Here is a 57122-nt window from a genome sequence, read left to right on the forward strand (position 1 = left end):
CCCGCCCGCCGCCCGGGCAGCAGCGCGGACACGGCGTCGTCGTAGTCGTCCTCCAGGGCCTGGACCGCGGCCATGTGCTGGGCGTCCCGCTGGACGTTGCCCGGCAGCTTCTCGAGGCGCTTTTCGATCGCCGCGAGGTAGCGGGGCAGCTGGCTGAGCTGGGCGTAGCCCGTGCGTGCCACGAAACCCGGATACACCAGCTGCTCGAGCTGGCTCTTGACGTCGTTGAGCGCGCTGATCAGGGCCAGGCTCGTGGTGCCCTTGAGCTGCTTTTCGATCCGGCGGGTACTGGCCAGGATACGTTCGACGACGGCGGTGACAGTAAAGACGGTGTCGATCAGCTCCGCCCGGACGCCCTCGTAGAGCGCCTTGAACGAGGCCTCGTCCCACGGCAGCGGGGCCGGCGTGAGTTTGTCGATGGCGGCCAGGGCGCAGTCGGCGATCAGCGCGGCCACGGAACCATGCGGGTTCTGGCTGAACGTCAGTTTCTCGGTGTTGTTCAGGTGCTCCAGGACATAGCGGTCCGGCGGCGGCACTTTCAGGGCCAGGAGCCGGATGACCCCGCCGCGCATGGCTTCCTGCTGTTCCGACGGCGTCTGGAACAGCCGCAGCGCCACGGACGTTCCCTCATCCACCAGGGCGGGATAGCCGGTGACGGTGTGCCCGCCAACGGTTCCCTGGACCTGGCGCTGGACGGTTCCAAAGGTCCAGTCCTTGAGCCCGGACATTTCGGTGAMCCCGCCCGGCGCCGCGGCTGCGGCAGCGGCCAGGGCGGCCGACGGGGACGTGCCGGCCCGTGATGAACGCGCGCCATCCTTGCCGTTCGCGCCGGCTTTCGCCTTCGCCGCGGCATTTCCCTTGGATTGGAGCGCCGTGGTGCCCGGGGTGGCACCGAGGGATTCCGCGATGGCCCGGCGGGTGGCCGGGGCCAGCCGCTCCTGCAGCGCGTTCAGGTCCTTGCCCTCATCCAGCAACTTGCCGCGGGAATCCACCACGCGGAAGCTGACCCGCAAATGCGACGGGACGGCGTCCCAGTTCCAGGAGCCCGGCGGAATGACCTGTCCGCGGATCCGGCGCAGCACCAGTTCCAGCGACGGTTCGAGCTCGTCCGTGGCGGGATCGAAGTCAGCTTCCAGTGCCGCGACGGCCTGGCGGGCCACGTCCGGGGCAGGAACGAAGTTCTTGCGGATCTGCTTGGGCAGCGACTTGATGAGCGCCGTGACGAGTTCCACGCGCTGCCCGGGGATCAGCCAGCGGAACGCGGCATCGTCGAGCTGGTTCAGGAACAGCACCGGCACCTCGGCGGTGACGCCGTCGGATGGATTTGGCGGCGAACCGGGCGCCACGGGGTGGAACTCGTAGCTCAGCGGCAGCTCGAAGCCCTTGTGCAACAAGGTCTTGGGATAGGCCGAATCGTCCAGGGCCGCGGCGTCCTCGCTGATCAGCAGGGACTGGTCGAAGTCGAGCAGCGTGGGATCCTGCTGCCGTGCGTCCTTCCACCACTTGTCGAAGTGCCGCTCCGAGACGACCTCCGCGCCGATCCGGGCGTCGTAGAACTCGAAGAGTGTCTCGTCGTCCACCAGGATGTCGCGGCGCCGCATCCGGGCCTCGAGCTCCTCGACTTCGTGCAGCAGCGCGCGGTTGCGGTGGAAGAACTTGTGGTGGGTCTGCCAGTCGCCTTCAACCAGGGCATGGCGGATGAAGAGCTCGCGGCAGAGCTCCGGATCCACCTTGCCGTAGTTGATCCGCCGGCTTGGGATGATGGGCACGCCGTACAGCGTGACCTTTTCGTGGGCCATCACCGCGCCCAACTTCTTGGACCAGTGCGGCTCGCTGTAGCTGCGCTTGACCAGGTCGGGGGCCACCTGTTCGGCCCAGAGCGGATCGAACTTCGCCGCGACGCGGGCCCAGAGCCGGCTCGTCTCCACGAGCTCGGCGGCCATCACGAACGTGGGTGACTTCTTGAACAGTGCCGAACCCGGGAAAATCGCGAAGCGGCTGCCGCGGGCGCCGGCGTACTCGCGCTTGCGCTCGTCGAGGATGCCGACGTGGCTCAGCAGCCCCGAGAGCAGGCTGATGTGGATGCCGTCGTGGTTGCCCACCGGATCGGCAAGGCGCTTGTTGTCCAGGCTGATGCCCAGCGGGCGGGCCAGCTGGCGGAGCTGGGCGAACAGGTCCTGCCACTCCCTGACCCGCAGGTAGTTGATGAACTCGTTGCGGCAGAGCCGGCGGAACGCCGTGGAGGACAGTTCCTGCTGCTTCTCCTGCAGGTAGTTCCACAGGTTCAGGTAACCGGTGAAATCCGAGTTCTCGTCCCGGAAGCGGGCGTGCTTCTCCGCGGCGAGCTGCTGCTTGTCTGTTGGACGCTCGCGCGGGTCCTGGATGGTGAGCGCGGCGGCCAGGATCATGACCTCCCGGACACAGCCCCGCTTTCCGGACTCCACGATCATCCGGCCGAGCCTGGGGTCCACCGGCAGCTGGGCCAGCTGCTGCCCGACGGCGGTGAGTCCGCTTCCGGGACGGCCGGAACCGCGGCGCTGTCCGCCGTCGTCCGTTGGCTCCTGCCGCGCGGCGGTCAGGGCGCCGAGCTCGCGCAGGAGGCTGACGCCGTCGTTGATGGCGCGCGAATCCGGCGGCTCGACGAACGGGAAGTTCTCCACGTCCTTCGGTCCGCGGGCCACGCCCATGGCGGTCATCTGCAGGATGACGGCCGCGAGGTTGGTGCGCAGGATCTCCGGATCCGTGAACAGCGGCCGCGACTCGAAGTCCTCCTCGGAGTACAGCCGGATCGCGATACCGTCGGAAACGCGGCCGCAGCGGCCCGAGCGCTGGTTGGCCGAAGCCTGGGAGACGCGCTCAATCGGCAGGCGCTGGACCTTGGTCCGGTGCGAGTAGCGCGAGATCCGGGCCGTGCCGGTGTCGATCACGTACTTGATGCCGGGGACCGTCAGCGAGGTTTCGGCGACGTTGGTGGCAAGTACGATCCGGCGCTTGCTGCCGGGGTGGAAAACCTTGTGCTGCTCCTGCAGGCTCAACCGGGCGAAGAGGGGAAGGACCTCGGTGCCCGCGAGGCGCCGGTTGGACTGGATGCGGGCGTTGAGGGCCTCCGCCGCGTCGCGGATTTCGCGCTCGCCGGAGAAGAAGATCAGGATGTCGCCGTGGGCTTCCAAGGCGAGCTCGTCGACGGCGTCGCACACCGCATCGAGCGGGTCGCGGTCCTCCTCGAGTTCGTCGTCCGCCGCGGCACCTTCTCCGGCTCCATCTTCGGCGCCGCCGGCCGGCTGGGAAAGCGGCCGGTAGCGGATTTCCACCGGAAAAGTCCGGCCCGACACCTCGATGATGGGGGAGGGCTCCTCGTCGCTACCGAAGTGCTTGGCGAAGCGCTCCGGATCGATGGTGGCCGAGGTGATGATGATCTTCAGGTCCGGGCGCTGCGGCAGGATGCGCTTGAGGTAGCCGAGGATGAAGTCGATGTTGAGGCTGCGCTCGTGCGCCTCGTCAATGATGATGGCGTTGTACTTGCGCAGCAGCCTGTCGCGCTGGATCTCCGCCAGCAGGATGCCGTCGGTCATGAGTTTGACCTTGGTGGACCGGCTGACCTCACCGGTGAAGCGGACCTGGAAACCGACTTCCTGGCCGATTTCGACGCCGAGTTCCTCCGCGATGCGCTCGGCCACGGTGCGGGCCGCGAGACGGCGGGGCTGGGTGTGGCCGATCAGCCCGTTCTCGCCCAGGCCGAGCTCAAGGCACATCTTGGGGATCTGGGTGGTCTTACCCGAGCCGGTCTCGCCGGCGATGATGGTCACCTGGTTGGCCGCGATGGCGGCCATAAGATCTTCGCGGCGCTCGGAGACCGGCAGCTCGGCGGGGTAGGAAATATGCAATGTCATGGCTGGAGACAGTCTACTGGGGTGGACTGTCCGCTGGGGTGGCGGCGGCTGTGCGGTCCTACTATCGGGTCCGGTTGCTGCAGCCGGGCTGTTCCGTTGCTGCTTCAGGCCCGGCGCATAGTGAGGGCCCGGCTTGATGAGCCGGGCCCGATGGGCGTGTGGGCAAAACGTGCGCGGACTTAGAAGTTCCGCAGGGTGTAGTTGACGCTCGGCAGGTCCCGGGCCATCCAGTACTCTTCCGAGCGGACGGGCGGGGTGTGACCGAGGCCGTCCTTCCGCAGGGCGGAGATGGTGGCTGCGAGGCCGGCGATGATCAGGACGATGACGGCGATTCCGAGGAGTTCCATACCTCTATGGTTCTCCGGTCCAAGAACTAAAAAAAGTGGCAGAAATGCCCAAAAAGATACAATTTCTGCCACTGTTCTGTCAGGATGAAGTCATGATCAAATCAGTGGCAATGATCGTGGTTCCCAACTTCTCGATCTTCGAGTTCGCGACGGCTTTCGAGGTCTTCGGCATCGACCGCTCGGACCGCGGAAACGGCGTGCCCGCGTTCGATTTCCGCGTCTGCGCGCCCGAGCCGGGCGACGTCCCGCTCAAGTCCGGCCTGTCCATGCACGTCGGTCTCGGGCTGGAAGCAACTGCCGACGCCGACCTGGTGGTGATGGCGCCGTACGGCCGGGACGAGGACGTTCCCGAATCCGTCTTGGAGGCGCTGCGGGCGGCCCATGCCCGGGGCGCCTGGGTGATGTCCATTTGTTCCGGTGCCTTTGCCCTGGCCCGGGCAGGCCTGCTCGATGGCCGCCGATGCACCACGCACTGGCATTACTCCCAGGAACTGGCCAGCCGATACCCGGCCGTGCTGGTGGATGAAAATGTCCTCTACGTCGAGGACGGCCGGATCATCACGAGTGCCGGCACGGCCGCGGGGATCGATGCCTGCCTGCACCTGGTCCGCGTGGAGTTCGGCGCCAAGGTGGCCGCCGCCATCGCCCGGGACATGGTGGTCCCTCCGCACCGGGACGGCGGCCAGGCCCAATACATCGACCGGCCCATTCCGCAGTGCGGCTCGGAACCCATGGAGCAGCTGCTGCAGTGGATGGTCCGGCACCTGGACGAGGAACACGCAGTCAACGAGCTGGCGGCCAGGGTCCATATGTCGCCGCGGACATTTGCGCGGCGCTTCCGTGCGGAAACGGGGGCCACCCCGGCGGCCTGGCTCAATTCCCAACGGGTGCTCCGTGCCCAGGAGCTGCTGGAAACCACGGAGCTCAATATCGACGAAATCGCGAGGGAATCCGGCTTCGGACATTCGGTCCTGTTGCGGCACCACTTTACGAAGGCGCTGGACACCAGCCCGCAGTCCTACCGGCGCACTTTCCGCGGGCACCTGGCCACGGCGTAGCGGGCCCCGGCCCGGCAGGAGCGTCTAGGCAAAGCCCGGCGGCGCCGATTCCTCGGCCGCGGCCCGTGCGCATTCGACGAGGTCGCGCCACGGGCCCGTCAGTTCACGCTCGGGCAGGACCGCCCGCCGTTGATCGGCCCGGATGCTGTACATGAACCGGTCCGGCTGGCCGGATGTCCCGCTGGTCCCGGCGACGTCGTCCCAGGGGCAGGCCTCAATCAGCGGCCGCCACCGGTCGGTGTCCTCGGGCGGCTCGGGCCGGACGGTCCACGTCCTTTTCATTCCGGCCACGCCGCCACTGCGCTGGACAGTTATCTTCATCGGACTCGGACCTTCATCGGACTCGGATCTGCAGGGGCCTGGGCTTATCGTCGGGCTCCCGGGAGCTTGACCTTCACAGTTTCCCACGCGGAGCGCACGGCGTCATGTTCCTTGGAATCCTCGCCGAAAAGCTCCTTGGCAGAGGCGGCTGTTGCCTTGGCGAAGGCACCGAACGTGGCGGTGGGGGACAGCTTGCCGCCCGTCAGGGTCTCGTACCAGATCTGTGCCGGTGCGTCCCAGGCATTGCCGCCGAGGGCGGTGGCCACCAGGCAGAACGCGCGGTTGGGGATGCCGGAGTTGATGTGCACGCCGCCGTTGTCCGCACTTGTGCGCACGTAGCCGTCCATCGAGTCCGGCTGCGGGTCCTTGCCGAGCACGTCGTCGTCGTATGCCGTTCCCGGAGCCTTCATGGAACGCAAGGCGGCCCCCTGCACCTGGTCGGTGAAGAGACCTTCGCCGATCAGCCAGCTGGCCTCCGCCGTCGACTGCTTCCGCACGTACTGCTCAACGAGGGCACCGAAGACATCGGACATCGATTCGTTCAGGGCGCCGGCCTGGTTGCGGTAGACCAGCCCGGCCGAGTACTGGGTCACGCCGTGGGTGAGCTCGTGGCCAATGACGCTCAGGGATTTCGTGAACCGCCCGAAGACCTGGCCGTCACCGTCGCCGAAGACCATTTGCTGGCCGTCCCAGAATGCGTTGTCGTACAGGCGGCCGTAGTGGACCGTGGCATCAAGGTGCAGGCCTTTGCCGTCGATCGAATTGCGTCCGAAGGCCTCGGCGTAGAGGCGGTGGGTGTGCCCCAGCCCGTCATAGGCCTCGTCGGCGGCGGGATCGCCGGTGGGCGGTTCGCCTTCTTTGCGGACCACGCTGCCGGGCAGCTTCTCGGTGGACTTGGCGTCGTAGACCGTCCGTTCCGGCGGGGACGGCTTGAGTTCCCGCAGGCCCGGACGGCTGCCGGGCCCGGGCACTGCGCGGGAGGCCTGGAACCCCGGGACGTGTTGCAGGGCCTGCTTTGCCCCGTGGGCGGCCCTGGAGAGCTCCGGCTTTTGCTGTGCGGCCAGCCTGCGGAGCAAATAGGGCGGAACGATGGAACAGTACACAGTTGAGAAGAACACTTGAGACCCCCTTCATGCTTCGGAGCCGGCAGGGTAGCCCGCCACCGATGAAAACAGCCTACGAGGGAGCACCGACAATCGGCAGGGGCAAAGCCGCTGGATTTCCGCGATCTTTTGGCGGGATTCTGGGCACAAAAAACCCCGCCGTTTCAATGAAACAGCGGGGTTTGCCGGCGATGCCGGTATTTTGTGCCCTCGATTGGAATCGAACCAACGACCTTCTGCTCCGGAGGCAGACGCTCTATCCCCTGAGCTACGAGGGCAGTCAGGGTTCCTGCCGTTACCGGCGGGACGTCCTAGAGCTTAGCAGGAAGGTGGCCTCCAACGGAAAACCATGGAAAACGGTCGCTCATTTGTGGAGTCAAGTTTCGGTCCAGCGCGGCCTATGTGCGGGGTCCGCAGCTTGGCCGATCCCGCGGATTGGCCGGTCCGCTCAGTAGCGGCGTCAGTAGCCGGTGAACGTATCCACATGGACCCGGCGGGCGCCCGCGCCACGCGCCGCGGCCCGCAGCGAACGCACGCTGGCGGGCGAGCCGGAGATGAAGACTTCCCGGCCGCCGATGTCCGGCACCAGGTCCTTGAGGGCCGCCGCGTCAATTCTTCCGGCGCCTGCGTCCTCCATGTTGGCCGGCGGCGCCGAACCGTCGGCCAGCCGGGCCACGATGCGCGCCCCCGAGCGCTGGAGCTCCTCGGCGTAGCCCAGTTCGGCGGCACTCTTGGCCAGGTACAGCAGGACAACGTCGCGGTCCCCGGCCGGGTTTCCGGCCGACGCCCCGGCCAGCTGGGCCACATACGGGGTGATCCCGATTCCGGCCGCGACGAGCAGCACGGGGGTGGCCGGGTCCCGGGGCAGGACGAAGTCGCCGCTCACCGTGGTGGCGGTGAGCCCGGCGCCGGGTGCCAGGGACAGCAGCGATCGCTTGGCTGAGGACACCGGTTCGGCCGTCCCCACCCCGATCGTCAGCAGGGAGGCTCCGGGTGCGCTGGTCAGGCTGAACACGCGCCGGATTCCCTTGCCGTCACCCTTCCCATCGCCCCTGGCGGCGCCAGCGTCGCCGGCCGTGTCCGGGGGCAGGTGGAGCTCCAGGGCCTGTCCGGGAGCGAAGCGCACCGGACGTTCCGGGCGGAAGCTGAATTCCGTCGTCGTGGGCGTCAGCGGACGGCTCGCGACGAACGCCAGCCGGACCCCGCCCCGCTGTCCGACGGCGAAGGCAAGCGCGTTGCCCGCGAGCAGCGCCAGCTCGGGGGAGTTGGCCACAAACCCCAGGTTGTAGGGGACGGCAAACAGTGCCCCGACGACGGCGGCCAGGGCCAGCTGCTGCCAGCGCCGCGGGGGCAGGGTGAGCGGCTCGGTGAGCATGAACCCGACGAAGAACAGCACCGGCCGCTGCGCGAGCGTCTGCCACAGGGCCTCGGGGAGATTCATCCCGGCCCGGAGCAGATCGGCGGCCACGATGGACACGGCAACCACGGTGAAGACGGCGGCCATGGCGAACTTCCGGGTCCGGTAGAGCACCAGCAGCACCCCTGGCAGCACCAGCCAGAGCATGGCCGGTGTCGCGGCCCACCAGGTGGCAATGTTGAGCCCGGTCAGCCCGGCGAGGAACGCGCCCGCCGCGGCCGGATTGAAGATGTGCCGGCCGCGCCAGGCCAGCGCATACTTCGAGGCCGAGGCCAGTACGCAGGCCAGGGCGACGCCGGCGATCTCCGCCGGCTGGAGGCCCTGGGGCAGCTCGCTGGGCCAGAATAGAAAGTACAGCAGCAGGCCGGTGATGAGTGAGGATTCCGTGTGCGGCCGTACATGGAACAGTGCGGCCAGCCCCTGGCTGGAGGCGTACGTCAGGCCAAGGCACAGGGCAAGGTGGGCCAGCATTTCCGGCAGCCCGAACGTCAGCCAGCCCAGCACATTGAGCAGCAGGCTGTAGCCGGCCAGGACGGCCAGGACCCACAGCACCAGCCGGTACATCGTGAGCCGGCCCAAGGCGGTGTCCAGCCTCGAGCCGAGGGCTGTGGTGGTGATGGCAGTCATGAGAACAGGGCCCCTTCGAAGTCGGCTGAATATTCCGCGTGCCCGTCCGCATAAACCGTGAGCCAGGCGCAATCGAACTCCTGCTCCAGCCGCGGACCGTCGACAAAGAACAACGCAGTGGCCAGCGCATCCGCCACCATCGCGGTCCCGGCCATGGCCCAGCTGGCGACAACGGTACGCACCGGCGCTCCCGTGGTGCCGTCCAGGACATGATGGAACCCGTCGCCCCAGGCGCGCCGGTTGGCGGCGGAAGCGCACAGGGCACCGGCCCCCAGCTGGACGGTGCCGATTGCCCGGGTGGGATCGTAGGGGTGCTCGAGGGCAACCGCCACCGGATCCGGCCCCGGATTCAGCAGGTCCCCGCTGGCATCGATGAAATGCCCGGCGCAGCCGCCGTCCCGGAGCTGCGCGGAGAGCAGATCGGCCAGCTGGCCCTTTCCGGCCGCGCCGACGTCGATCACCACAGGAACCGTGGTGGTCAGCGCGGTGCCCTGCCAGTCCAGCGCATCCTCCCACCGGGGCGCGGGAAGCGGCGCACCGCCCGGGCGCAGGGTGTAGGTGGCGTCGTAGCCCAGGCGCTCCAGGCTCCCGCCGATGAGCGGGGTCATCGCACCCCCGGTGAGCCGGTACAGGGTGCCGTACAGCTCGCCCAGGGCGGCCCCTTCGGCGGGCAGCTCAATGCGGCCAGGCGTCCGGGCTGCGTCGGCAATGAGCGCATCGGGGCGGAACCGGGACCACGCGGCGTCGTACTCCGCCACCGTGGCGAGCAGGCCGCGGCGGAGCTCGCCGGAGAGCCGGGACGGGGTGGAAATCTCCCAGCGGGTCCCGATCCCGTCAAAGCTGAAGTGCGTCCAGCCCGGATGCGCCACGATTCCTCTGTTCCCTTGTTGCGCTATTGGGCCTGTGACTTGATCTTCGCCACGGCCTGGTTGAAGCCGCCGCTGGTCAGCGAGGATCCGGCCACTTTGGAAACCTTGATCTCGTCGAGCTTCTTGCCAACAACCTGGGACTGGATGCCGCCGGCGAACTCGCCCTGGAACTTTCGGGTGTTCGGATTCGAGGGGTGCTGCGTGATCTTCACGTCGGACACGGCACCGCCGGCCAGCGTCAGCTCCACGCCCACGGTCTCAGTGCCGTTGGGGGAGGTGTAGTTCCCGTCGGCGCTGTACGTGCCGTCCTTGTAGGAACCGGTACCGGCGGTCCCGGAAGCTGCGGGCGGCGCGGCCTCTGCGGCCGGGGCCTGCGCAGAAGGGGCGCAGCCAGCCGCAGTTCCGGCCACGGAGAGGCCGGCAATGCCGACGAGGACGCTTTTGCGGAAGGCGGTATTCATGCGGGACTCGATTCTTTGCGGGGATCGGACAGCGAACAATGTGGAGGCACTGACACGGTTGCAGACGTTGAATTCAGGGTAACGGTTCACCCTTGGTGCGAGGCATCGAAGACCTTGGGTATTCCCGTAACCGGCCCCGCCGTCATGCCGGGTGCCAGATTCCGCCGCACTCCGGGCCCACCGGTAGGCTAGAACTGTGACCCCAGAAGAACTCTCCCTCGCCATATCCGCCTGCCTGAAGGACGCCGTTGCCGCCGGTGACATAGCCCTCTCCGCGGCCGACATCCCGGATGAGGTGCGCGTGGAGCGGCCCAAGAACAGGGACCACGGGGACTGGGCCACCAACGTCGCCCTCCAGTTGGCCAAAACGGCGGGCACCAACCCGCGGGAGTTCGCGTCCGTCCTGAGCGCCCGGCTCAAAACGATCGACGGCGTGTCCGCGGTGGACATCGCCGGCCCCGGCTTCCTGAACATCACCGTGGACGCCGCTGCCGCCGGTGCCCTCGCCAAGGCGATCGTCGAGGCCGGTGCGGCCTACGGCACCAACACCGCGCTCGCCGGGCACGTGGTCAACATGGAATTCGTCTCGGCCAACCCCACCGGCCCGCTGCACATCGGCCACACCCGCTGGGCCGCCCTCGGCGACGCGATCGCCCGCGTCCTCCGGGCCTCCGGTGCCGACGTCACTGCCGAGTACTACATCAACGACGCCGGTTCCCAGATGAACGTGTTCGCGAACTCCGTGTTCGCCAGACTGCACGGCCTGGACGTGCCCCAGGGCGGCTACCCGGGCCAGTACATCGCGGACCTCGGCCACGAGGTGCTCACCGAGCACCCGGACATCCGCGAACTCACCGAGGTGGCGGCCCTGCCGGTGATCCGGGGCGCCGCCTACAAGGCGCAGATGCATGACATCAAGCAGACGCTGGCCGAGTTTGGCGTCGACTTCGATGTCTACTTCTCCGAGCAGGAGCTCCACGACGCCGGCGCGATCGAGGACGCCGTCGCCCGCCTGCGCGAACAGGGCCACGTGTTCGACGACGGCGGCGCGGTCTGGCTGTGCACCACCGACTTCGGCGATGACAAGGACCGCGTGATGGTCCGCGCAAACGGTGAGCCCACGTACTTCGCCGCCGACGCCGCCTATTATCTGTCCAAGAAGGACCGCGGCTACACCGAGAAGATCTACCTCCTCGGCGCCGACCACCACGGCTACATCAACCGGCTCAAGGCCATCGCGGCAGCCGCCGGGGACGACCCCGAGGTCAACATCGAGGTCCTGATCGGCCAGCTGGTCTCCGTCAACGGTGCCAAGCTGTCCAAGCGCGCCGGCAACATCATCGAGCTCAAGGACCTCATTTCCTGGCTCGGCAAGGACGCCGTCCGGTACTCGCTGGCCCGGTTCCCTGCCGATTCGCCGCTGACGCTGGACCCGGAGCTGCTGAAGAAGCACAGCAACGAAAACCCGGTGTTCTACGTCCAGTACGCCCATGCCCGCTCCCGCGGCGCCGCCCGCAACGCCGTGGCCGCCGGCGTGGAGCGCCGTGTGGACGGCATAGACAGCTTCAACGCCGCCCTGCTGGAGCACCCCACCGAAAACGAGCTGCTCTCGCACCTGGGCAGCTATCCCTCGATCGTGGCCAAGGCCGCCGAGCTGCGCGAGCCGCACCGCGTGGCCCGCCACCTCGAAGTGATCGCCGGCGCCTACCACCGCTGGTATGACGCCTGCCGCGTGGCGCCGCAGGGCGAGGAACCCATCACCGACACCAACCGCACCAGGCTGTGGCTCAATGACGCCACCAGCCAGGTGCTGGCCAACGGACTGGAACTGCTGGGCGTCTCGGCGCCGGAACGGATGTGACCGCCATGAGCGCAAATTCAGGACAGTCCCCGCTCGCCCCGGACTGGCTCGAGGTCCCCGCCGACCTCAATGCCCTCCACGAACCGCTGTGGGCGGGCGGTGTTGCGCGCAACGACGACGGCGAGCTCACCATCGAGGGGCTGACGGTCAGTGAGCTTCAGCGCCAGTACGGCACGCCGCTGTTCGTGCTGAGCGAGACCGACTTCCGGGCCCGGGCCCGGGCGTTCAGCGACGCCTTCAACGACGCCTTCGCCGATATTTGCGGGGGAGTGGACGTCTACTACGCCGGCAAGTCCTTCCTGTGCACCTCCGTGGTCCGCTGGGTCGAGGAAGAGGGGCTGCGCCTGGACACGGCGTCCGGCGGCGAACTCGCCGTGGCCTTCCGCGCCGGCATCCCCGGCGCCGACGTCGCCCTGCACGGGAACAACAAGTCCGACGGCGAAATCCACCGGGCGCTGGACATGCAGCTGGGACGGATCGTGGTGGACAGCCTCGACGAGCTCGAACGCGTCGCGGCGATCGCCGCCAACCGGGGCGACACCGCCAGGGTCATGCTGCGGCTGACCCCCGGAGTGCACGCCCACACCCACGAATTCATCGCCACGGCCCACGAGGACCAGAAATTCGGCCTGTCCATGGCCGGGGACTCCACGGACCAGGCCGGACTGTCCGCCGCAGAGGAAGCCGTGGCCGCGGCCACCGGGCACGCCAGCATCGAACTGCTGGGCCTGCACTGCCACATCGGCTCGCAGATCTTCGAACCGGACGGCTTCGCCCTCGCCGCCGAGAGGCTGCTGGACTTCCTGGCAGCGATGCAGTCGAAGTACTCCATCGTGCTGCCCGAGCTTGACCTCGGCGGCGGCTACGGCATCGCCTACACCCCCGTGGACACCCCGCGCCCGGCCGCCGAAATCGCGCAGGCGATGGCCGCCGTCGTCCGTTCCAAATGCGCTGCCCTCGGCATAACCGCCCCCCGGATTTCGATCGAACCGGGCCGCGCGATCGTCGGAAGCACCACCTTTACGCTGTACGAGGTCGGCACGCTCAAGACCGTCCGGGTGGATTCCCCGGCCGCGGCTGGTGCCGCGGCCGGCGACGACGGAGCCGGGGACGTTACGCACCCCCGCCGCTATGTGTCGGTGGACGGCGGGATGAGCGACAACCCCCGGCCGGTGCTGTACGACGCGGATTATTCGGCGATTCTCGCCTCGCGGAGCTCCGACGCGGCGCCGCAGCTGTCCCGAGTGGTGGGCAAACATTGCGAGAGCGGCGACATAGTTGTTAGAGATGTATATCTGCCCGAGGACGTGGCAGCCGGTGATCTGCTTGCTGTACCGGGGACCGGCGCCTACTGCTGGGCCCTGTCAAGCAACTACAACTATCTGGCCCGGCCGGGCGTTATCGCTGTCAGCGACGGATCTGCCCGGCTCATTGTCCGCGGGGAAACCGAAGAAGATTTGCTCAACCGCGACATGGGAGTCTGAATGTCTGAATTGCGAACCCTGAAAGTGGCCCTGCTGGGCTGTGGCAACGTTGGGGCCCAGGTTGCGCGGATTCTCATTGACGACGCCGACGCCCTCGCCGCGCGCACCGGCGCCCGGCTGGAACTGCAGGGCATCGCGGTGCGCAACCTCGATGCCAAGCGCGACGTCGAGCTGCCGCAGGAGCTGTTCACCACTGACGCCGAAGTCCTCGTCAAGGACGCCGACCTCGTCATTGAACTCATGGGCGGCATTGAGCCGGCCCGGACCCTGATCCTGACCGCCATGCGGCACGGTGCCTGTGTTGTCAGCGGCAACAAGGCGCTCCTGGCCCAGGACGGCCCCACACTGTACGAGGAAGCGGACAAGGCCGGGGTGCAGCTGTCCTACGAGGCCGCCGTGGCCGGCGCCATCCCCATCCTGCGGACCATCCGCGACAGCCTGTCCGGCGACCGGATCACCCGGGTGCTCGGGATTGTCAACGGCACCACCAACTTCATCCTCGACCAGATGGACTCCACCGGCGCGCAGTTCGCCGACGCGCTGGCCGAGGCCCAGCGCCTGGGCTACGCGGAAGCCGACCCCACGGCCGACATCGAAGGCTACGACGCCGCCGCCAAGGCCGCGATCCTCGCCTCACTGTCCTTCCACACGCGGTTCGCCCTGGAAGACGTCTCGTGCGAGGGCATCACGTCGGTCACCGCGGCGGACATCGCCGCCGCCAAGGAAGCCGGCTTTGTCATCAAGCTGTTGGCCATTGCCGAGAAACTGGTTGACGAGGACGGCAAAACCGGCGTCTCGGTCCGTGTCCACCCCACGCTCCTGCCCCGCGAGCACCCCCTCGCCGCTGTCCGCGGTGCCTTCAACGCCGTCTTCATCGAAGCCGAGAACGCCGGCGAGCTCATGTTCTACGGCCAGGGTGCCGGCGGCACCCCGACGGCGTCCGCCGTGCTGGGCGACCTGGTCTCCGCGGCCCGCCGCATTGTCCTGGGCGGCCCCGGCCGGACCGAAACCACCACGGGGCACGTGCCATCGTTGCCCATCGACGCGGCCGTCACCAGCTACTACATCGGACTCGACGTCGCGGACCAGCCCGGTGTCCTGGCCAGGATCGCGCAGCTCTTCGCGGAGCACGGCGTGTCCATTGAAATCATGCGGCAGACCATTCACCGCGACGCCGACTCCAACGTGGAATCGGCCGAGCTGCGGATCGTGACACACCGTGCACGCGAAGCCGCACTTGCAGCAACCGTCGAGGCCGTCAGGCGCCTGGACGTCATCAATTCCGTTACATCCGTACTCCGGGTAGAAGGAGTCTAAGTGGCTCACCAATGGCGCGGTGTCATCCGCGAATACGCCGACCGTCTTCCTGTCACGGAAGCGACCAAGGTCATCAGCCTGGGCGAGGGCGGCACCCCGCTCGTGCACGCCCGCCACCTCTCCGAGCTGACCGGCAGCACCGTATACCTCAAGGTCGAAGGCATGAACCCGACCGGTTCCTTCAAGGACCGCGGCATGACCATGGCCATGACGGCAGCGGTGGCTGCCGGCGCCAAGGCCGTGGTCTGCGCCTCCACCGGCAACACCTCCGCCTCCGCCGCGGCCTACGCGACGGCGGCCGGGCTGCAGTGCGCGGTGCTGGTCCCGGAGGGCAAGATCTCCATGGGCAAGCTCAGCCAGGCAGTCGCGCACGGGGCCACGCTGCTGCAGGTGGACGGCAACTTCGACGACTGCCTCGACATCGCCCGCAAGCTCGGCGAGTCCTACCCGGTGTTCCTGGTCAACTCCGTCAACCCGGCCCGGATCGAAGGCCAGAAGACCGGCGCCTTCGAAGTGGTGGATTCGCTCGGCGACGCCCCCGACTTCCACGTGCTCCCGGTGGGCAATGCCGGCAACATCAGCGCGTACTGGAAGGGCTACAAGGAATACGCTGCGGCGTTCGAGTCGCCCACCGCCGGGTCGCTGCCCGCCGTGTCCACCAAGACACCCGTCATGTGGGGCTTCCAGGCCGCGGGGGCGGCGCCCTTCGTGGCCGGCCACCCCATCACCGAGCCCGACACCATTGCCACCGCCATCCGGATCGGCAACCCGGCCTCCTGGGACACCGCCGTGGCGGCCCGGGATGAATCCGGCGGCGTGATCGAGGCCGTCACGGACGAGGAAATCCTGTCCGCGCACCGGTGGCTCTCCGCCCGGGAAGGCGTTTTCGTGGAGCCCGGCTCCGCTGCCGGCGTCGCCGGGCTGATCAAAAAGCACGCGGCCGGGGAAGTGCCGGCAGGCAAGACGATCGTGATCACGGTGACCGGTCACGGACTCAAGGACCCGCAGTGGGCCCTGCGCACCGAGGACGGCAGCGACGTGCAGCCGGTCAAGGTCTCCAACGACGTCGTCACCGTCGCCGCAGCACTGGGACTGGAAGAAAAATAACGTTGGAAACAACCGTCACCGTCCCGGCCGAATCAGCTGCCGGCTCCCCGGCTGTTCCGGCGGGCCAGCTGGTCACCGTGCGTGTCCCGGCCACGAGCGCCAACCTGGGCCCCGGGTACGACAGCCTCGGCCTGGCCCTCTCGCTGCATGACACGCTGACCGTGGAAACCCTGGCCAGCGGTGAACTTGAATTCGAGCTCAGCGGCGAGGGTGCCGAGTCCCTGCCCCGCGATGCGACGCACCTCGTGGTCAAGGCCCTGACCGAGGCCCTGCACCGCCTTGGGTTCCGGCACGAAGGCCTGCGGATCACGGCGGACAACGTCAACCCGCACGGACGGGGCCTGGGCTCATCGGCCTCGGCCGTGGTGGCGGCCGTCAGCGCCGCCAATGCCCTGGTTCCGGAGGCCTCCCGGCGTGGCCGCGACTGGATCCTGCAGCTCACAAGCGAAATGGAAGGCCACCCGGACAACGTTGCACCCGCCATTTTCGGCGGACTGGCGCTGTCATGGCAGGACAGTGACCAGTACAGCAGCACGTGCGCGTCCGTGGCGGCCTCGGTGATCCCCGTGGTCGCTGTGCCCGACTACGAGCTCTCCACTGAGGCCGCCCGGGCCCTTTTGCCCGCCTCGGTGGGCCACCATGCCGCGGCCATGAACTCCGGCCGCGCCGCCCTGCTGATCCATGCCCTGACCACGAACCCGGAATTCCTGCTGCCCGGCACCGAGGACTACCTGCACCAGAGCTACCGCGCCGAGGCCATGCGGCCCAGCGCGGAACTGATCGGCGCGCTGCGCCGGGCAGGGCACGCCGCCGTCGTATCCGGCGCCGGACCCACCGTACTGGTCCTGGCCAACGGCGAAGCGGAAGCCCGTGAGGTTGTGGACTTCATCGGCGCCCACACCGCGGGCAACACGCCGGAAGTGGGCTGGCGCGTGATGAAGCTGGCCGTGGACGTTGAAGGTGCTAAAGTGGAAGTGCACCGGCGGTAAATACGCAGGCGGTAAATTTTTAACCGTTGTAAGACCGCGATGTTGGCCACGTAGCCTCTCTCATCTTTCACTGCGCAATATTTTCCGGTGCCACCTGCTTTCGGTCTGACGCAGGAATCAGCAGAATTGATCTGCCCCCTGAAACTCAGCCCGCCGTTCCTCATTTCTCGGATCGTGCATGGTGAAGCAATATCCGGCCCTGCTGGCCGATATACATCCGGCAAGGCCGAAATCCCGGCTGCAGATCTGAACTGCAGCCCAGATCAAATCACCGCGTCCAGCTCTTAGCCTGGACGCCGTCGAGGGGGAAGGATCCTTCGTGACCGAAACCACTGAGCTGTCTCCGGCTGTGGATACATCTTCTGCTGCCGAATCAACGGCAGCACCCGCCAAGAGCAGCGGCCTTGCAGGCCTTAAGCTCGCCCAGCTCCAGGCCCTCGCCAGCCAGCTGGGCATTTCCGGCGGTTCCCGCATGCGCAAGGGTGATCTGGTCACGGCCATTTCCGCCCACCGCGCAGGCACCCCGGTAAGCAAGGCTCCGGCCCGCGCTGCCGAAAAGGCGAGCGACAACGGCACTGTGTCCCACGCAGCGGCCCCGGCAGCTGCGCCCGCAACAGCGCCCGCCGCCGATGACGCCCCCGCCCAGGAAAGCCCCCGCGCCCGCCGTGGCCGCAGCCGCCGCGCAGGCAGCGACGGAGTCGTCACGGCGCCCGTCGTAGAGGCACCCGCCGCCGCCCCGGCTGAAGCCCCCGCGGTTTCCACCGACTCCGGCGCCTCCGCGACTGCCGAATCCGGTTCTGCCGTTTCCGGGACCGAAGGCAGCGACCGCACGAGGCAGCCGCGCACCCGCAACCGCCGCCGCGGCGAAGCCGCAGCCCAGGCCACCGAGGCCGGCCAGACCGCCGTCGAGGCCCAGGCCGAACAGCCCGCCATTGAACAGCGTGAACAGCGCACTGAGCAGCGCGAACAGCGCACTGAACAGCGTGAACTGCGCACCGAACAGCGCGAGCCCGGCAGCGAAGACGGCCAGCGCCGTGACACCCGCACCCGTGGCGGCCGCGACGACTCGGCCGGCACCCGCGAGAGCACCCGCGAAAACACCCGCGACAGCGATGATTCTGACGGCGGAAGCCGCCGGAACCGCCGCAACCGTCGTGACCGCAACGACCGCGGTGACCGCCAGGGCCAGCAGGACAGCCGCGACAACTCCTCGCGCAACGACCGCTTCCGCGACCGCAACGACCGCCGCCGCGGGCGTCAGCAGGGACCCGACGTCGACGACGTTGAGGTCACCGAGGACGATGTCCTGCTGCCGGTCGCCGGTATCCTCGACGTGCTCGAGAACTACGCGTTCATCCGCACCTCCGGTTACCTGCCGGGCCCGAACGACGTCTACGTCTCCCTCGCCCAGGTCAAGAAGTACAACCTGCGCAAGGGCGACGCCGTCGTCGGCGCCATCCGTGCACCGCGCGAAGGCGAAGCCCAGCAGGGGAATCAGCAGCAGTCCGCCCGCCAGAAGTTCAACGCCCTGGTCCGCGTCACCTCGGTGAACGGCAAGACGCCGGAAGAGCTCAAGGACCGCGTCGAATTCGCGAAGCTCGTCCCGCTCTACCCCTCCGAACGCCTGCGCCTCGAGACGGACCCGAAGAAGATCGGCCCGCGCGTCATCGACCTCGTTGCCCCGATCGGCAAGGGCCAGCGCGGTCTGATCGTTTCGCCGCCGAAGGCCGGCAAGACGCTCATCCTGCAGTCCATCGCCAACGCCATCACCACCAACAATCCTGAGGTCCACCTCATGATGGTGCTCGTTGACGAACGTCCCGAAGAAGTCACGGACATGCAGCGCACCGTCAAGGGTGAGGTCATTGCCTCCACCTTCGACCGTCCCGCCGACGACCACACCACCGTGGCCGAGCTTTCCATCGAGCGCGCCAAGCGCCTCGTGGAAATGGGCATGGACGTTGTGGTGCTCCTGGACTCCATGACCCGCCTGGGCCGTGCCTACAACCTGGCAGCACCGGCCTCCGGCCGCATCCTGTCCGGTGGTGTGGACTCCGCAGCGCTGTACCCGCCGAAGCGCTTCTTCGGTGCAGCCCGCAACATCGAAAACGGCGGCTCGCTGACCATCCTGGCCACCGCACTCGTCGAGACCGGTTCCAAGATGGACGAGGTCATCTTCGAAGAGTTCAAGGGCACCGGCAACATGGAACTGCGCCTGTCCCGCCAGCTCGCGGACAAGCGCATCTTCCCGGCCGTGGACGTCAACGCGTCCGGTACCCGCCGTGAGGAAAACCTGCTTTCCCCCGAGGAAGTCAAGATCATGTGGAAGCTGCGCCGCGTCCTGTCCGGACTCGAAACGCAGCAGAGCCTTGAGCTGCTGACCAACAAGATCCGGGAGACCCAGAGCAACGTCGAGTTCCTCATGCAGGTGCAGAAGACGACGCTTGGTGCGAAGTCCGATAACGACAAGTAGCTGGCTTTCGCCGCTCAAAATATGCCGGCCCCGCCCCTCCGCCGGGTGGCCAACGATCTGCGATCGTTAGCCACCCGGTTCCGGCAGGCCCGCAAGGGAGATGACGAGGGCCCCAACCCGAGCTTGCGAGGGTTGGGAGTCATCGACTGCACTCCCTGGCCGGCATATTTTGAGCGGCTTCTGGTTTAACTCACCACCCCCTGGCGGGAGCAACGCGGGGTCACCTACGGCCCATCAGGGCCGCCGGAATGGGCGGTAAGTGACCCCGCGTTGCAGTAACTAGACTTGAGAGAGTCGAAAGAGGTTTGAAAATGTTTGAGTCCGTACAGGGCCTGTTGGATGAGCACGACTCTATCCAGGCTCAGCTGGGGGATCCTGCTGTCTATGCTGACCAGCGGCTGGCCCGGAAGCTGGGGCGGCGTTCTGCCCAGTTGAACGGCATTGTGGAGGCCTACCACCGCTGGGAAGGCATCCGCGATGACCTGGCCGCTGCCAAGGAAATGGCGGACGAGGACCCCGAGTTTGCGGCCGAGGTGCCCGAGCTGGAGGCCGCGCTGGAGCTGGCGGCGGCCAAGCTGCGCCGGCTGCTGATCCCGCGCGACCCGGACGACTCCCGCAACGTGATCCTCGAGGTCAAGGGCGGCGAAGGCGGCGACGAGGCAGCCCTGTTCGCCGCGGACCTGCTGCGGATGTACAGCCGTTACGCGGAATCCCGCGGCTGGAAGACCGAGATCATCTCTGCCACCGAGTCGGACCTCGGCGGGTACAAGGACGTCCAGATGGCCGTCAAGGGCAGCTCGAACGATCCGGCCGAAGGCGTGTACGCCCGGCTCAAGTTCGAAGGCGGCGTGCACCGGGTCCAGCGTGTGCCCGTCACCGAATCCCAGGGCCGCATCCACACCTCGGCCGCCGGCGTGCTGGTGCTGCCCGAAGTGGACGAGCCCGAGGAGCTCGAGATCAACCAGAACGATCTCAAGATCGACGTCTACCGCTCCTCCGGTCCCGGCGGGCAGTCGGTCAACACCACCGACTCCGCAGTGCGCATCACGCACCTTCCCACCGGAATCGTCGTCGCCATGCAGAACGAAAAATCGCAGCTGCAGAACCGTGAGGCCGGCATGCGCGTGCTGCGTGCCCGCATCCTGGCGCACCAGCAGGAGCTGATCGACGCCGAAAACTCGGCGCAGCGCAAGTCGCAGATCCGCACCATGGACCGCTCCGAGCGCATCCGTACCTATAACTACCCGGAAAACCGGATTGCGGACCACCGCACCGGTTACAAGGCCTACAACCTGGACCAGGTCATGAACGGCGACCTGGAACCGGTGATCCAGTCGGCCATCGAATTGGACGAGCAGTCCCGGCTCGACGCCATCGGCGAATAGGCGCGGGTCACTGGTGATGACTGCAGGTGATGGTCCGAGCCTCGCGGAGGCCGTCAGCGAGGCGACGGCGGTCCTCGCGGCGGCCGGCGTGCCCAGCCCGCGCGTGGACGCCGAGCTCCTGGCGGAGCACCTGCTCGGCATCGGACTGGGCCGGCTGCGCGCGCTGATGCTCGGGGACGCGCCGGCGCCGGAAGGCTACGCCGACCTGGTCGCCGAACGGGCGCAGCGGATCCCGCTGCAGCACATAACGGGCGTGGCGCACTTCCGCTACCTCGAACTCGCCGTCGGTCCCGGTGTGTTCATCCCGCGGCCGGAGACCGAATCCGTGGTGCAGCTGGTCCTGGACTGGCTCAAGGCCAGCGACGGACTGGCGCACCCCAAGGTCGTGGACCTGGGCACCGGGTCCGGTGCCATTGCAGGCTCGATCGCCCATGAGGTTCCCGGCGCGGAAGTCCACGCGGTCGAGTTCAGCGAATTCGCGCACGCGTGGGCGGCGAAAAACTTGGCTCCCCTGGGCGTCCACCTCATCCGCGGCGACCTGCGCGACGCGCTGGCCGAACACAACGGCACATTCGACGTCGTCGTCTCCAACCCGCCCTACATCCCCGCCGAAGCGATCCCGAACGAACCCGAAGTGGCGCTGCACGACCCGCCCGAGGCGCTCTACGGCGGGGGAGCGGACGGGATGGAACTTCCGACGGCGGCGGCCGCCTCGGCTGCCCGCCTGCTGGTTCCCGGCGGCTACTTCGTGATGGAGCACGCCGAGGTCCAGTCGGAATGGATCGCCGCGATGCTCAAACGCGCCGGGGTGTTCGCCGAGGTGACAACGCACCGTGACCTCAACGGCAAGGACCGCGCCACCAGCGCCGTCCTGGCACCGTCAGGGCCGACGCTCGCGAAAAATCGTGTGACAAGTGATGAAAGAATAGGCCAGTGACGACTAGCTACGATTGCACGGCGGCCGAGCAGCGCGCTGCGGGACTTGAGCACGCCCAACGGGCCATCCGGGAGAACAAGTGCGTGGTCTTTCCCACGGACACGGTCTACGGGATTGCGGCCGACGCCTTTTCGCCCCTTGCCGTGACCCTGCTGCTCGCCTCCAAGGGCCGGAGCCGGAAGATGCCGCCGCCCGTGCTGATCCCCAGGCTGAACGCCCTCGATGGCCTGGCCACGGACGTTCCGGCCGAGGCGCGGCGGCTGGCCGAGGCGTTCTGGCCCGGCGGCCTGACCCTGATCCTGCATGCCCAGCCGTCGTTGGACTGGGATCTCGGCGAGACCAAGGGCACGGTCGCCCTGCGGATCCCGGCCGACGAGATCGCCCAGGACCTGCTGACGCTTACCGGACCCCTCGCGGTGTCCTCCGCTAACCGCACCGGGCACGCCGCGGCGCAGACCGCCGCGGACGCCGAAGCCCAGCTGGCGGAATCCGTGGAGGTTTACCTGGAGGGCGGGCCCCGGCCCGCCGACGGCGCCGAGGCCCTCGCCTCGACCATCGTCGACGCGACGGCGCTGCCCTTGCGCGTCGTCCGGCAGGGAGCCATCAGCCTCGACCGCCTGCGCGGCGTGGTGCCCGGCGTCCTGGACATCGACGGCAACGCCCCCGATGCTGCGGACGCTCCGGAGCCGGCCGCAGAGTCCGCCGCCGCAGAGTCCGCCGCTGCGGCGGGCGACGCTGCGCCGGAGCCCGGTTCCGCATGACGCTGGAGCGTCAGCGCGTCCCTTTCCTCGACGTCGAAGCGACCCCCGTGACGGTGTCCGAGCTGACCGCGGTCCTCAGCACGTTCATGGCCGAGGGCCGGACCCGGATCGTGGTGGGGCACAACCTGCACAGCGTGACGCTGCTGCACTCCGATCCTGCCTTCCGCTCTTTCTATGAGCGCAGCGACGTGGTCCTGATCGACGGCGCACCGGTGCTCTGGCTCTGGGCGAAGACCGGCGAAGAGGACGACGGCAGGAAACCGGTGATGGACTACCGGCTGGGGTCGACCGACTGGATTCCCGCGCTCGGCAATGTCGCGGGACTGGAGCGCATTGCGGTCATCGGTGCAGGCGCCGTGGCCAACGCCGGTGCCGTGGCCAGGCTGCGGGAGATCGTCCCCGGGGCGCGGGTCGACGGGATGCCCGGCGAAGGCTGGAATAAGGAAGTTGAGGAAGCCGCGGTCGAATGGCTGAACCGGCTGCGCCCGCAGCTTGTGCTGCTGGGCCTCGGGATGCCGCTGCAGGAGCAGGTCATGGCCCGCCGGCTTGCCGCGCTTCCGCCTGCGGTCTACTGCACCGTCGGCGGCGCCATCGAACAGATTGCCGGTGTGCAGAAACTGGCGCCGCGCTGGATCGGCCGGCTCGGACTCGAATGGGCCTGGCGGCTCATGCTCCACCCGCAGCGGGTAGCCTACCGGGTGTTCGGCGAACCCTGGGTGCTGCTGGGCCTGCTGCTCCGCCGGCGCCTGCGCCGGCAGCCCTAGGCTGCCGGCGGGGCTGCGGGCGGGGGACCACGGTCAGAACTTCTGGTCCTCCAGCGGGCCGAAGCCCTTGCCGCGGAGCCCGGCAGAAAACGCGCGGAACCAGTCAGCGAGCCCGCGGAAGTCGCCGCTGCGCAGGAAGTAGCCGAGGTAGCCGCCCACATCCGCGATGAAGGACTTGACCCGGAAGTGGCGGCGGATCATGTACCCGCGGTTCCGGTAGTAGAAGTAGCGCTTGAAGGCGGAATCCGGAACGATCACGTGCCACCGCGCACCGAAGACGTGCTTGGTCTCAGCGAAGGCGTGCGGGTGCGTGATGGCGGCGGTGGTCACCGTGCCGAAGCGGATCCCGGCCTTCCTGAGCCTGAGCGTGAAGTCCACCTCGTCGCCACGGATGAAAAGGCGCATGTCCGGCAGGCCGACTTTGAAGAAGACATCGGAACGGATCAGGGCGCCGTTGAAGAAGTGCCCGTCGTCGGGCAGGAATCCGACCTTTTCCACCTCCGCGCGCTCATGCGTGACCTTGCCGTCCAGCCGGAAGAAAAAGGACAGCTGGTCCGGGTGGCCGGGGGCCACCACGAGGGGCACGACGGCGTCCAGACCACGTTCCTGGGCCTCACGGAGCAACGTGGCAAGGCAGTCGGGATCTGCCGGCTCGGCGTCGTCGTCCATCATCCAGATCCAGTCAGCCCCGCTGGCCACGGCCTTGAGGATGGCCAACGAGAATCCGCCGGCGCCGCCGAGGTTTGCCTCGGACCGGACATAGTCCACGTTGGCGTGCTGGCCGGCAACGTCCGTCGACGGCACGGTGCCACTGTCGACGAGGCAAATGGACTGCACTGGAGCGGTCTGGTTGTTGATGGCGTCCATCAGGACCGCCAGCTCCCTGGGACGGTCAAACGTCACGGCAGCGACTGCAACCGAGGGGGTCATCGCGGGGTCCTTTCAGCACGACCGTCAGTGGTTTTCCCGCCGGCAGAGGGCCGTGTGACGCGAAGACAGGTGGCCGTTGGCATTAGTATCTTGACTAGAGTCCACTGTAATACAGCCCTGTCAGGCACTACGCACTGCCTGCCCTGCGCACGGCGACGGAGAAGTTTCATTTTTCGAAAGACAGTTCCACCGCAATCGAATCCACCCCATTTCCGCAGCTCACCGGCGCGTCCGGTGCTGCGGGACGTGCCGGCGTGCGGTGCCTGTGCTGACGGTACTGACGGCGTTTGGCTGGTGGTCGTCCCGTGATCATGTACCTGCTCATGATGCTGACGGCAGCGATCGTGACCTACGCGGCGACATGGGGTGCCCGGCTCGCGGGCAACAAGCTGGAGCTGTATTCCCCGATCCGCAGCCGCGACATGCATTCCACCCCGATCTCCCGGCTCGGCGGCCTCGGCATCTTCGCGGGCGTGCTGGTTGCCCTGGTCACGGCGAGCAATTCGTTCTTCGTCAAGGACATCTTCCGGAACAACACGGCGCCATGGGGAATCCTGGCCGGGGCCGCGGTGATCGTCGTTGTCGGCGTGGCGGACGACCTGCTGGATCTGAGGTGGTGGGTCAAGCTGATCGGCCAAAGCGCCGCGGCACTGGTCGTGGCCACCTGGGGGGTCCGGATGACGATCATCCCGTTCATTCCCGAGCCGATCGTGATCCAGAACGAGGCCGTGAGCATTGTGTTGACGGCCGGGTTGATCGTCACCACCATGAATGCGTTCAATTTCATCGACGGACTGGACGGGCTCGCCGCGGGCGTGGCGATCATCGGCGGAGCGGCGTTCTTCCTCACGGCCTACTGGGTCCACCGCACGGCCGTCCTGCTGGACCGTTCGGACCTCGCCACCCTGCTGACCGCCGTCGTGGTCGGCAGCTGCGTCGGCTTTCTGCCGCACAACTGGTTCCCCTCCAAAATCTTCATGGGCGATTCCGGGGCCATGCTGATTGGCCTGCTGATGGCCTCGGCCGGCGTCGTCTCGACCGGCCAGATCAGCTCAGGCCTCTACGACCGGGCCAACGGCATCCCCACGATCATCCCCATCCTGTTGCCGTTCGCGGTGCTGTTCCTGCCGCTGCTGGACCTGTGCCTGGCGGTGGTGCGGCGAACAGCGCTGGGCCGGTCGCCGTGGTCGGCGGACCGCGGACACCTGCACCACAAACTCCTGGACATCGGATACTCGCACCGCGGCGCCGTCGTGCTGATGTACTTGTGGACCTGCATCCTTGCCTTCGGCGGCCTCGCTTTCGCGATCTTCCCCTGGCACATAGTCCTCGCCGTCGATCTGGCCGCCGCGGCAATCATGGCCGTGGCGACTGCCTGGCCGTACCTGCGCCAGCGCGGGCCGAGGCAGATGGCCCGCACTCCCGAATAGCCTGACCGGCATGCCCGGGGAAACCGGTCCGACGCGCTTTTCCGAATAATTTCTATCTAATGTAGAATTCAGGGGCGGTACTTCGCCGCCTGCCTTGACCAGCAATACGCCAGCGACGATTGGGATCTGATGACCTCCAACGCCGAACCGGAACCCGCTTCCGGCAACGGACCCGTTGGCGTCTCCGGCCCCACAAAATCCCTGTGGCTCAGGCTGCTGGCAATCAGTTCCGCGGCCTCCGCCGCAGCACTGGTGTTGACCGGCACGGCCGCCTTCATCTTTAACGGCGCCGTGGGGTTCTGGTCCGCCCTGTTCGGCGGCGCGCTGGTGATGGCCTTCTTTGCCATCAGCCTCGCGGTGGGCCACTTCGTCGGCCGCAACAACCCCTCGGGAGCGATCGGACTGTTCGTCGCGACGTACTTCGTCAAGGTTGTCGGCTTCGCCGTGGTCCTCTTCGTCATCGGCGCCCCGGCCTGGCTGCACGGCCGCTGGTTCCTGATTGGCGCCGTCGTCACGGTCGTGTTCTGGCAGGCAGCCGAAATTTACGGTTTCAGTAAGGCCAGGCTCCAGATTTACAACGATCCCGAAACGCGAAAAGGCGGCACCGATGTTTAGCCGCAAATCCGGCCGCAGGCCAGTTGCCGGACCACGTACCGGACCAGAAAACCAGCCCGCCAAATCACCCAAAACTACGTCCGGTGCCCCCGGTGTATCGACCGACGGAAGCGACGGCGGATACAACGCCGGAATCGCCGTCTTCAGCTACATTGTTGGCGGAATCATCGTCTGGAGTTTGATAGGGTGGGGACTGGATAATCTGTGGGGAACCCGCTGGATTGTGCTCGCAGGCGCTCTGCTTGGAGCTGCGGGAGGGTTCTATCTTTCTCATATGCACGGCCTCACCAGTAACAGAACTTCAGCTGATGACGGCACTGCTGCACGTGGCCCGTCCCAGGACGAGGAACAGTAATGCCAAATAATTTCACAGGGGGAGAGGCGGGCACCAATGTCGCCGGTCCCCGCCCAACGCCCAATGATGGACACTGCAGAGAGGAAACGCGTTGATCGCGCTTGCGCTCCCGGCCCAAGATTCAGGAACCTTCACGCCTCCTGGAATTGAAGAACTTCACCTGCCGGCTATCATCCCCTGGGGTGCTGCCGACGGATTTTCCAAGCAGATGCTGCTGGTAATCCTGTCGGTCGTCATTATCGGTACATTCTTTGTGATCGCTGCACGGAAGCAGCAGCTGGTTCCCGGCAAGCTGCAGTTCGCTGGCGAGGCCGCCTATAGCTTCGTCCGCAACAGCATCGCCAAGGACATTATCGGCGGCCGGGACTTCATGAAGTATGTCCCGCTGCTGTTCACGCTTTTCTTCTTCATCCTCGTGAACAACATCTACGGTGCAATCCCGCTGATCCAGCTTCCCACCTTCTCGCACGTTGGCGGTGCCTATGTGCTCGCCGCGATCGTGTACGTCACCTGGATCGCCGTCGGCATCCGGAAGAGCGGCCTGAAGTACTTCAAGCTGGCCACGGTTCCGTCCGGTGTGCCGTTCTACATTCTCCCGATCGTCGTACCGATCGAGATCATCTCCAACTTCCTGGTCCGCCCGGTCACGCACAGCCTCCGTCTGTTCGCCACCATGCTGGCCGGCCACCTGATCATCATGATCTCCGGTGCGGGCATCGAATACCTCGTGATGCAGGAAAACGTCCTCCTCAAGGGCGCGTCCGTACTCGTCCTTGGCGGTGCGATCGCCATGTACATGCTCGAAGCGCTGATCATGGTGCTGCAGGCCTACGTCTTCACGCTGTTGACCGCGATCTACATCGAAGGCGCGCTGCACGCCGACAGCCACTAGGCGAAGGCCTTCAGGCGCACACGCCAGAAGGCACAACCCCAGCCGGCACAACATAGTCTTCCCCTCACGGGGATGAAGCAACCCAAACAACCTGCCACATGGGTGGCATCTTGAAAGGAAGAAAAATGGAAGGCTCCATCAACGGCTCCCTCAACCTCATCGGCTACGGCCTCTCCGCCATCGGCGGTGGTATCGGTGTGGGTCTCGTGTTCGCCGCTTACATCAACGGTGTGGCACGTCAGCCGGAAGCCCAGCGCGTCCTGCAGCCGATCGCATTCCTCGGCCTCGCGCTGACTGAAGCCCTCGCCATCCTTGGCCTGGTCTTCGCGTTCGTTCTTAAGTAAACAGAACAACCGAACATCCAGAACCGAGTAGATAAGGACGGGTGAAATATGAATCAAGCGATCATCTCAGCCGCCACCGAAGGCGGTACTAACCCCCTCGTTCCCAATCCTTGGGAAATGCTTGTCGTCTTCGCCGGCTTTGCGCTCCTCTTGTTCATCGTGGTCAAGTACGTTGTCCCGATGTTCGAGAAGACCTTCGCAGAGCGGGCCGAAGCCATCGAGGGCGGTATCGCCAAGGCCGAAAAGGCCCAGGCCGAGGCCTCCGCAGCGCTCGAAGAGTACAAGGCGCAGCTCACGGAAGCCCGCACCGAAGCCAACCGCATCCGCGAGGAAGCACGCGCCGAAGGCGCCCAGATCCTTGCAGAGCTGAAGGAGAAGGCGGCTGCCGAGTCTGCCCGCATCACCGCGCAGGCCCACACGCAGATCGAATCCGAGCGCCAGGCGGCCGTTGTGTCGCTCCGCGCGGAGGTCGGCACGCTGGCCACGACGCTGGCGAGCCGCATCGTCGGCGAGGCACTGAGCGACGATGCACGGTCGGCCCGAGTGGTGGACCGCTTCCTGGCAGATCTGGAGAACCAGAACGCGGGTGTAGCTAAGTAATGGCAGGTGTATCGAGCGAATCGCTGGCCGCTGCGCTGGCGGCACTGGAGGCCAAGCTTCCCACCGCGTCGCTGCAGTTGGCAAAGGAACTCTTCGGAATCCTGGGAACCGTGGACAGCTCGGCCGGCTTGCGCCGTGCTTTGACTGACCCGTCCCGCAGCGGTGACGAAAAGTCGGCGCTGGTCAAGCAGCTCTTCGGCGGGAAAGTATCCGCTGACGCTGTTGAAATCGCAGCCGGACTGGCCAGCTCCCGCTGGGCATCGGCACGGGATATCGGCGATGCACTCGAGACTCTTGCCGCTTCGGTGGTCATCGCTGTTGCCGAGAACAAGTCGGCCGTCTCTGCCTCCGGGCTCAGCGGACTGGAATCGCTGGAGAACGATCTGTTCTCCTTCAACCAGGCCGTTGAGTCCAGCCACGAGGTCCAGCGTGCTCTGTCCGAGCCGCAGGCCAGCCCGGCCGCCAAGGTGTCCCTCGCCGACAAACTCGTACCCGGTGCGAGCGAGGACGCGAAAGTCCTGATCGGGCAGGCCGTCACGGCTCCGCGCGGGCTTAAGGTCACCAGGCTGGTCCGCCGTTTCGCCGAGCTTGCCGCCAAGCGCCAGCAGCGCTGGATTGCAACGGTCGACGTCACCCGTCCGCTGACGGAGACGCAGATCAGCCGCCTGCAGGCGGGGCTGAACGCCCTTTACGGGCGCGAGCTCAAGATCAACATGAATGTTGACCCGGCACTGATCGGTGGCATCCGGATCCAGGTAGGTGACGAAGTGGTTGACGCTTCGGTCGCCGGCCGCCTGGGCCAGCTCCAGCGTCAGCTTGCCGGCTAGCCGGACAAGCACAACCTAACGACAAGAAACCCCGGTCATCGTGAGCAACGATGATCACGAAAACAGGAGAGCAGGGACTGCAGATGGCCGAATTGACCATCAACGCCGACGACGTCCGTAATGCGTTGAACGAGTTCGCGGCGTCCTACGAACCCGGAAACGCAGAGCGCGTAGAGGTCGGCCGTGTAACAACCGCAGGTGACGGCATCGCCCGTGTTGAGGGCCTTCCCTCGGTCATGGCGAACGAGCTGCTTCGCTTCGAAGACGGCACGCTGGGCCTGGCCCAGAACCTCGACGTCCGCGAGATCGGCGTCATCATCCTCGGTGACTTCACCGGAATCGAAGAAGGCCAGGAAGTCCACCGCACCGGGCAGGTTCTGTCCGTGCCGGTTGGCGACGCCTTCCTCGGCCGCGTGGTTGACCCGCTGGGCCAGCCCATCGATGACCTCGGCGAGATCAAGGCCGAGACCACCCGTGCCCTGGAACTCCAGGCACCCGGCGTGACCCAGCGTAAGTCGGTCCACGAGCCGATGCAGACCGGGCTCAAGGCTATCGACGCCATGATCCCGATCGGCCGCGGCCAGCGCCAGCTGATCATCGGTGACCGCCAGACCGGCAAGTCCGCCATTGCCATCGACACGATCATCAACCAGAAGGCCAACTGGGCTTCCGGCGACGTGAAGAAGCAGGTGCGCTGCATCTACGTGGCGATCGGCCAGAAGGCATCCACGATCGCAGCCGTCCGCCAGACCCTCGAGGACAACGGCGCCCTGGAATACACCACGATCGTGGCTTCCCCGGCGTCCGATCCCGCAGGCTTCAAGTACCTGGCACCGTACGCCGGCTCGGCCATCGGCCAGCACTGGATGTACGGCGGCAAGCACGTCCTCATCGTGTTCGATGACCTGTCCAAGCAGGCCGAGGCCTACCGTGCAGTGTCACTGCTGCTCCGCCGCCCGCCGGGACGCGAAGCCTACCCGGGCGACGTCTTCTACTTGCACTCCCGTCTGCTGGAGCGTTGTGCCAAGCTCTCCGACGAGCTCGGTGCAGGCTCGATGACCGGTCTGCCGCTGATCGAGACCAAGGCAAACGACGTTTCCGCCTACATCCCGACCAACGTGATCTCCATCACCGATGGCCAGATCTTCCTGCAGTCGGACCTCTTCAACGCCAACCAGCGCCCCGCTGTCGACGTCGGTGTGTCCGTCTCCCGTGTTGGTGGCGCCGCCCAGGTCAAGTCCATGAAGAAGGTCTCCGGTACCTTGAAGCTGGAACTGGCCCAGTACCGCGACATGCAGGCCTTCGCCATGTTTGCCTCGGACCTGGACGCCGCATCGCGCCAGCAGCTGACCCGCGGTGCACGCCTGATGGAGCTGCTCAAGCAGGGCCAGTACTCGCCGTTCCCGGTCGAGAACCAGGTCGTCTCCATCTGGGCCGGCACCAACGGCCACCTGGACGAGGTTCCGGTTGAAGACATCAACCGCTTCGAGACCGAGTTCCTGGAGCACCTCAAGCACAAGTCCTCCATCCTGACGACGCTGGCCCAGACCAACGTCATGGACGATGACACCGCTGAAGCACTGAAGACCGCAATCGTGGACTTCAAGAAGGGCTTCTTCGGCGAGGGAGACAACCTCCTGGTCGGTGCGGGGCACGAGGAGCACGCCCCCATCGGCGAGGATCAGGTCGACCAGGAAAAAATCGTCAAGCAGAAGCGCTAGTTTCGCTGGCAGGGACTGCCGGGACCCGCACGGGTTCCGGCAGTCCCGGCCATCGGGATCTTAGGAAAGGATAAGTATGGGAGCCCAGATCCGGGTCTACCGCCAGAAGATCAGCTCGACGACGTCGATGCGCAAGATCTTCAAGGCGATGGAACTGATCGCTACCTCGCGCATCGGCAAGGCCCGCGCACGCGTAGCAGCTTCACTGCCTTACGCGAACGCGATCACGCGTGCCGTTTCTGCTGTCGCAAGCCAGAGCGAAATCGACCACCCCCTGGTCACCGAGCCGGCGCAGATCCGCCGGGCCGCCGTCCTGGTCATCACCTCGGACCGTGGCCTCGCGGGATCTTACTCGGCGAGTGTCCTCAAGCAGGCCGAAGGCCTCAACGAGCTGCTCCACGGGGAAGGTAAAGAAGTCAAGACGTTCCTGGTCGGCCGCAAGGCGCAGGCGTACTTCGACTTCCGGAACCGTGAATACGCTCGCGTATGGACCGGCAACACGGATGCACCGGAGTTTGCGACCGCGCGCGAAGTCAGTGAAGCACTGCTGGCCGAATTCGCTAACGCCTACGAAGAGGGCGGCGTCGACGAAATCCACGTCGTCTACACCCGCTTCAAGTCGATGGTGACCCAGGAGCCGACGGTCGTCCGTCTGCTGCCGCTCGAGGTTGTCGAAGAGAAAGCCGCGTCCGAATCGGACCTGCTGCCCCTCTACGAATTCGAGCCGGAAACGGAGCAGGTTCTCGATGCCCTGCTGCCGCGCTACATCGAATCACGTATCTTCGCCGCCATGTTGCAGGCAGCAGCTTCCGAGCTCGCAGCCCGCCAGCGTGCGATGAAGTCCGCCGGCGACAACGCGACGGATCTCATCAAGAAGTACACGCGTCTGCGCAACACTGCCCGTCAGGCTGAAATTACGCAGGAGCTTTCCGAAATCGTTGCCGGTGCCGACGCGTTGTCCGCGTCCTAGCCAGCACGAGCCCGGATCCAGCTGTACCTGCACCAAAAGATAAACTTAACCCCACGCCATCTACTGAGTGAAGTGAGAGAGATGACTGCCACTGCTACCGATCACGTAGCCGCAACGTCCGGTGCTACCGGTCGTATTGCACGTGTTATTGGCCCGGTTGTCGACGTCGAATTCCCGGCTGACGCAATCCCCTCGATTTACAACGCACTCACCACCGAGATCACTCTCAACGGTGAGACCCGAACCATCACGTTCGAGGTTGCCCTGCACCTGGGTGACAACCTGATCCGTGCCATCTCCCTCCAGGCCACCGACGGACTTGTCCGCGGTACCAACGTGGTGGACACCGGTGCCCCGATCTCCGTGCCCGTGGGCGACGGCGTCAAGGGCCACATCTTCAACGTGCTGGGCCAGCCCCTCGACGTTGCCGAGTCCGAACTCCAGATCAGCGAACGCTGGCCTATCCACCGCAAGGCTCCGGCCTTCGCGACCCTGGAAGGCTCCACCGAGATGCTGGAAACCGGCATCAAGGTGATCGACCTCCTCACCCCGTACATCAAGGGTGGCAAGATCGGCCTGTTCGGTGGTGCCGGAGTCGGCAAGACCGTGCTGATCCAGGAAATGATCACCCGTGTTGCCCGCAACTTCGGCGGCACCTCGGTGTTCGCCGGTGTCGGCGAGCGTACCCGTGAAGGTAACGACCTCTGGGTCGAAATGGAAGAGGCCGGCGTCCTCAAGGACACCGCCCTTGTGTTCGGCCAGATGGACGAGCCGCCGGGAACGCGTCTGCGCGTTGCACTGTCCGCCCTGACCATGGCGGAGTACTTCCGCGATGTGCAGAACCAGGACGTGCTGCTCTTCATCGACAACATCTTCCGCTTCACCCAGGCAGGCTCCGAGGTTTCCACCCTCCTCGGCCGCATGCCGTCGGCCGTGGGCTACCAGCCCAACCTGGCTGACGAGATGGGCCTCCTCCAGGAGCGCATCACGTCCACCAAGGGCCACTCCATCACCTCGATGCAGGCCATCTACGTTCCCGCAGATGACTACACCGACCCGGCTCCGGCCACGACCTTCGCACACCTCGACGCGACCACGGAACTTTCCCGTGAAATCGCTTCCCGTGGTCTGTACCCGGCCGTTGACCCGCTGACGTCGACCTCACGCATCCTGGATCCGCAGTACATCGGCCACGACCACTACAACACGGCCGTCCGCGTCAAGCAGATCCTGCAGAAGAACAAGGAACTTCAGGACATCATCGCCATCCTTGGCGTTGACGAACTCTCTGAAGAAGACAAGATCGTCGTGTCCCGTGCACGCCGCATCCAGCAGTTCCTCTCGCAGAACACCTACACCGCCAAGCAGTTCACCGGCGTCGAGGGCTCCACCGTGTCCATCAAGGACACTGTGGAAGGCTTCACCGCTATCTGCGACGGCGACCTTGACCACGTTGCAGAGCAGGCGTTCTTCAACGTCGGTGGCTTGGACGACGTCGAGCGCCAGTGGGCCAAGATCCAGGAACAGACCAAGTAATATGGCTGAGCTTGAGGTTGAGATTGTCGCAGCGGACCACTTTGTGTGGTCCGGAGCGGCCAAGATGGTCAAGGCCCGCACCAGCGATGGTGAAATCGGAATCCTGCCCGGCCACTCGCCCCTGCTGGCGATTCTGGCCGAAGGTGAACTGGCAATCGAGCCGGTATCCGGTGACCGCATCGCTGTAGTTGTTGACGGGGGATTCTTCTCTGTCGACAACAACAGGGTGGTCATTGTTGCTGACAACGCCCAAATGGGCGAAGCGGCTACTGCGGGGATCCGCTAGCACGACCTTGATGAACGATATTGGTTTGCCGTTCATCGTCCTGGCAACTGCGTTTGGGTTGCTGGTATTTGCACTGTGCCTTTCGGGGGTGCGCCGCTTCAATCTGCGGCGCGCCCTGGGCACGGTGGACGCCTCCATCTGCACGGCTGGAAACAGCTGGCAGATGGGGGTTTGTCGTTATCAGGACAACGACCTCGAATGGTTCCGCCTGGTCTCACTCAGCGTCCGCCCCAAGCACACCTTCCGGCGCAGTTCGCTGGAGCTGCTTGGCCGGCGCAAGCCGACCGAATCCGAGCTCCTCAAGGTCCAGCCCGACGCCGTCATCGTGGAGCTCCGCTACGAGGGCCAGCAGGTCCTCCTGGCCATGCGATTCGATGCCTACACAGGGTTGTCATCCTGGCTTGAGGCCGGACCCGTCATCGGCGTCGGCACCTGGCGCTAGCCCCGGTGGACTACCTCGATGGCCTTAGCCTGGTCGACGGCCCGGTGGTGTGGATCGTGTGGGCAGCCGCCGCGGCGGGCCTGGCCTACCTCCTGACTCACGTTGCCCTCCGGCACACGGGTTTCCGGCGCACGGGCCGCCGCGCTCCCGGCGCGGCCGTGGCCGTCGCGGCTGTCATGACCCTGCTCGCCGCGGCGCTCGTCGCGGCCGTGCACTGGTTCCTGCTCTACGCCGTCACCGTCTTCCCTGCCGAACTGCCGTGGGAGACCCTGGCCTGGTCCGTTGCCGGCGTCCTCGCCCTGCTGCTGTGGCTCATGCGCCTGCTTGGACTCTGGGGCCGCGGACGGACCGGCACTAATCCGACCGGCACTAATCCGACCGGTACTAATCCGGGCCGTAGCCGTCGCTGGCGTTCAGGCGCAGCAGCCACGGCCGCCTTCCTGGCCGTCCTCGCGCTGTCCGCCGTCCAGATCAACATCTACTTCGGCCTGAACCACACTGTCGGCGACCTCACCGGAGCGGCCGCAGCCTGGATCCAGCCGCTCGAGGCCGGCCTGACGCGCGCCGCCGGCGCCCCTGCCGCCACCGGGCTCACCAACTGGCAGGCGCCGGACCACCTTCCCGACGGCGTCATCCGCAAGGCGGTCATCCCGGGCACCGTCTCCGGCTTCCAGAGCCGGGACGCCTACGTCTATCTCCCTCCGGCCTACCTGGGTTCCCCCCGGCCTGCGCTGCCGGTGCTGGTCCTCTTTTCCGGCCAGCCGGGCGGTCCTGCCGACTGGCTGACTGGCGGCGCACTCCGGAGCCGGCTCGACCGGTTCGCCGCGGAGCACGCCGGGGTGGCGCCCGTAACGGTGGTGGTCGATCCCAACGGCTCGGCGTCGGGAAACACGCTGTGCATGGACAGCCGGATTGCCCAGGCGGACACCTTCCTGGCGCGGGACGTTCCGGACTGGATCAAGCGCACGCTCGACGTTGACCCGGATCCCCGCCGGTGGGCCGCGGGCGGTTTCTCCTTCGGCGGCACGTGCGCCATGCAGATGGTCACGAGGCATCCCGGCGTCTACAGCGCGGCGCTGGCCTTCTCCAGCGAGGAGGAGCCGGCCCTCGCGAAGGTGCGGGCCAAGACCATTGAGGCCTCCTTCGGCGCCGACGCCGCGGCCTTCGACCAGCTGACCCCGCTGCGCGTCATGGCGGAACACCGCTTCGACGGCCACGGCGTGTATTTCGCCGCCGGAGACCGCGATCCGCAGTTCACCGGCTACATGGACGTGCTCTCCGAGGCGGCACGCCGTGCCGGGTTCAGCGTTGAAACACACCGGATCGCCAACGCTGGGCACTCCTGGGACGTGGCATCCGGCGGCCTTCCCGGCGGCCTGGACTTCCTGGCCCGACGCTGGGGGATCGCGCCATGAGCCAGGCCAAGACCGGGAGTAACCGGACCGCGGCGGGCCCAGGGCCGGAGATCCCGCCGTTGCAGGGTGTCTGGCGCCAGGGCTTGCGCCGGACGCTGGCGCACTTCCGTGCCGTACCCTTCACGCTGGCGGTCCTCGCGGCCTTCCTCGGTGTCGGGGCCGTGACGGGCAGCTTCCTGTCGGGCCCGCCCGACGCCCTGTTGCCTGTAGCGTCCGTCAACGCTTCGGGGCTGAAAGCGGGGCATTGGTGGTCCTTGTTCACCTCGCTGTTCTTCGCCACCAACCTGCTGGCCTACCTGGCCGCATCACTGATGATCCTCCTGCTTCTGGGTCTCGCTGAACGGCATCTGGGGACCCTGCGGACGGCCGTATTCTTCTTTGTAGGCCAGTTCGCTGCTGTGACGGTGTTCCTGCTGGTTACCCAGCTGGCCCGGTATATCGGCGACGGCTGGCTGGGGCTCATGGTCAACGCCCGGCTGATTGGCCCCTACGCCGCCGTCCTGGCCGTGGCCCTGGCCGCCAGCGGCCTGCTGCCCACGCTGTGGCAACGCAGGCTGCGGACCGCCGGCCTGTCCGCGTCCCTGCTGCTGGTGCTCTACGTCGGGCATCCGGAGACAGTGGTTGGGCTCGCCGGTGCCCTTGCCGGCCTGGCCGCGGGCTGGTGGATCCAGGGCGACCGGGGGACCCTGCACCGGCACCGTTCAACCGGACGCGAGACCCGCAACCTGCTGGCCCTCACGGTCGCGATCTTCGCGGTGGGGCCGATCCTCACGGCCGCCGTCAGCAGCCCCACCGGGCCCCTGGCCCTGTTGCGCGACGTCGTGCTGAACCCGCTGCCCACGCTGGGCCAGCTGGAGGAAAACTGCGGCGGGACGGTGGACGTCAGCTGCCTGGAGGCCGGCCGCGCCGGACTCGCCGGTCCGCTGGGCCTTGCGCTGGCGGTTGTCCCGGTGGTCCTGCTGTTGATCTGTGCGGACGGCATGCGGCAGGGCCGCCGCCTGGCCCTGCGGATCGCGATCATCGTCCAGCTTGGCGTGACAGCCCTGGCCGCCGTGTACCTGGCCCTGTTCGCCCGGATTCCGCACTACGCCAGCCAGCCGCACACGGCCGTGATGGGCTCCGGCTTCGTCCGCGTCCTTCCGCTCGTGGCCGTCCCGTTGCTGCTCGTTGTGCTGCTCTGGCTTAACCGCCGGCAGTTCCGGGTCGAGACTGCTCCGCGGGCCAGGCGGATCCTGGGCATCGTGGTCGGGGGCACGTGGCTGGTGCTCGCCGGGGCCTATTCGGTGGCCTGGCTCGCCGCCGGCGGGATGGACCGCGACGGGGGAGTGCTGGGCCTCGCGGCGGAACTCGCCCGGCAGTACCTGCCGCTGCCCATTCCGGGCGCCTACAGCCGGTTGTTCCAGAACCGCAACGCCGTCGAGTCATTTCTGTTCGCCTATGCCGGCATCATCTTCTGGGGGGTGGCCCTGGCGGCGGTCTGGCTGGTGCTGCGGCGGCGGCTGCACGGTACCGGACACAGCACCGACGTCGGCTCCGGGGACCGGGACACGGCCCGTGACCTGATCCGCCAAGGCGGGGACTCACTGTCCTGGATGGCGCTCTGGGAACCGAACAAATACTGGTTTACGCCGGACCGGCGCGGCGGCGTGGCCTATCAGCAGCACGGCAACGTGGCCCTGACGCTGGCGGGCCCGTTCGGATCCGCTGCCCTCCACGAGGAGACCGCGGCGGGTTTCATGCGCTACTGCGCCGAACACGCCCTGATCCCGTGTTTCTACTCCTGCACCGCCGGCCTCTGGCCGATGCTCCGGGCCCGCGGATTCCGCCGCGTGGCCGTGGCCCAGGAAACCAGGCTCGCCGTGCGCGAACTCGAGTTCAAGGGCAAGGAATGGCAAAACGTCCGCACCGCCCTGAACCGTGCCGCGAAGACCGGTGTCCAGGCCGTATGGGGGCGCTACAGCGAATTCCCGGCCCCGCTGCGGACCCAGCTCAGCGAGGTCTCCGAAGAATGGGCGGCGCAAAAGCACGTGCCGGAGATGGGCTTCACGCTCGGCAGCATCGACGAGCTCGACGACGACGAGGTGCTGTGCTGCCTGGCGGTGGACGCTTCCGGACGCGTGCAGGGCGTTACGAGCTGGCTGCCGGTGTACGCGGACGGACAGCTCGTGAGCTGGACCCTGGACTTCATGCGCCGGCGCGGCGACGCGTTCCCCGGTGTCATGGAGTTCCTCATTGCTTCCGCCGTGCTGGAGCTCAAGCGCACGGTTGAGGTGATCTCCCTGTCCGGCTCGCCGCTGGCGAAGGACCGTGACGGAGACAGTGCCGGCGGCGGCGACTCCGGAGGCGATTCCGGCAGCGACTCCGGCGGCAGCGACGCCGGGCCGGAGGGGCTGGCCGGGATCCTGGACGTGGTGGGCAGGGCCCTGGAACCCGTCTACGGCTTCCGCTCGCTGGCAACCTTCAAGTCGCGTTTCAAACCGGACTACCGCACGCTGTACCTCTACTACCAGGATCCGTTGCAATTGCCGGCGATGGGCCGGGCCCTGAGCCGCGCGTACCTTCCCGGGTTGTCCGTCCGGCAAAGTGCCCGCCTGCTGCGCACTTTGGTGCGTTAGGCAGGGCCCGGCGGGTTAGTGCCCGGGGTTAGTGCGGAATTCGGCTGAAGAATGCATCCGGGCCAATGCGGACAAGCTGAAACGCCGCGCCCAAGAATGCACAAAAAAATGATCCCCGGCACAAATGCCGGGGATCATTCCTGGTGCCGGAAATGCCCTAAAGCACTTCCCGACGGCAGACTAGACCAGCGTTACGCCGGTGGCCTGGGGGCCCTTGGCGCCCTGGCCGATCTCGAACTGAACACGCTGGTTCTCGTCGAGGGTCTTGAAGCCACCGGTCTGGATCTCGGAGTAGTGAACGAAGACATCGCCATCGGAGTCATCCGGGGTGATGAAGCCGAAGCCCTTTTCTGCGTTGAACCACTTGACGGTTCCCTGAGCCATTTGTTTCTCCTCATTGTGGATCTTGAATAAATCCGGCGCACTTCGCACCGGACTTGGTCACTCTGCGAGAAGAACCTTTGGCAACGGAACCGGATTCACGGACCGTGGCGGCAGGAGCTTCACGCTCGCAACATGTCTTGCGAGCATGAAAAAACACCTACACAAAGACTCGTATAAGAATTTCATGACACTTGCGTCAGGTCAACGGGCGAACGGAAGAATTGCATAAAAATTGTGCAAAGAACGTCTTAACGCGAATCGCCGCCACGGAAAGCCTGCCGCGGGGTGCTTAGAAGAGCCGGGATTCGCTGTCGTCAACGCCGCGCATGGCGTCGTAGTCCAGGGTCACGCAGTCGATTCCGCGGTCCTTGGCGAGGACCTTGGCCTGCGGCTTGATCTGCTGGGCTGCGAAGATTCCCCGGACCGGGGCCAGCAGCGGGTCCCGGTTCAGCAGTTCCAGGTACCGGGTGAGCTGCTCGACGCCGTCGATGTCGCCCCGGCGCTTGAGCTCAATGGCCACGGTGGCGCCGTCCGCGTCCCGGGCCAGGATGTCCACGGGGCCGATCGCGGTGAAGTACTCCCGGCGGATCAGCGAGAACCCGGTGCCCAGCAGTTCGATCTGGGCGGCCAGGAGCCGCTGGAGGTCCGCCTCGACGCCGTCCTTGATCAGGCCGGGGTCCTGGCCCAGTTCGTGGGAGGTATCGTGCAGCTGCTCGTGGATGTTGATGATGAGCCGGTCATCGGTCTTGGCCGACTGGACCGTCCACTGTTCGACGACGCCGACCTCGACGTCGACCTCATCCGGTGTGGAGACCCGCAGGGACGCAGGAGGGCTCATCCAGTTCAGCGGCTTGTAGGACCCGCCGTCGGAATGGACCAGGACCGAACCGTCGGCCTTGACCAGCAACAGCCTGGTGGCCAGCGGCAGGTGGGCTTTGAGGCGGCCGACGTAATCAACGGAGCAGCGGGCTATGACTAAACGCACCCGGTCAACTCTACCGCCTGCGCGGGCGGCGGCTTGGCGGGGCGGCAATGAGCGGCAGCCGGACTGGGGCAGAATGGAGGCATGCCCCGTTCCAACCGACCCCGCCGCGCCGGTTCTGCGAAGACAGGCTCCGGCAAGGGCACAGTGCCCGGAAAGAGCAAAGCCGCCGGAGCCAAGCACGGCCCGGCGCCGGAACTTGACCTGGAGCGCGCCCGCTCGGGTTTCGCCCGCCGCGAGAGCGCACCGGACGGCGAATGGATGGTCCGCCCCATCACCGCGGGCCGCGCCGAGAAGACCTACATCTGCCCTGGCTGCTCCACCGCCGTGCTGCCGGGAATCGCCCACCTGGTGGTCTGGTCCGAGGACCACCTCTTTGGCGCCGCCGCGGGTCTCGCCGAGCGGCGCCACTGGCACAGCAACTGCTGGACTTCGCGGAGCTACCGGTATCGCTAAGCTGGTCAGCATGAGCTTTGATCCCGCGTCCTACGTCTTCACCCAGCCCTCTGCTCCCACTGCCATCCGTGCCTCCACGGTCCTGCCGGCCCGCCGCGAGAACGTCGAACTCCGCACGTCGGACGGGCACCGGCTGGTGGGCGAGCTCGCCGTCCCGGAAACCGGCGGAATCAAGGCAACACTCATCACGCTGCACCCGCTGCCGACGCACGGCGGCTTCATGGATTCGCACGTCTACCGCAAGGCCTCCTACCGGCTGCCCGCCCTCGCGGGAATCGCCGTCCTGCGCTTCAACACACGCGGCACCTCATCGCCGCGGGGAACCAGCGGGGGAGCCTTCGAGGAAGGCATAGGCGAGCGTCTCGACGTCGAGGCCGCGGTGCAGTTCGCCGTGGACCGCGGCCTGCCGAACCGGTGGCTGGTCGGCTGGTCCTTCGGCACCGAGCTGGCCCTGATGTACGGCGCCGCCGAGCCCGTCGCCTCGGAAATCGAGGGGGCTGTGCTGCTCTCGCCCCCGCTGCACCGGGCCACAGACGTGCACCTGAAGGAATGGGCCGAGGCCGGCAAGCCGCTGAAGGTCCTGGTCCCCGAGCACGACGACTACCTGCAGCCGGCGGCTGCGGCCGCGAGGTTCGCGCTGGTGCCGCAGGCGCAGGTGGTGGGGGTCGACGGCGCCAAACACCTGTGGGTGGGGGAGAAGTACGCCGGGCGGGTTCTCAACGAAATCGTGGACGAGGTCATCCCCGGCGGCGCCACAGGCGGTGCCGAAACGGTGCTGCCGCAGGAATGGGACGGGCCGGTCGCCACGGCACACGCCTGAGCCGCCAACGGCGCAAAAAGAGAAAATCGCACTGAAACAGGACAGCCGCACCGTGGACCACGGTGCGGCTGTCCTGTCTCAGTGCGAAAACCCGACAGGGGAGCCCCGTCAGCGGCTGTCCTGGCGCGCGATGAGGATTTCCTTGACCAGCAGCATGATGGCCGCCGCAGTGGGAATGGCGATCAAGGCTCCGAGGACGCCCAGGAGGCTGCCGCCGGCGATCACGGAGATGACGGCGACGGCGCCGGGGACCGCCACGGCCTTCTGCATGATCCGCGGAGAGATGAAGTAGGCCTCGAACTGGAGGTACGCGAAATAGCAGATAGCGAAGACGAGCGCGGTCTGCCAGCCGGCGGTTAGGGCAACGAGCGTCACCAGGCACCCGGCAATCATGCCGCCCACGAGGGGGATGAAGGCCAGCAGGGCCACCACGAACGCCAGCAGCGTTGCAAAAGGCACTCCGATGATCGACATCACAATGAACGCGAACGTCGCGTTCAGCACTGCCACGGCGGCCTGGCCGATCACGTAGTTGCCGACCGAACCGGTGATTTCCTCGGACAGGGCTTCTACCCGGGCCCGCCGTGAGCGCGGCGCGAGCCGGTAGCCCCATTTCTTCATCGCAGGGAGGGCGCCGAGGAAGTACAGGCTCAGGACCAGCACGATCAGTGCGCCGAAGATCCCGTTTGCCACGGTGGAGCCGAAGCCCACAACGCCGCCGAAGATGCCGCCCATGGCGTCCGGGTTGTTGACGAACTTCTCCAGCTCCTGGCTGATGCGGTCCCGGATGCCGAACTGGCTGTCAATGCTCCGGAAGAAGTCCGAGTCAATGAAGTCCTGGACCCACTTGGGCGCCTGCTGCACGATCTGCGTCACCTGCTGCACGATCGTGGGGATCAGGGTGGCGAAAAATGCGGCGACGCCCAGTGCCAGGGTGGACACGGACAGGAGGATGCCGGCGGCGCGGGGGACATTCCGGTGTTCGAGCCACCGCACTACCGGGTCCAGGCCGAGGGTGATGAAGAGCGCCGTGATGATCCACAAAAGCAGCTGCGTCGTATTTGATCCGATCCAGTAGACCAGGAGGGCGAAGCCGACGCCGACCGTGCCCATGAAGCCCATGTACAAGGGGTGCTGGGCCGACATGCGCGGACCGGGACTGCCGAAGCGGGCATCGGCCGCGGACGTCTCCGCGTCCCCGGCCTCATGCTCCGGGGGCATCTCGAAGCGGATTCTCGGCTGGGCTCCGGGCAGGGGCTGGCGCAGGCGCCGGGCCGCGGACAGAAGGACATTTGCCGCGGCAATCCGGGGCCGGGAGGTTGTAGGCCGGGGACTGGAAACGGGTTGTTCGGGGCCGGGTTCCTGGCTGTCGGATTCCTGCGCTTCTTCTGGTCCGGCGGAGGACGAATCCGTATGTTCAGTCACTGCGTTAAATGCCCTTAATTCCTTGCTGCGCCACACTGGCGGCACTGGTGTGATGATCACCGCAAACACTATCAGCAGGCTTGTCACCAGAGGGGAAGAACGCCCCCGGGGGCACCGCCGCCGGGGGCCGTCCGGGTCCCCGATCTGACTCGCGGGTAACAAAATGGTTACTATTGAAGCTAACTGTCCGCTGATGATAGGTAGTATTTTGCGTTTCAAGACTGCAGTCGCCCTGGTGCTGCTTGGCCTCCTGACACTCCTGGCCGGGATTGGCCAGAAGACGTTCTGGGCTCCCCCGGAGACGATTACGGCCACCGCTCCGACCGGCACCGCCGCGCCGCTGACCGTCTTCGACCAGAAGCTGAAGACTCTGCACCCCGGGACCGTGAAGATCACGGTCAAGGGTGAAGGGGCCTTCTTGCTGGCCGCGGGACGCCCGGACGACGTCGACGCCTGGGTGGGTAAGACGGCCCACAACACCGTCGCCGGCGTCTCCGAGGACGGCAAGGCGCTGCAGCTGACGCATACCGACGGCGAAGCTACCGCGCCGTCGCCCGCCGGATCGGATCTTTGGGTCACCACCGAGAACGCCACCGGCGAAATGGACTACTCGTGGAACGCGCCGGCCGACGGCGACTGGTCGCTGCTCCTCGCCGCGGACGGCACCAAGCCCGCCCCGGGCTCTATCACGATGACTTTCCCGAACGACACCTCCACGCCCTGGGCCATTCCGCTCATGGTGCTCGGCGGCCTGCTGATCATTGCCGGCGGGGCGCTGCTGGTCCTCAAGCCGAAGTCAGGCAACCGCACCGGGGGCGGCACCGGCGGCGGCAGCACGTTCGCCCGCCGCGCGCAGGCCAAGGCCGCGGCACGCCGCGGGGACAACGGCTCGACGGAAAGCACCCAGGATCCTGCCGCACCCGGCACCCCCGCACCCGAAACTGCACCGCAGCCGGCCACGCCGGAGAAAACAGGCCCGGAAAAAACAGCGCCGGAGAAAGCAGCAGCCGGCCAGAAGAAGGGCTCCGGCACGGTGCGCCGTTCCGGCATCGTGGTGGCAGTGCTGACCGCCGCCGCCGTCGCCGGAACGTCAGTGGCCGCCCAGGCCAGCCAGACGCCCGCGCCGCCGCCCAGTGCTCCGGCCTCCGGTGCCCCGGCCTCCAGTGCTCCCGCCTCCGGTGCCCCGGCCTCCGACGCCGCGACCCCGGGCAGTGAGGGCCAGACCGGCGACGCGCCGGTGCTGCTGGACGCGCAGTTCCGCCGCGTCCTGGAACAGGTTGCCGGTGCCGTCGATGCAGGAGACGCTGCCAAGGACGCCGCCAAGCTGGCGCCGCGGGTGGCCAAGTCCGAGCTCCAGGTGCGCACACAGAACTACAAGATCCGCTCGCAGGTCGGTTCCTACGAGGCCCGCATGCCTGTCCGCTCCACCAAGCTGCTGACCACCGTGGTCACTAACAAGCGCAGCTGGCCGCGCTCGGTCATGGCCGTGACGCAGGGCGAGGGCAACGTCGTCCCGCAGCTGCTGACCTTGACCCAGGACTCCCCGCGGGATAACTACAAGCTGGTCAGCAGCACCCCGCTGCAGCCGGGTGCCACCTTCCCGGGGATCGGCCGGGCCGGTACGGAGACGCTGGCGCCCGCGGACAAGACCGGGCTCGCGTACAGCGGCGACGAAGCCCTCGCCGGGCTCGGTGACCGCCTGACCAAGGCCGACTCCACCTTCAAGGACAAGCTCGTCGAAGGCCAGTCCTCCCCGTACATCGCGGACACCCTCGCCTACCAGGCCGACGTCGTCAAATCAGGCGTCAACGGCACCTTCGCCTTCACGCACAAGGCGGCGGCGGACAACACTGTCGTGTTCCGAACCGCTGACGGCGGGGCCTTGGTCCTGGGACGGCTGAACTTCTCGTTCGACGGCACTCCGAAGGCTGACGGGGACAAGCTCACCATCGGCGACGACGCGGCCGCCCTGGCTGGCGGCAAGGAGACCAGCACCGGCATGGTGCTGGACTTCGCAGAGTCCGTGGCTGTCTATGTTCCGCCGGCCGGTTCCACGGACCCGATGAAGCTCGTGGCCGCCACCCGCGGCCTGGTCGGGGCGTCCTTCAAGTAGCCTTCGCCGGCGGGCATGGTGGCGCCGGGCGGGACTTCAATGGCTAGAGTGGAGCTATGACTACGCCAGCTTCCCGCCCGGTCCCGCCAGTTGCCGCCAGCCCGCTGAACCTGCGCGGCGCCGTCGATCTCTCCGCCCTGAAACAGCGGCCGGCACCGAGTTCTCCGGGACCTTCCCGTCCCGGCGCCGCAGCCCCCGGCCCGGCGGGGTCCGCCGGTTCTGCCGGTGCCCCGGCGGCCCCGGCATCCGGCCCGGCCGACCACGCGGGCCGGCCGTTGCGCGTGGATGTGACCGAGGGCAACTTCCAGGAGCTCGTGGACCTCTCGGCCCAGGTGCCTGTGGTGATCGCGCTCTGGGCCTCCTATTCGCCAGGCTCCGGCCAGCTGGTGGACGTCCTTGAAGGCATCGTCGAGAGCTACGACGGCCGGCTGGTCCTCGGGGCCGCGGACATCGACGTGTTCCCGGAACTTGCCCAGGCGTTCCAGGTGCAGGCCGTGCCGACCGCCGTCGCGGTGGTCAAAGGCCAGCCCGTGCCGCTCTTCCAGGGAGGCGCGGACGAACAGCAGGTACGCAGCCTGTTCGATGAACTTCTCAAGGTCGCGGCCACCAACGGCGTGACCGGACGGATCGGCGCCGGCGGCCCGGTTGGCGCGGAACCGGAGGCGCCGCCGCTGCCGCCGCTGCACCAGGCGGCGTTCGATGCGATCGAGGCCGGCGACTACGCGGCCGCGGCCGCCGCCTACCGGCAGGCCCTGAACGAGATGCCCGCCGACGCGGAGGCCAAGGCCGGCCTGGCGCAGGTGGAACTGATGGATCGCCTGCAGGCCCTCTCCGGGCCCGAGGCAGATGCCCTGCGCCGGCTCGCGGCCGACGAACCGGACAACCTAGAGGCCCAGCTCGGGGTTGCGGACCTGGATATCGCCGGCGGCCACATCGAGGACGGCCTTGGCCGGATCGTGACGTTCATTGGCCGCAACTTCGGCCCGGAACGGGAGACCGCCCGGGTCCGGCTGCTTGAACTCTTCGACGTCGTCGGCACCGGCGACGAGCGCGTCGCCAAGGCCCGCCAGGGGCTGGCCCGGGTGCTGTTCTAGTGGGATCGGCACTCTTTGCGCCGCTGGATCTAAGGTCACTGCGGCTGCAGCACCGTGGCTGGGTGTCCCCGATGTGCCAGTACAGCTGCGACCCCGAAACGGGCGAGGGCGTGCCCACAGACTGGCACCTGATGCATCTGGGCTCCTTTGCCACCGGGGGAGCGGCCCTGGTCCTCACCGAGGCCAACGCCGTCAACGCCGCGGGCAGGATCAGCCCCCGCGACGCCGGACTCTACAACGACGACCAGGCCGCGGCTTGGGAACGCATCACCGCCTTCGTGCACCGCCACGGCACCGCGGAGACCAAGATCGGCACCCAGCTGGCGCACGCCGGCCGGAAAGCGTCCTCCTACTGGCCGTTCTCCGGCAAGGTGGGCAGCGTGCCGGCGTCCGAGGGCGGCTGGGACACCGTGGGTCCTGGCACCGGCGCATTCGACGGCTACGCGCCGCCGTCGGCCATGACGGAAGCGCAGATCGACGGCGTGATCGCCGATTTCGCCGCGTCCGCCGTGCGGGCCGTCGATGCCGGGTTCGACACGATCGAAATCCATGGCGCGCACGGCTACCTGCTGCACCAGTTCCAAAGCCCGCTGGTCAACGACCGCACGGACCGCTGGGGCGGGGACGAGGCGGGCCGGAACCGATTGACGCTTGCCGTGGTGGACGCCGTCCGCGCGGTCATCCCGGACTCCATGCCCCTGCTGCTGCGGATCTCGGCCTCGGACTGGGCGCCGGGCGGGATCGAGGCCGACGCCTCGGTCCGGATGGCCGCGGCCGCCGCCGAGCGCGGAGTGGACCTGGTGGACGTTTCCAGCGGCGGGGCCGTGGCCCACCAGCAGATTCCCGTAGGCCCCGGCTACCAGACCGGGTTCTCCGCACGGATCCGGCGCGAAACCGGGGTCAGGACCGGCACGGTGGGACTCCTGACGTCCGCCGGGCAGGCCGAGCACGCGGTGGCCACCGGCCAGGCGGACGGCGTGTTCATCGCCCGTGCCGCCCTGCGGGATCCGCACTGGTGGCTGCGGGCCGCGTTTGAGCTCGGCCATGACCTCGCGTGGCCGCCGCAGTACGAGCGCGCCATGCCCCGGCATTCGTTCTAGAACCGGCATCCATTCCAGAACCGGCATTCATTCCAGAACCGGCATTTATTCCAGAAACAGCTGCGCGGTTCCCGCGAGTGAAAACGTACGCCTTGCGGACTATCCTTTTCGCGCCGTCCGGCGGTTAGTCTGGCGTCATGACATTCCAACCCCCTGGCCAGCAGGGACAGCCAGCCCCGCCCGGTCCGACTTCGCCGCCGGCGGCTGTCCTGCAGGTGCCTGCCCTGTCCCTGCTCGGCCTCGCCAAGCGCTTCGGCGACAAAATCGCCGTCGACGGCATCAGCCTGGACGTTCCGGCCGGCTCCTTCTACGGTGTGGTCGGGCCCAACGGGGCCGGCAAGACCACCACCTTGTCCATGGCGACCGGCCTGCTGCGCCCCGACTTCGGCACAGCGCTGGTCCACGGCGTCGACGTCTGGCAGCATCCGCTGGAGGCCAAGAAGCTGATGGGCATCCTGCCCGACGGCGTCCGGCTGTTCGACCGCCTCAGCGGTGAGCAGCTGGTCACCTACGCCGGCCTGCTGCGCGGGATGGACCGGGAGATGGTGGCGTCGCGGGTGGCGGAACTGCTCGCTGCCCTGGACCTGGCCAATGACGCCGGCACACTGGTGGTGGACTACTCCGCCGGCATGACCAAGAAGATCGCGCTGGCCTCGGCGCTGATCCACGCCCCGCGGCTGCTGGTCCTCGACGAGCCGTTCGAATCGGTGGACCCGATCTCCGCGGCGAACATCCGCGACATCCTGGACCGCTACGTTTCCTCGGGCGGAACGGTCATCGTCTCCAGCCACGTCATGGACCTGGTCCAGCGCATGTGCGACCACGTCGCCGTCGTCGCGGGCGGCCGGGTCCTGGCCGCCGGGACTGTGGAGGAAGTCCGCGCCGGCGCCAGCCTCGAGGACCGCTTCGTGCAGCTCGTGGGCGGCCGGAACCACGCGGAAGGGTTGGAATGGTTGCGCACCTTCTGAGGCTCAAGCTGACCCTGCTGCGCAACAGCGTCCGGCGCAGCCCGTGGCAGCTGGTGGGCCTCGGGATCGGCGCCCTGTATGCCCTGGGAATCGTGGCTGTTTGCGTTGCCGGGCTGTTCGTCCTGCGCGGGGTGGAGATTGAACTCGCCCAGACCGTGGTGGTCCTGGGCGGCGCCACGGCGCTGCTGGGCTGGGCCATCATTCCCGTCGCTGTCTCCGCCGCGGACCTGACGCTGGACCCTGCCCGGTTCACCACCTTTGCCGTGCCCATGCCGAAGCTGCTGGCCGGGCTGGCGCTCGGCGGCCTGATCGGCATACCGGGTCTCGCAACCTCACTCGTTGCGCTCGCCACGGTGGGCACCTGGTCCCGCAGCCTGCCGGCCGCAGCCGGCGCCCTCGTCGGTGCCGTGCTGGGCGTGCTGAGTTGCATCGTTCTCTCCAAGGTCGTGACCACGGCCACGGCCGGACTGGCAAGCTCCCGGCGCTTCAAGGACATCAGCTCCGTCGCCTTCCTCATCCCGCTCGTGCTCACGGGGCCCATTGTGGCGGGCATCGCGAGGGGAATCGCCGGTTCCGGCGATTTCCTGACCGGTCTGGCCCGGGCCCTGTCCTGGACGCCGGCCGGGGCGGCCTTCTCGCTCGGCGGCGAGTTGGCTGCCGGCAGCTACGCGGCCGCGGCCGTGAAATTCCTCATCGCCGCGGCCACCCTGGCGGGCCTGGCCCTGGCGTGGAAGCTCCTGCTGCAGCGCGCCCTGGTGACCCCGCCCTATGCCGGGACATCCAAGCGGCGGACCGGCGGCACGGGCCTGTTCGGGCTGCTCCCGGCGACACCGGCCGCCGCCGTCGCCGCGAGGTCCCTGTACTACTGGCTGCGCGATCCCCGCTACGCCGGCGCGCTCGTGGTCGTTCCGCTCCTGCCGGTGCTGTTCCTCTTCCAAGGCAGCCAGAGCGGGTTTTACGGCCCGTTCCAGTTCGTCGGGCCGCTGACGGCCTTCCTCCTGGCCTGGTCGATCTCCACCGATGTCTCCTATGACAGCACCGCCTTCGCCCTGCACGTGGCAACGGGGGTGCGCGGCGCCGACGACCGGCTCGGCCGTGCGCTGGCGTGCCTGAGCTTCGCGCTGCCGGTGGCGGTCCTCTTCAGTGTCGGGCCGTTCTTCTTCACCGGCGACTGGGACAAGCTGCCCGCGGTCCTGGGCCTCAGCCTCGGCGTCCTCTTCACCGGCCTGGGCCTGGCCTCGGTGATCTCGGCGCGCTACACCGTGAGCGTCCCGCTCCCGGGGGACAGCCCGTTCAAGAAGCCGCCGGGCAACGTGGCCCAGACCCTCGCCGTGCAGTTCGGCGGCATGGCCGTGCTGCTGGTCCTCGTGGCGCCCGAGGCGGCGCTCGTGGCCGCGCAGTTCATCACCGGCAGCTCCATGCCGGGCTGGATCACGCTGGCCCTCGGACCCGTGCTCGGTCTCACGCTCTTCGCCGTCGGTGTCCGGACCGGCGGAGCATGGCTGGACCGGCGGGCGCCGGAGCTGCTGGCACAACTGGCCGTCAACCGCTGACGGGTGCATGCTGGGAGTGCGCAGACTCGGACACCACGTAGGCCAGTAAAGGCAGGATCATGGAAGTTGTCATCCTTCCCGGCAGCAAACGGATCGCGTCGCTTGCCGCGGATGCGGTGGAAGCCCTTCTCCGCCGCAAGCCCGACGCCGTCCTGGGCCTGGCGACCGGTTCCACGCCCCTGCCGGTGTATGTCGAACTGGCGGCGCGGCACGAGCGCGCCGGACTGGATTTCAGCCGGGTCCGAGCCTTCGCCCTGGACGAGTACGTGGGGCTGCCGGCCGGCCACCCGGAGTCCTACCGCGAGGTGATCGCCCGCGAATTCACCGCACGGGTGAACATCAGTCCGGCCAACGTCCACGTGCCCGACGGCGCGGCGGCGGACATCCCCGCGGCCTGCCGGGCCTATGAAGACGCCATCCGCGACGCCGGGGGAGTGGACCTCCAGCTCCTCGGCGTCGGAACGGACGGCCACATCGGGTTCAACGAACCGGGCTCGTCGCTGGCGTCCCGGACGCGGATCAAGACCCTGATCGAGCAGACACGCCGGGACAACGCACGGTTTTTCGGCAGCCTGGCCGACGTGCCGCACCACGTCCTGACCCAAGGCCTGGGCACCATCCTGGATGCCCGCCACGTGATCCTGATCGCCACCGGTGCGCAAAAAGCCCAGGCCGTCCGGGACCTCGCGGAGGGCCCCGTCGCCGCCATCTGTGCGGCCTCCGTGCTGCAGTTGCACCCGCACGCCACCATCCTCCTGGACGAGGCGGCGGCGTCGTCGCTGCGGCTGGCGGATTACTACCGCCACAGCTACGACCACAAACCCGCCTGGCAGGGCCTCTAGGCCCCGCCGCCGGCACCCCGCAGGTCCGGCAGCGCCCTTCCAACGGCTAAGATGGGTGTCATGACTAGCATGACCGATCCTCTCGAAAACGATCCGATGCGCGAGCTCTCCGGAGCCGGGACGTCAACGGCCACGATCGAGCGCGAGGAACTGCGCCAGGAAGTTGAGCCCGGTGACCGGGAGCGCTTCTCGCACTACGTGCGCAAGGAAAGGATCATGGAATCCGCGCTGACCGGTGAACCGGTGATCGCGCTCTGCGGCAAGGTCTGGACTCCGGGCCGGGATCCGCAGAAGTTCCCCGTCTGCCCCGAATGCAAGGAAGTCTACGAGGGCCTGCGCCCCGGAAACGACGGCGGCAAGGGCTCCGGCGACAAGTAAGGGCAATCAACGGAACCAACAGGTTCCGTTAGCCGTCTTCGGACGGTGCTTCCCTATGGCGGCGCGTCGTCGCGCCCCTGATTTTCTGCTTTCCTGATTGCCGGTCCATGCTGTCCGGGTACTGCCTTACGGTCCATCCAAAAAGATTGGTGTTTTTGTGCTTAATTGGGTTTCTCCGTCGGCTGCAGCCATGCGCGGATGGAGGGCGCCTTAATGACGGAGACACTTTTCGGCGGACCCACGCTTCCCCCCGCCTATCCCGAGCGGGCCGCCTGGGGCACCGCCCCCAAGCTGCGCGCCTGGCAGCAGGAAGCGCTGGACAGCTACTTCAGCACCCACCCCAGGGATTTCCTCGCCGTCGCAACCCCCGGCGCGGGTAAGACCACCTTCGCCCTGCGCGTGGCGTCCATGCTCATCGATTCCGGGGTGGTCAACCGCGTGACCATCGTGGCGCCCACCGACCACCTCAAGCGCCAGTGGGCCGACGCCGCTGCCCGGGTGGGCATCGCGATCGACCCGAACTTCAAGAATGCCGACGGCCAGCACGGCCGCGGGTTCATAGGCGTCGCCGTGACCTATGCCCAGGTGGCCAGCAAGCCCATGCTGCACCGGGCCAAGACCGAAGCCGCCCGCACGCTGGTGATCCTGGACGAAATCCACCACGGCGGCGAGGCCCTGTCCTGGGGTGACGGCCTCCGTGAGGCGTTCGACCCGGCGGCCCGGCGGCTCTCCCTGACGGGCACCCCGTTCCGCTCGGACACCTCGCCCATCCCGTTCGTGGAGTACGCCGAGGACCGGGACGGGATCCGGCGCTCCAAGGCCGACTACACCTACGGCTACGGCAAGGCCCTGCGCGACCACGTGGTCCGCCCGGTGATGTTTATGGCGTACTCCGGCCAAATGCGCTGGCGCACCAGCGCGGGGGACGAGATGGCCGCCTCGCTCGGGGAGTCGGCCGTCACGAAGGACATCACATCCCAGGCCTGGCGCACCGCGCTGAACCCGGCCGGCGAATGGATCCCCGCCGTCCTGGCCGGCGCGGACAAACGCCTCAGCGAGGTCCGGCGCAGCGTCCCGGATGCCGGCGGCCTGGTCATTGCCACCGATCACGAGGACGCCCGCGCGTATGCCGGCCAGCTGAAGAAGATCACCGGCGAATCGCCCACCGTCATCCTCTCCGACGACGCCAAGGCCTCCAGCAAGATCGAGGAATTCACCGCCAGCGAGAAGCGCTGGATGGTGGCCGTCCGGATGGTCTCCGAAGGCGTGGACGTTCCGCGGCTGTCCGTCGGCGTCTACGCCACCTCGACCTCCACCCCGCTGTTCTTCGCCCAGGCCGTGGGGCGCTTCGTGCGTGCCCGCAAGCGCGGCGAGACGGCGTCGGTCTTCCTGCCCTCGGTGCCGCAGCTGATGGCCCTGGCCAACTCGATGGAGGCCGAGCGCGACCACGCCCTGGACCGCCCGGAGAAGGAAGACAGCGACGGCCTCTTCAATCCCGAGGATTCGCTCATGGACGAGGCGAACCGCGAGGAGAAGGCTTCCGATTCCCTGATGAAGGGCAAGTTCGAGGCCCTCGACTCCCAGGCGTCCTTTGACCGGGTGCTCTTCGACGGCGGCGAATTCGGCACCGGCGGCGAGGTGGGCTCGGAGGACGAGCTCGACTTCCTCGGGATCCCGGGCCTGCTGGACGCTGAACAGGTCGGCACGCTGTTGCGCCAGCGCCAGCACGAGCAGCTGAACCGGAAGAACAGGCGCTCCCCGCAGACTGAGGCAGCCGCGGCTGCGGCCCCGGCCGTGCCGGACCACCGGATGCTCATGGACCTGCGCACCGAGCTGGCCAAAAACGTCGCGGCCTGGTCGGCCCGCACCGGGACCCCGCACGGCGTCATCCACACCAAGCTCCGGACCGTCTGCGGCGGCCCGGCCGTCGCCCAGGCCAACGAGGAACAGCTGCAGACCCGTCTGCGCAAACTCCAGGACTGGTTCATCGGCCGGAAGTAGCCCCGCGCAGGGAGTCATGGGCACGGGGTTATGGCCCGGGGATTATGGGCTCAGAGGGTTATGGGCACAGTCCAATAGGCGCCGGGCAACAGCAGAGGGACCAGTTCACTGTGAACTGGTCCCTCTGCTGTTTACTCTGCTGTGAACTTTGCTTCGGCTACTGGCCGGCGCCGCAGACCTGGCCGTAGGTCTGGCCTGCCGCGGTGTAGTCGGCCTTCATGTCCTCGAGCTTGGCGGTGTCCGGGGAGGGCTTGGCCGATTCGTCGAAGTATTCGATGATGGTCTGCAGCGGGGCCCGGAGGTCCTCGGATGCCGCCGCCTTGATGGGCCGCAGCTGGTTGGCGACCCGGGTCATGCCGGTCTTGTCCGATGTGGCCGACTGGGCGGAGACCACGGTCTTGACCCGGGCGCAGGTTTCCTCGTTGGTCAGCTGCGGCGTGGCAGAGCAGCCGGCCGCGCCGAGCAGCGCTCCGGCGGCAATCAGGACGGTCAGGGTCTTCTTCATGGTGTACTCCGGGGTTCTACGGGTCTGTCAATATGGCAAGACTGGCGATGGGGCAAGGATTTCGAGTCTACTGGCTCAGAGGACATCGACGCCGCCGAGCTCCATCTCGGCCACGGCATCGTCCAGGTCTTCGGCAATGCCGACCGTCAGGCCGCGCAGCACCGTGACGGAGTAGCCGGCCTGGACGGCATCCAGGGCGGTCGCTTTGACGCAGTAGTCCGTGGCGATGCCCACCACCACAATGTCCTCGACGTCGTGGCTCTGCAGCCAGTCGTCCAGTCCGATCGCGTCCTCGCCAGCGGCGAAATCACTGCCGGCGAAGGAACTCACTGTGTTGTCGGAGTCTGCGGAGTCTCCGGAGTCTCCGGAGCCGGTAACGGGCATGGCGCCGGGCTGGCGGTCGCCGGTGGGGATTTCGTCCTCGGGGGCCAGCAGCCCTTCGAAGCCGGAGTACGCCGCGGCGAACTGGCCCTTGCGGAAGTACGCCTGGATGTGTTCGGGATCAAGATCGGGATGCAGTTCGGCCCCGCGGGTGCCCGCCACGCAGTGCCGCGGCCAGCTGTCCACGAGATCGGGTTTCTCCGAGAAGTGCTCACCCGGATCGATGTGCCAGTCCTGGGTGGCCACGACGTGGTCAAACTGGCCGTGGTGGGCGTCAACGTACTCGCTGATTTCCCCGGCCAGGCTTGCCCCGCCGGGGACGGCCAGGGCACCTCCCTCACAGAAATCGTTTTGGACGTCAACGATGATCAGGGCGCGGGACATTCAGTCCTCCTCGTAGATGGTGGGGATGGCCGCCTCGCCGCGCTGGAGCCGGTTGACCACCGCGGGAAGCTCCCGCATGGTTTCCGCGTGGCGCCGGCGCGCGCGCTGGACCCCCTCCGGGCCCGTCCACCCGGGGAGGAGCTCGCCGTTCTTGACGAACTGCTGCAGCAGCGGACGGTCGTTGCCGTCGTCCTCCGGGTGATGGCCGACGCCGACGATTTCGGCCGTGGCGGTCCCGCGCTCGTTGAGCTTGCGCAGCGCGTACTTCCGGCCGCCCTTGCTGGCCTTGTTCTTGGCGGCCTTGGCGACGGAGATGAAATCGCCGGCGTCGTCGGTGCGGCTGACGAGCTTGTAGACCATGCTCGCCGTCGGGGCCCCGGACCCGGTCACGAGCGAGGTGCCCACGCCGTAGGAGTCCACCGGCGCGGACGCCAGCGCCGCGATGGCGAATTCGTCGAGGTCTGAGGTCACCACGATCTTGGTGTGGTCGTTGCCGAGCTCGTCGAGCAGCCGGCGCACCCACTGGGCCTGGGCCACGAGGTCGCCCGAGTCCAGCCGGACAGCGCCCAGCTTGTCCCCGGCGAGATCGACGGCGGTGCGGACGGCCGTTTCGACGTCGTACGTGTCCACCAGCAGGGAGGTGTCCGGCCCAAAGGCGGCAATCTGGGCCTCGAAGGCCTCCCGCTCGGTGTCATGGAGGAGCGTGAAGGAATGGGCGGCCGTGCCCACCGTCTTCAGCCCGTAGCGCAATCCGGCCTCCAGGTTCGAGGTGCTGTCGAACCCGGCAATGACCGCGGCCCGGGCAGCGGCGGCCGCCGATTCCTCGTGCGTCCGGCGCGATCCCATTTCGATGCACGGGCGGGTCCCGGCCGCGGAGATCATCCGGGAGGCGGCAGAGGCGATGGCGCAGTCGTGGTTGAGCACGGAGAGCAGGTAGGTCTCCAGGATGCAGGCCTCGGCGAACGTGGACTCAACGATCAGCACGGGGGAGTTCGGAAAGTACGCCTCACCCTCCGGATAGCCCCAGATGTCGCCGGAAAAGCTGTAGCCGGCCAGGTAATCCAGTGTCTGGTCGTTGACCACCTTGGTCCGGCGAAGGTAGTCCAGTTCCGGCTCGCCGAAGCGGAAGTTCGCGATCCCCTCCAGCAGGCGGCCGGTGCCTGCCACGATGCCGTAGCGGCGCCCGTCCGGGAGCCGCCGGGCGAAGGCCTCGAAGACCGATTTGCGGTGCGCCGCGCCGGACTGCAGGGCGCCCTGCAGCATGGTCAGCTCGTAGTGGTCTGTGTACAGGGACGTGCGGGGACGGTCCCAGCCAGCGGAGGTACTCACAAATTCACTCTAGTGTGCATCCCCATAGAATGGACAGATGACCCTCAGCGTTGCGCTCGGCCCCGACACACGGGAGAGTACCCAGACCGGAACAGTGACGTCCGGCGACGTCCTGACCGCCCCGGACGTCCCCTGGAACCTCGTGATCTGGAACGATCCCGTGAACCTGATGAGCTATGTGAGCTATGTGTTCCGCAGCTATTTCGGCTACTCGGAGGCCAAGGCGAACAAGCTGATGATGGAAGTCCACAAGAAGGGCCGCTCGATCGTGGCGCACGGCAGCAAGGAACAGGTGGAGCAGCACGCCGTCGCGATGCATGGCTACGGACTCTGGGCGACGGTGGAAAAGGCCGCCGGCGGCAACGCCGGCGGTTCCGGCAAAGGCAAGGGAAAACGTGGCTAAGGCATTCAAGTACGGGCTCAAGGGCATCAAGGGCCATCTGGAGCCGGCCGAGCGGGAGCTGCTGCGCAGCCTTTTCGATGACGTCATCTCCATGCTGGAGCCGGAGCAGCGCGCCAACGAGGACCCGCTGGCGGCCCTGGTGGGTCTGGACACCGAAGCGCGCGAACCCTCGGACCGCGCCATGCGGCGGCTGTTGCCGAACGTGATGAAGAACGACGACGACGCCTCCCTGGAGTTCCGTCGTTACACCGAGCGGTCGCTGCGCGAAAGCAAGATCGGCGCGCTGAAGGCGGCCGCACTGAGCCTGGACCGGGACAACCTCGTCCTGACCCCGGACGACGCCCGGCACTGGGCCACCGCGCTCAACGATGTCCGGCTGGTGCTGGCCGAACGCCTCGACATCCGTGACGATGCCGACGCCGACAACATCCACCTCATGCAGGACTGGGCCCAGGCCGAGGACGTCGAAAGCTACCTGGCCCTGGTGTACAACTTCACCACGTGGCTGCAGGAGTCGCTGGTCCAGGCCATGGTGCACTCGCTCGATAGGTAGGGCCGCTAAGCGACAGCGGTGGCGTCAGAAACAGGCACGGACTGTATCTGCGGAAGCTCCTCGAATGCCGGCTTTGCGAACCAATATCCCTGGAACAAGCGGATGCCGGCTTCCTTCAGAATCCGGAACTCCGCCTCCGTCTCGATGCCCTCTGCGAGCACCGTGATGTCGAGCTCCCTGGCGATGCCGACGATGCCAGCAACGACAGCCTGGCGGGCCGGGCTGGTGTCGATTCCCCGGATGAGCTTCATGTCGATCTTGATCAGGTCTGGCTGGAAATCGACCAGGAGCCCCAGCCCTGCATGACCGGCACCAAAGTCGTCGATGGCGGTGGTGAAACCATGCTTGCGGTATTCGGTGATGATGTTCGTGAGGTGGGCAGTGTCGGAAACCTCCTCATTCTCCGTGAACTCGAACATGATCGACGACGTCGGAAAGCTGCAACGCCTGGCTGCAAGCAGCGTCGCACGAAGGCACGCAGCCGGTTCGTAGACCGCGTTCGGCATGAAGTTGATGGAGAGAATCAAGCCCTCACCGGCAGGAAACAGCCGCGATGCCAGCTCGATTGCCTTGACGCGGCAGTCCTGGTCGAAACGGTACTTCTGCTCAGGTGCGACTCTGGACAGGACGTGAAAAGCCCCCTCGCCCGACAAGCCTCTGACCAGTGCCTCGTAGCCCCATACGCGACCAGCAACGGCGTCATAGATCGGTTGGAAGGCCATGCTGAAATCAAAGTCGAGCTGTGACGACGTCGTGCAGCCGTCGCATGTCATATGCGGTCCTTTCGCTGTTTCGTCCATCGTGGGGGCACGACGGTCGCCCCCGATATCTCGACGGCGCCCATAGCATACAGGGCGGGGACAGCGGCAGGCTGCCACCGATGAGCAGGGGTCTTCCCCGCGTTGCCCATCCGCCGGAAACCGGTGTGACCCATCAGACACGAGTTGCAGGACACAATGTGATGGCCGCGCCTGTAGTGAAGCCCTATCCTCGAATAATCATGACTTCAGCATCAAATACGGATCCGGCAGCGCCAGCTGCGGCGGAGACCGCAGCGGGCAGCGCCGGAAATGCCGGGTTGGCATCGCGCCCCATCGGCGTCTTCGACTCCGGCGTCGGCGGCCTCACGGTGGCCCGCTCGATCATCGACCAGCTGCCCAACGAATCCATCCTGTATGTCGGTGACACTGCGCACGGCCCCTACGGCCCCCTTCCCATCGCCGAAGTCCGGGCCAACGCCCTCGGCGTCATGGACGAGCTCGTGGATTCCGGCGTGAAACTGCTGACCATCGCCTGCAACTC

53 protein-coding genes and 1 tRNA gene (2 of these 54 only partly in view) are annotated in these 57122 nt (G+C 67.1%); 38 read left to right on the plus strand and 16 right to left on the minus strand.

The features are described from left to right. Together hrpA and AC1D1A_RS00745 are read right to left on the minus strand one after the other, a co-directional pair. Positions 1-3890, minus strand: the 5' portion of a protein-coding gene (hrpA, locus tag AC1D1A_RS00740) for an ATP-dependent RNA helicase HrpA (RefSeq protein WP_476946915.1). The gene continues 136 nt to the left of window position 1, outside the view; only the first 3890 of its 4026 coding nucleotides appear in the window; it begins with the start codon at positions 3888-3890; its stop codon lies beyond the left edge, outside the window. 179 nt (positions 3891-4069) lie between these two features. Then, entirely contained in the window at positions 4070-4237 is a 168-nt protein-coding gene (locus tag AC1D1A_RS00745) for a hypothetical protein (protein WP_230007826.1), read from the minus strand. A gap of 92 nt (positions 4238-4329) precedes the next feature. Between AC1D1A_RS00745 and AC1D1A_RS00750 the strand changes: the two genes are divergently transcribed. Next, positions 4330-5295: a GlxA family transcriptional regulator gene (locus AC1D1A_RS00750; protein WP_079554497.1), complete on the plus strand. Its 966-nt coding sequence runs from the start codon at positions 4330-4332 to the stop codon at positions 5293-5295. A gap of 24 nt (positions 5296-5319) precedes the next feature. Here the strand turns inward: AC1D1A_RS00750 and AC1D1A_RS00755 are convergent, their stop codons facing one another. The 6 genes from AC1D1A_RS00755 to AC1D1A_RS00780 all read right to left on the minus strand — a co-directional run bounded on the left by AC1D1A_RS00755 (position 5320) and on the right by AC1D1A_RS00780 (position 10093). After that, the gene (locus tag AC1D1A_RS00755) at positions 5320-5616 is read right to left on the minus strand and encodes a protealysin inhibitor emfourin (RefSeq protein ID WP_476946916.1); all 297 of its coding nucleotides are present in this window, start codon (positions 5614-5616) and stop codon (positions 5320-5322) included. Positions 5617-5660: 44 nt separating this feature from the next. Continuing rightward, positions 5661-6734, minus strand: a complete 1074-nt coding sequence (locus tag AC1D1A_RS00760; protein WP_476858842.1) for a M4 family metallopeptidase — start codon at positions 6732-6734, stop codon at positions 5661-5663. Between the two features lie 190 nt (positions 6735-6924). Continuing rightward, positions 6925-6997: transfer RNA gene (locus tag AC1D1A_RS00765), tRNA-Arg, on the minus strand. 182 nt (positions 6998-7179) lie between these two features. Beyond that, positions 7180-8763 carry an FAD-dependent oxidoreductase gene (locus tag AC1D1A_RS00770; protein WP_476946917.1) on the minus strand — a complete coding sequence of 528 codons (1584 nt, stop codon included), beginning with the start codon at positions 8761-8763 and terminating at the stop codon, positions 7180-7182. Next, a complete protein-coding gene (locus AC1D1A_RS00775; protein ID WP_476857525.1) occupies positions 8760-9632 on the minus strand; it encodes an FAD:protein FMN transferase in 873 nt (290 codons plus the stop codon). Before AC1D1A_RS00775 ends, AC1D1A_RS00770 begins: the two co-directional genes overlap by 4 nt. A gap of 23 nt (positions 9633-9655) precedes the next feature. Next, positions 9656-10093 carry an FMN-binding protein gene (locus tag AC1D1A_RS00780; protein ID WP_476848838.1) on the minus strand — a complete coding sequence of 146 codons (438 nt, stop codon included), beginning with the start codon at positions 10091-10093 and terminating at the stop codon, positions 9656-9658. 196 nt (positions 10094-10289) lie between these two features. Between AC1D1A_RS00780 and argS the strand changes: the two genes are divergently transcribed. The 10 genes from argS (at position 10290) to AC1D1A_RS00830 (ending at position 23171) form a co-directional block, all read left to right on the plus strand. Then, positions 10290-11954 carry an arginine--tRNA ligase gene (argS, locus tag AC1D1A_RS00785; protein ID WP_476946918.1) on the plus strand — a complete coding sequence of 555 codons (1665 nt, stop codon included), beginning with the start codon at positions 10290-10292 and terminating at the stop codon, positions 11952-11954. Positions 11955-11959: 5 nt separating this feature from the next. Continuing rightward, on the plus strand, positions 11960-13438 hold the full coding sequence (gene lysA, locus AC1D1A_RS00790; protein ID WP_476946919.1) for a diaminopimelate decarboxylase: 1479 nt from the start codon (positions 11960-11962) through the stop codon (positions 13436-13438). Continuing rightward, positions 13439-14755 carry a homoserine dehydrogenase gene (locus AC1D1A_RS00795; protein WP_476946920.1) on the plus strand — a complete coding sequence of 439 codons (1317 nt, stop codon included), beginning with the start codon at positions 13439-13441 and terminating at the stop codon, positions 14753-14755. Beyond that, a complete protein-coding gene (gene thrC / locus AC1D1A_RS00800) occupies positions 14756-15862 on the plus strand; it encodes a threonine synthase (RefSeq protein WP_028276075.1) in 1107 nt (368 codons plus the stop codon). Between the two features lie 2 nt (positions 15863-15864). Further along, entirely contained in the window at positions 15865-16851 is a 987-nt protein-coding gene (thrB, locus tag AC1D1A_RS00805) for a homoserine kinase (protein ID WP_476857521.1), read from the plus strand. A gap of 319 nt (positions 16852-17170) precedes the next feature. Further along, entirely contained in the window at positions 17171-19324 is a 2154-nt protein-coding gene (gene rho, locus AC1D1A_RS00810) for a transcription termination factor Rho (protein WP_476946921.1), read from the plus strand. Positions 19325-19635: 311 nt separating this feature from the next. Next, positions 19636-20709 carry a peptide chain release factor 1 gene (gene prfA / locus AC1D1A_RS00815; RefSeq protein ID WP_079554478.1) on the plus strand — a complete coding sequence of 358 codons (1074 nt, stop codon included), beginning with the start codon at positions 19636-19638 and terminating at the stop codon, positions 20707-20709. A gap of 16 nt (positions 20710-20725) precedes the next feature. Beyond that, the gene (gene prmC / locus AC1D1A_RS00820; RefSeq protein ID WP_476946922.1) at positions 20726-21646 is read left to right on the plus strand and encodes a peptide chain release factor N(5)-glutamine methyltransferase; all 921 of its coding nucleotides are present in this window, start codon (positions 20726-20728) and stop codon (positions 21644-21646) included. After that, complete coding sequence (locus AC1D1A_RS00825; protein ID WP_223916035.1) at positions 21643-22407, plus strand: L-threonylcarbamoyladenylate synthase; 765 nt, start codon at positions 21643-21645, stop codon at positions 22405-22407. The genes prmC and AC1D1A_RS00825 overlap by 4 nt, the downstream gene beginning before the upstream one ends. Further along, a complete protein-coding gene (locus AC1D1A_RS00830) occupies positions 22404-23171 on the plus strand; it encodes a WecB/TagA/CpsF family glycosyltransferase (RefSeq protein WP_476946923.1) in 768 nt (255 codons plus the stop codon). Before AC1D1A_RS00825 ends, AC1D1A_RS00830 begins: the two co-directional genes overlap by 4 nt. A 33-nt stretch (positions 23172-23204) precedes the next feature. Here the strand turns inward: AC1D1A_RS00830 and AC1D1A_RS00835 are convergent, their stop codons facing one another. Further along, the gene (locus AC1D1A_RS00835) at positions 23205-24101 is read right to left on the minus strand and encodes a glycosyltransferase (RefSeq protein ID WP_476873180.1); all 897 of its coding nucleotides are present in this window, start codon (positions 24099-24101) and stop codon (positions 23205-23207) included. Between the two features lie 305 nt (positions 24102-24406). Here AC1D1A_RS00835 and AC1D1A_RS00840 point away from each other — a divergent pair, with 305 nt between their 5' ends. The 14 genes from AC1D1A_RS00840 (at position 24407) to AC1D1A_RS00905 (ending at position 38149) form a co-directional block, all read left to right on the plus strand. Beyond that, complete coding sequence (locus AC1D1A_RS00840; protein WP_476848847.1) at positions 24407-25531, plus strand: MraY family glycosyltransferase; 1125 nt, start codon at positions 24407-24409, stop codon at positions 25529-25531. A 129-nt stretch (positions 25532-25660) separates the two neighbouring features. After that, positions 25661-26146 carry a hypothetical protein gene (locus AC1D1A_RS00845; protein WP_476946924.1) on the plus strand — a complete coding sequence of 162 codons (486 nt, stop codon included), beginning with the start codon at positions 25661-25663 and terminating at the stop codon, positions 26144-26146. Then, positions 26139-26501, plus strand: a complete 363-nt coding sequence (locus tag AC1D1A_RS00850; protein ID WP_476873179.1) for a hypothetical protein — start codon at positions 26139-26141, stop codon at positions 26499-26501. The genes AC1D1A_RS00845 and AC1D1A_RS00850 overlap by 8 nt, the downstream gene beginning before the upstream one ends. Before the next feature lie 91 nt (positions 26502-26592). Further along, the gene (gene atpB / locus AC1D1A_RS00855) at positions 26593-27393 is read left to right on the plus strand and encodes a F0F1 ATP synthase subunit A (protein WP_223916023.1); all 801 of its coding nucleotides are present in this window, start codon (positions 26593-26595) and stop codon (positions 27391-27393) included. A 125-nt stretch (positions 27394-27518) separates the two neighbouring features. Further along, positions 27519-27737 carry an ATP synthase F0 subunit C gene (gene atpE / locus AC1D1A_RS00860; protein ID WP_003804776.1) on the plus strand — a complete coding sequence of 73 codons (219 nt, stop codon included), beginning with the start codon at positions 27519-27521 and terminating at the stop codon, positions 27735-27737. Positions 27738-27785: 48 nt separating this feature from the next. Beyond that, positions 27786-28337, plus strand: a complete 552-nt coding sequence (locus AC1D1A_RS00865; RefSeq protein WP_223916021.1) for a F0F1 ATP synthase subunit B — start codon at positions 27786-27788, stop codon at positions 28335-28337. Then, positions 28337-29164 (plus strand): F0F1 ATP synthase subunit delta, encoded by an 828-nt coding sequence (locus AC1D1A_RS00870; RefSeq protein WP_230008751.1) that lies wholly within the window; start codon positions 28337-28339, stop codon positions 29162-29164. Before AC1D1A_RS00865 ends, AC1D1A_RS00870 begins: the two co-directional genes overlap by 1 nt. An 83-nt stretch (positions 29165-29247) precedes the next feature. Next, positions 29248-30885, plus strand: coding sequence for a F0F1 ATP synthase subunit alpha (atpA, locus tag AC1D1A_RS00875; RefSeq protein WP_026266817.1), 1638 nt, complete (start codon positions 29248-29250; stop codon positions 30883-30885). A 76-nt stretch (positions 30886-30961) separates the two neighbouring features. Further along, positions 30962-31855: a F0F1 ATP synthase subunit gamma gene (locus tag AC1D1A_RS00880; RefSeq protein WP_028276063.1), complete on the plus strand. Its 894-nt coding sequence runs from the start codon at positions 30962-30964 to the stop codon at positions 31853-31855. Between the two features lie 81 nt (positions 31856-31936). Then, the gene (atpD, locus tag AC1D1A_RS00885) at positions 31937-33391 is read left to right on the plus strand and encodes a F0F1 ATP synthase subunit beta (protein WP_018775710.1); all 1455 of its coding nucleotides are present in this window, start codon (positions 31937-31939) and stop codon (positions 33389-33391) included. A 1-nt stretch (position 33392) separates the two neighbouring features. After that, positions 33393-33677, plus strand: coding sequence for a F0F1 ATP synthase subunit epsilon (locus tag AC1D1A_RS00890; protein ID WP_018775711.1), 285 nt, complete (start codon positions 33393-33395; stop codon positions 33675-33677). Positions 33678-33687: 10 nt separating this feature from the next. Further along, entirely contained in the window at positions 33688-34119 is a 432-nt protein-coding gene (locus AC1D1A_RS00895) for a DUF2550 domain-containing protein (protein ID WP_223916017.1), read from the plus strand. Positions 34120-34124: 5 nt separating this feature from the next. Beyond that, positions 34125-35534, plus strand: coding sequence for an alpha/beta hydrolase (locus AC1D1A_RS00900; RefSeq protein WP_476946925.1), 1410 nt, complete (start codon positions 34125-34127; stop codon positions 35532-35534). Further along, positions 35531-38149: a bifunctional lysylphosphatidylglycerol flippase/synthetase MprF gene (locus AC1D1A_RS00905; protein WP_476887885.1), complete on the plus strand. Its 2619-nt coding sequence runs from the start codon at positions 35531-35533 to the stop codon at positions 38147-38149. The genes AC1D1A_RS00900 and AC1D1A_RS00905 overlap by 4 nt, the downstream gene beginning before the upstream one ends. A 180-nt stretch (positions 38150-38329) precedes the next feature. On the opposite strand, the gene AC1D1A_RS00910 is transcribed toward AC1D1A_RS00905, so the two are convergent. Next, positions 38330-38533 carry a cold-shock protein gene (locus tag AC1D1A_RS00910; RefSeq protein ID WP_011692441.1) on the minus strand — a complete coding sequence of 68 codons (204 nt, stop codon included), beginning with the start codon at positions 38531-38533 and terminating at the stop codon, positions 38330-38332. 289 nt (positions 38534-38822) lie between these two features. Continuing rightward, entirely contained in the window at positions 38823-39518 is a 696-nt protein-coding gene (nucS, locus tag AC1D1A_RS00915; RefSeq protein WP_026266819.1) for an endonuclease NucS, read from the minus strand. 81 nt (positions 39519-39599) lie between these two features. Here nucS and AC1D1A_RS00920 point away from each other — a divergent pair, with 81 nt between their 5' ends. Next, on the plus strand, positions 39600-39971 hold the full coding sequence (locus tag AC1D1A_RS00920) for an ATP/GTP-binding protein (RefSeq protein ID WP_476848852.1): 372 nt from the start codon (positions 39600-39602) through the stop codon (positions 39969-39971). 10 nt (positions 39972-39981) lie between these two features. Continuing rightward, positions 39982-40791 carry an alpha/beta hydrolase gene (locus AC1D1A_RS00925; RefSeq protein WP_476946926.1) on the plus strand — a complete coding sequence of 270 codons (810 nt, stop codon included), beginning with the start codon at positions 39982-39984 and terminating at the stop codon, positions 40789-40791. Between the two features lie 108 nt (positions 40792-40899). Here the strand turns inward: AC1D1A_RS00925 and AC1D1A_RS00930 are convergent, their stop codons facing one another. Beyond that, positions 40900-42216, minus strand: a complete 1317-nt coding sequence (locus AC1D1A_RS00930; RefSeq protein ID WP_374706739.1) for an AI-2E family transporter — start codon at positions 42214-42216, stop codon at positions 40900-40902. A gap of 193 nt (positions 42217-42409) precedes the next feature. On the opposite strand from AC1D1A_RS00930, the gene AC1D1A_RS00935 reads away from it, so the two are divergent. The 8 genes from AC1D1A_RS00935 (at position 42410) to AC1D1A_RS00970 (ending at position 52265) form a co-directional block, all read left to right on the plus strand. Then, positions 42410-44329: a hypothetical protein gene (locus tag AC1D1A_RS00935; protein ID WP_476931240.1), complete on the plus strand. Its 1920-nt coding sequence runs from the start codon at positions 42410-42412 to the stop codon at positions 44327-44329. Positions 44330-44385: 56 nt separating this feature from the next. Continuing rightward, positions 44386-45423 (plus strand): co-chaperone YbbN, encoded by a 1038-nt coding sequence (locus tag AC1D1A_RS00940; protein ID WP_476946927.1) that lies wholly within the window; start codon positions 44386-44388, stop codon positions 45421-45423. Beyond that, a complete protein-coding gene (locus tag AC1D1A_RS00945) occupies positions 45423-46523 on the plus strand; it encodes an NADH:flavin oxidoreductase/NADH oxidase (RefSeq protein ID WP_230008676.1) in 1101 nt (366 codons plus the stop codon). Before AC1D1A_RS00940 ends, AC1D1A_RS00945 begins: the two co-directional genes overlap by 1 nt. 137 nt (positions 46524-46660) lie before the next feature. Next, on the plus strand, positions 46661-47491 hold the full coding sequence (locus AC1D1A_RS00950) for an ABC transporter ATP-binding protein (protein WP_476858825.1): 831 nt from the start codon (positions 46661-46663) through the stop codon (positions 47489-47491). Next, positions 47473-49044: a transporter gene (locus AC1D1A_RS00955; RefSeq protein WP_476946928.1), complete on the plus strand. Its 1572-nt coding sequence runs from the start codon at positions 47473-47475 to the stop codon at positions 49042-49044. Before AC1D1A_RS00950 ends, AC1D1A_RS00955 begins: the two co-directional genes overlap by 19 nt. Before the next feature lie 59 nt (positions 49045-49103). Beyond that, complete coding sequence (gene nagB, locus AC1D1A_RS00960) at positions 49104-49886, plus strand: glucosamine-6-phosphate deaminase (protein ID WP_230008509.1); 783 nt, start codon at positions 49104-49106, stop codon at positions 49884-49886. Positions 49887-49946: 60 nt separating this feature from the next. After that, complete coding sequence (locus AC1D1A_RS00965; protein WP_476946929.1) at positions 49947-50264, plus strand: DUF3039 domain-containing protein; 318 nt, start codon at positions 49947-49949, stop codon at positions 50262-50264. Positions 50265-50477: 213 nt separating this feature from the next. After that, positions 50478-52265 carry a DEAD/DEAH box helicase gene (locus tag AC1D1A_RS00970; protein WP_476946930.1) on the plus strand — a complete coding sequence of 596 codons (1788 nt, stop codon included), beginning with the start codon at positions 50478-50480 and terminating at the stop codon, positions 52263-52265. A 157-nt stretch (positions 52266-52422) separates the two neighbouring features. Here AC1D1A_RS00970 and AC1D1A_RS00975 read toward each other — a convergent pair whose 3' ends face one another. From AC1D1A_RS00975 to AC1D1A_RS00985, 3 genes are all read right to left on the minus strand, one after another. Then, positions 52423-52770, minus strand: a complete 348-nt coding sequence (locus tag AC1D1A_RS00975) for a hypothetical protein (RefSeq protein WP_223915998.1) — start codon at positions 52768-52770, stop codon at positions 52423-52425. Between the two features lie 75 nt (positions 52771-52845). Continuing rightward, a complete protein-coding gene (locus tag AC1D1A_RS00980; RefSeq protein WP_476946931.1) occupies positions 52846-53535 on the minus strand; it encodes an isochorismatase family protein in 690 nt (229 codons plus the stop codon). Further along, positions 53536-54864: a nicotinate phosphoribosyltransferase gene (locus tag AC1D1A_RS00985; RefSeq protein ID WP_476858822.1), complete on the minus strand. Its 1329-nt coding sequence runs from the start codon at positions 54862-54864 to the stop codon at positions 53536-53538. It lies immediately after the preceding gene. Between the two features lie 37 nt (positions 54865-54901). On the opposite strand from AC1D1A_RS00985, the gene clpS reads away from it, so the two are divergent. Beyond that, the gene (gene clpS / locus AC1D1A_RS00990) at positions 54902-55267 is read left to right on the plus strand and encodes an ATP-dependent Clp protease adapter ClpS (protein ID WP_459385189.1); all 366 of its coding nucleotides are present in this window, start codon (positions 54902-54904) and stop codon (positions 55265-55267) included. Continuing rightward, positions 55260-55820: a DUF2017 domain-containing protein gene (locus AC1D1A_RS00995; protein ID WP_223915995.1), complete on the plus strand. Its 561-nt coding sequence runs from the start codon at positions 55260-55262 to the stop codon at positions 55818-55820. The genes clpS and AC1D1A_RS00995 overlap by 8 nt, the downstream gene beginning before the upstream one ends. Positions 55821-55825: 5 nt before the next feature. Here the strand turns inward: AC1D1A_RS00995 and AC1D1A_RS01000 are convergent, their stop codons facing one another. Continuing rightward, the gene (locus tag AC1D1A_RS01000) at positions 55826-56620 is read right to left on the minus strand and encodes an EAL domain-containing protein (protein ID WP_476887892.1); all 795 of its coding nucleotides are present in this window, start codon (positions 56618-56620) and stop codon (positions 55826-55828) included. Between the two features lie 200 nt (positions 56621-56820). Between AC1D1A_RS01000 and murI the strand changes: the two genes are divergently transcribed. Beyond that, positions 56821-57122, plus strand: the 5' portion of a protein-coding gene (gene murI, locus AC1D1A_RS01005; RefSeq protein ID WP_476887893.1) for a glutamate racemase. Its footprint extends 715 nt past the window's final position; the window shows 302 of its 1017 coding nt (coding positions 1-302); the start codon lies at positions 56821-56823; its stop codon lies beyond the right edge, outside the window.

The organism is Arthrobacter sp. P1_B9, from assembly GCF_056406495.1.

What these genes read in the sequence shown, in the direction of transcription:
- AC1D1A_RS00865 (WP_223916021.1), top strand. Translation starts at nt 27,786, where the DNA reads ATGAATCAAGCGATCATCTCAGCCGCCACCGAAGGCGGTACTAACCCC.
- AC1D1A_RS00755 (WP_476946916.1), bottom strand. Translation starts at nt 5,616, where the DNA reads ATGAAGATAACTGTCCAGCGCAGTGGCGGCGTGGCCGGAATGAAAAGG.
- AC1D1A_RS00965 (WP_476946929.1), top strand. Translation starts at nt 49,947, where the DNA reads ATGACTAGCATGACCGATCCTCTCGAAAACGATCCGATGCGCGAGCTC.
- AC1D1A_RS00935 (WP_476931240.1), top strand. Translation starts at nt 42,410, where the DNA reads ATGATAGGTAGTATTTTGCGTTTCAAGACTGCAGTCGCCCTGGTGCTG.
- nagB (WP_230008509.1), top strand. Translation starts at nt 49,104, where the DNA reads ATGGAAGTTGTCATCCTTCCCGGCAGCAAACGGATCGCGTCGCTTGCC.
- AC1D1A_RS00975 (WP_223915998.1), bottom strand. Translation starts at nt 52,770, where the DNA reads ATGAAGAAGACCCTGACCGTCCTGATTGCCGCCGGAGCGCTGCTCGGC.
- atpA (WP_026266817.1), top strand. Translation starts at nt 29,248, where the DNA reads ATGGCCGAATTGACCATCAACGCCGACGACGTCCGTAATGCGTTGAAC.
- atpE (WP_003804776.1), top strand. Translation starts at nt 27,519, where the DNA reads ATGGAAGGCTCCATCAACGGCTCCCTCAACCTCATCGGCTACGGCCTC.
- AC1D1A_RS00835 (WP_476873180.1), bottom strand. Translation starts at nt 24,101, where the DNA reads ATGACCCCCTCGGTTGCAGTCGCTGCCGTGACGTTTGACCGTCCCAGG.
- AC1D1A_RS00950 (WP_476858825.1), top strand. Translation starts at nt 46,661, where the DNA reads ATGACATTCCAACCCCCTGGCCAGCAGGGACAGCCAGCCCCGCCCGGT.
- AC1D1A_RS00905 (WP_476887885.1), top strand. Translation starts at nt 35,531, where the DNA reads ATGAGCCAGGCCAAGACCGGGAGTAACCGGACCGCGGCGGGCCCAGGG.
- AC1D1A_RS00795 (WP_476946920.1), top strand. Translation starts at nt 13,439, where the DNA reads ATGTCTGAATTGCGAACCCTGAAAGTGGCCCTGCTGGGCTGTGGCAAC.
- AC1D1A_RS00745 (WP_230007826.1), bottom strand. Translation starts at nt 4,237, where the DNA reads ATGGAACTCCTCGGAATCGCCGTCATCGTCCTGATCATCGCCGGCCTC.
- AC1D1A_RS00870 (WP_230008751.1), top strand. Translation starts at nt 28,337, where the DNA reads ATGGCAGGTGTATCGAGCGAATCGCTGGCCGCTGCGCTGGCGGCACTG.
- AC1D1A_RS00850 (WP_476873179.1), top strand. Translation starts at nt 26,139, where the DNA reads ATGTTTAGCCGCAAATCCGGCCGCAGGCCAGTTGCCGGACCACGTACC.
- AC1D1A_RS00880 (WP_028276063.1), top strand. Translation starts at nt 30,962, where the DNA reads ATGGGAGCCCAGATCCGGGTCTACCGCCAGAAGATCAGCTCGACGACG.
- AC1D1A_RS00780 (WP_476848838.1), bottom strand. Translation starts at nt 10,093, where the DNA reads ATGAATACCGCCTTCCGCAAAAGCGTCCTCGTCGGCATTGCCGGCCTC.
- AC1D1A_RS00845 (WP_476946924.1), top strand. Translation starts at nt 25,661, where the DNA reads ATGACCTCCAACGCCGAACCGGAACCCGCTTCCGGCAACGGACCCGTT.
- AC1D1A_RS00920 (WP_476848852.1), top strand. Translation starts at nt 39,600, where the DNA reads ATGCCCCGTTCCAACCGACCCCGCCGCGCCGGTTCTGCGAAGACAGGC.
- AC1D1A_RS00940 (WP_476946927.1), top strand. Translation starts at nt 44,386, where the DNA reads ATGACTACGCCAGCTTCCCGCCCGGTCCCGCCAGTTGCCGCCAGCCCG.
- prmC (WP_476946922.1), top strand. Translation starts at nt 20,726, where the DNA reads ATGACTGCAGGTGATGGTCCGAGCCTCGCGGAGGCCGTCAGCGAGGCG.
- AC1D1A_RS00910 (WP_011692441.1), bottom strand. Translation starts at nt 38,533, where the DNA reads ATGGCTCAGGGAACCGTCAAGTGGTTCAACGCAGAAAAGGGCTTCGGC.
- AC1D1A_RS00770 (WP_476946917.1), bottom strand. Translation starts at nt 8,763, where the DNA reads ATGACTGCCATCACCACCACAGCCCTCGGCTCGAGGCTGGACACCGCC.
- AC1D1A_RS00970 (WP_476946930.1), top strand. Translation starts at nt 50,478, where the DNA reads ATGACGGAGACACTTTTCGGCGGACCCACGCTTCCCCCCGCCTATCCC.
- atpD (WP_018775710.1), top strand. Translation starts at nt 31,937, where the DNA reads ATGACTGCCACTGCTACCGATCACGTAGCCGCAACGTCCGGTGCTACC.
- AC1D1A_RS00750 (WP_079554497.1), top strand. Translation starts at nt 4,330, where the DNA reads ATGATCAAATCAGTGGCAATGATCGTGGTTCCCAACTTCTCGATCTTC.
- AC1D1A_RS00830 (WP_476946923.1), top strand. Translation starts at nt 22,404, where the DNA reads ATGACGCTGGAGCGTCAGCGCGTCCCTTTCCTCGACGTCGAAGCGACC.
- lysA (WP_476946919.1), top strand. Translation starts at nt 11,960, where the DNA reads ATGAGCGCAAATTCAGGACAGTCCCCGCTCGCCCCGGACTGGCTCGAG.
- AC1D1A_RS00890 (WP_018775711.1), top strand. Translation starts at nt 33,393, where the DNA reads ATGGCTGAGCTTGAGGTTGAGATTGTCGCAGCGGACCACTTTGTGTGG.
- prfA (WP_079554478.1), top strand. Translation starts at nt 19,636, where the DNA reads ATGTTTGAGTCCGTACAGGGCCTGTTGGATGAGCACGACTCTATCCAG.
- AC1D1A_RS00955 (WP_476946928.1), top strand. Translation starts at nt 47,473, where the DNA reads ATGGTTGCGCACCTTCTGAGGCTCAAGCTGACCCTGCTGCGCAACAGC.
- clpS (WP_459385189.1), top strand. Translation starts at nt 54,902, where the DNA reads ATGACCCTCAGCGTTGCGCTCGGCCCCGACACACGGGAGAGTACCCAG.
- AC1D1A_RS00980 (WP_476946931.1), bottom strand. Translation starts at nt 53,535, where the DNA reads ATGTCCCGCGCCCTGATCATCGTTGACGTCCAAAACGATTTCTGTGAG.
- AC1D1A_RS00895 (WP_223916017.1), top strand. Translation starts at nt 33,688, where the DNA reads ATGAACGATATTGGTTTGCCGTTCATCGTCCTGGCAACTGCGTTTGGG.
- AC1D1A_RS01000 (WP_476887892.1), bottom strand. Translation starts at nt 56,620, where the DNA reads ATGGACGAAACAGCGAAAGGACCGCATATGACATGCGACGGCTGCACG.
- AC1D1A_RS00925 (WP_476946926.1), top strand. Translation starts at nt 39,982, where the DNA reads ATGAGCTTTGATCCCGCGTCCTACGTCTTCACCCAGCCCTCTGCTCCC.